General features: G+C 35.4%; 60 protein-coding genes and 1 riboswitch (1 of these 61 running past the window's edge). Of the genes, 42 read left to right on the top strand and 18 right to left on the bottom strand.

Annotation, left to right across the window (positions count from 1 at the left end):
- Window positions 1-523: the end of a YhgE/Pip domain-containing protein gene (locus tag RTP99_RS23015; protein ID WP_000380248.1), read on the top strand. The gene continues 617 nt to the left of window position 1, outside the view; 523 of the gene's 1,140 nt are visible here — the last part of the coding sequence; its start codon lies off the left edge, out of view; its stop codon occupies window positions 521-523.
- A gap of 44 nt (window positions 524-567) precedes the next feature.
- On the opposite strand, the gene RTP99_RS23010 is transcribed toward RTP99_RS23015, so the two are convergent.
- From RTP99_RS23010 to proC, 4 genes are all read right to left on the bottom strand, one after another.
- Window positions 568-2,208 carry a peptide ABC transporter substrate-binding protein gene (locus tag RTP99_RS23010; protein ID WP_001036995.1) on the bottom strand — a complete coding sequence of 547 codons (1,641 nt, stop codon included), beginning with the start codon at window positions 2,206-2,208 and terminating at the stop codon, window positions 568-570.
- A 386-nt stretch (window positions 2,209-2,594) separates the two neighbouring features.
- Window positions 2,595-4,235: a peptide ABC transporter substrate-binding protein gene (locus RTP99_RS23005; protein ID WP_000726477.1), complete on the bottom strand. Its 1,641-nt coding sequence runs from the start codon at window positions 4,233-4,235 to the stop codon at window positions 2,595-2,597.
- Window positions 4,236-4,367: 132 nt separating this feature from the next.
- Window positions 4,368-4,475: riboswitch (SAM riboswitch) on the bottom strand.
- A gap of 151 nt (window positions 4,476-4,626) precedes the next feature.
- The gene (locus RTP99_RS23000; protein WP_000060176.1) at window positions 4,627-5,460 is read right to left on the bottom strand and encodes an aldo/keto reductase; all 834 of its coding nucleotides are present in this window, start codon (window positions 5,458-5,460) and stop codon (window positions 4,627-4,629) included.
- A gap of 1 nt (window position 5,461) precedes the next feature.
- Entirely contained in the window at window positions 5,462-6,265 is an 804-nt protein-coding gene (proC, locus tag RTP99_RS22995; protein WP_000956268.1) for a pyrroline-5-carboxylate reductase, read from the bottom strand.
- 187 nt (window positions 6,266-6,452) lie between these two features.
- Between proC and pnuC the strand changes: the two genes are divergently transcribed.
- On the top strand, window positions 6,453-7,103 hold the full coding sequence (pnuC, locus tag RTP99_RS22990) for a nicotinamide riboside transporter PnuC (RefSeq protein WP_000621369.1): 651 nt from the start codon (window positions 6,453-6,455) through the stop codon (window positions 7,101-7,103).
- A 67-nt stretch (window positions 7,104-7,170) separates the two neighbouring features.
- Here pnuC and RTP99_RS22985 read toward each other — a convergent pair whose 3' ends face one another.
- The 3 genes from RTP99_RS22985 to modA form a co-directional block, all read right to left on the bottom strand.
- Window positions 7,171-8,022, bottom strand: coding sequence for a GRP family sugar transporter (locus tag RTP99_RS22985; RefSeq protein ID WP_000353544.1), 852 nt, complete (start codon window positions 8,020-8,022; stop codon window positions 7,171-7,173).
- 301 nt (window positions 8,023-8,323) lie between these two features.
- Window positions 8,324-8,998 (bottom strand): molybdate ABC transporter permease subunit, encoded by a 675-nt coding sequence (gene modB / locus RTP99_RS22980; RefSeq protein ID WP_000007159.1) that lies wholly within the window; start codon window positions 8,996-8,998, stop codon window positions 8,324-8,326.
- Between the two features lie 5 nt (window positions 8,999-9,003).
- Entirely contained in the window at window positions 9,004-9,810 is an 807-nt protein-coding gene (gene modA / locus RTP99_RS22975) for a molybdate ABC transporter substrate-binding protein (protein ID WP_001032252.1), read from the bottom strand.
- Window positions 9,811-9,944: 134 nt separating this feature from the next.
- Between modA and RTP99_RS22970 the strand changes: the two genes are divergently transcribed.
- The gene (locus RTP99_RS22970; RefSeq protein WP_000657102.1) at window positions 9,945-10,892 is read left to right on the top strand and encodes a helix-turn-helix transcriptional regulator; all 948 of its coding nucleotides are present in this window, start codon (window positions 9,945-9,947) and stop codon (window positions 10,890-10,892) included.
- 214 nt (window positions 10,893-11,106) lie between these two features.
- On the opposite strand, the gene RTP99_RS22965 is transcribed toward RTP99_RS22970, so the two are convergent.
- Together RTP99_RS22965 and RTP99_RS22960 are read right to left on the bottom strand one after the other, a co-directional pair.
- A complete protein-coding gene (locus RTP99_RS22965) occupies window positions 11,107-11,208 on the bottom strand; it encodes a DUF3948 family protein (RefSeq protein ID WP_001060012.1) in 102 nt (33 codons plus the stop codon).
- A gap of 255 nt (window positions 11,209-11,463) precedes the next feature.
- Window positions 11,464-12,330: a LysR family transcriptional regulator gene (locus tag RTP99_RS22960; protein WP_000423054.1), complete on the bottom strand. Its 867-nt coding sequence runs from the start codon at window positions 12,328-12,330 to the stop codon at window positions 11,464-11,466.
- A 127-nt stretch (window positions 12,331-12,457) separates the two neighbouring features.
- Here RTP99_RS22960 and RTP99_RS22955 point away from each other — a divergent pair, with 127 nt between their 5' ends.
- Both RTP99_RS22955 and RTP99_RS22950 read left to right on the top strand, forming a co-directional pair.
- A complete protein-coding gene (locus RTP99_RS22955; protein ID WP_001225433.1) occupies window positions 12,458-13,426 on the top strand; it encodes a DMT family transporter in 969 nt (322 codons plus the stop codon).
- 21 nt (window positions 13,427-13,447) lie between these two features.
- The gene (locus RTP99_RS22950) at window positions 13,448-13,588 is read left to right on the top strand and encodes a YrzO family protein (protein ID WP_000894067.1); all 141 of its coding nucleotides are present in this window, start codon (window positions 13,448-13,450) and stop codon (window positions 13,586-13,588) included.
- 60 nt (window positions 13,589-13,648) lie between these two features.
- On the opposite strand, the gene RTP99_RS22945 is transcribed toward RTP99_RS22950, so the two are convergent.
- Window positions 13,649-13,744 (bottom strand): DUF3948 family protein, encoded by a 96-nt coding sequence (locus RTP99_RS22945; protein WP_001060004.1) that lies wholly within the window; start codon window positions 13,742-13,744, stop codon window positions 13,649-13,651.
- 336 nt (window positions 13,745-14,080) lie between these two features.
- Here RTP99_RS22945 and RTP99_RS22940 point away from each other — a divergent pair, with 336 nt between their 5' ends.
- Window positions 14,081-14,686 (top strand): lysophospholipid acyltransferase family protein, encoded by a 606-nt coding sequence (locus RTP99_RS22940; protein WP_000277773.1) that lies wholly within the window; start codon window positions 14,081-14,083, stop codon window positions 14,684-14,686.
- A 62-nt stretch (window positions 14,687-14,748) separates the two neighbouring features.
- Here RTP99_RS22940 and RTP99_RS22935 read toward each other — a convergent pair whose 3' ends face one another.
- Complete coding sequence (locus RTP99_RS22935; RefSeq protein WP_001060004.1) at window positions 14,749-14,844, bottom strand: DUF3948 family protein; 96 nt, start codon at window positions 14,842-14,844, stop codon at window positions 14,749-14,751.
- 305 nt (window positions 14,845-15,149) lie between these two features.
- Between RTP99_RS22935 and RTP99_RS22930 the strand changes: the two genes are divergently transcribed.
- The 6 genes from RTP99_RS22930 to RTP99_RS22905 all read left to right on the top strand — a co-directional run bounded on the left by RTP99_RS22930 (window position 15,150) and on the right by RTP99_RS22905 (window position 21,306).
- Window positions 15,150-16,127: a LacI family DNA-binding transcriptional regulator gene (locus RTP99_RS22930; RefSeq protein WP_001273929.1), complete on the top strand. Its 978-nt coding sequence runs from the start codon at window positions 15,150-15,152 to the stop codon at window positions 16,125-16,127.
- 148 nt (window positions 16,128-16,275) lie between these two features.
- Window positions 16,276-16,605: a PH domain-containing protein gene (locus tag RTP99_RS22925; RefSeq protein ID WP_001004210.1), complete on the top strand. Its 330-nt coding sequence runs from the start codon at window positions 16,276-16,278 to the stop codon at window positions 16,603-16,605.
- A gap of 118 nt (window positions 16,606-16,723) precedes the next feature.
- Entirely contained in the window at window positions 16,724-17,560 is an 837-nt protein-coding gene (locus RTP99_RS22920) for a YitT family protein (protein ID WP_000248047.1), read from the top strand.
- 139 nt (window positions 17,561-17,699) lie between these two features.
- Entirely contained in the window at window positions 17,700-18,056 is a 357-nt protein-coding gene (locus tag RTP99_RS22915; protein ID WP_000728419.1) for a YxeA family protein, read from the top strand.
- Between the two features lie 745 nt (window positions 18,057-18,801).
- Window positions 18,802-19,599 carry a TatD family hydrolase gene (locus RTP99_RS22910; RefSeq protein ID WP_000871074.1) on the top strand — a complete coding sequence of 266 codons (798 nt, stop codon included), beginning with the start codon at window positions 18,802-18,804 and terminating at the stop codon, window positions 19,597-19,599.
- 201 nt (window positions 19,600-19,800) lie between these two features.
- Window positions 19,801-21,306, top strand: a complete 1,506-nt coding sequence (locus RTP99_RS22905) for a DL-endopeptidase inhibitor IseA family protein (RefSeq protein WP_000532158.1) — start codon at window positions 19,801-19,803, stop codon at window positions 21,304-21,306.
- A 34-nt stretch (window positions 21,307-21,340) separates the two neighbouring features.
- Here the strand turns inward: RTP99_RS22905 and RTP99_RS22900 are convergent, their stop codons facing one another.
- On the bottom strand, window positions 21,341-22,993 hold the full coding sequence (locus RTP99_RS22900) for a DUF2334 domain-containing protein (RefSeq protein ID WP_312367729.1): 1,653 nt from the start codon (window positions 22,991-22,993) through the stop codon (window positions 21,341-21,343).
- Between the two features lie 250 nt (window positions 22,994-23,243).
- Here RTP99_RS22900 and RTP99_RS22895 point away from each other — a divergent pair, with 250 nt between their 5' ends.
- Window positions 23,244-23,777, top strand: a complete 534-nt coding sequence (locus RTP99_RS22895; RefSeq protein ID WP_000713259.1) for a transglycosylase SLT domain-containing protein — start codon at window positions 23,244-23,246, stop codon at window positions 23,775-23,777.
- Between the two features lie 11 nt (window positions 23,778-23,788).
- Here the strand turns inward: RTP99_RS22895 and RTP99_RS22890 are convergent, their stop codons facing one another.
- Together RTP99_RS22890 and RTP99_RS22885 are read right to left on the bottom strand one after the other, a co-directional pair.
- The gene (locus RTP99_RS22890) at window positions 23,789-24,583 is read right to left on the bottom strand and encodes a DUF4931 domain-containing protein (protein WP_000381051.1); all 795 of its coding nucleotides are present in this window, start codon (window positions 24,581-24,583) and stop codon (window positions 23,789-23,791) included.
- A 134-nt stretch (window positions 24,584-24,717) separates the two neighbouring features.
- The gene (locus RTP99_RS22885; protein WP_003266122.1) at window positions 24,718-24,846 is read right to left on the bottom strand and encodes a hypothetical protein; all 129 of its coding nucleotides are present in this window, start codon (window positions 24,844-24,846) and stop codon (window positions 24,718-24,720) included.
- Window positions 24,847-25,265: 419 nt separating this feature from the next.
- On the opposite strand from RTP99_RS22885, the gene RTP99_RS22880 reads away from it, so the two are divergent.
- Window positions 25,266-25,400 (top strand): RAxF-45 family protein, encoded by a 135-nt coding sequence (locus tag RTP99_RS22880; RefSeq protein ID WP_000830641.1) that lies wholly within the window; start codon window positions 25,266-25,268, stop codon window positions 25,398-25,400.
- Between the two features lie 124 nt (window positions 25,401-25,524).
- On the top strand, window positions 25,525-27,405 hold the full coding sequence (abc-f, locus tag RTP99_RS22875; protein ID WP_000150904.1) for a ribosomal protection-like ABC-F family protein: 1,881 nt from the start codon (window positions 25,525-25,527) through the stop codon (window positions 27,403-27,405).
- Between the two features lie 244 nt (window positions 27,406-27,649).
- Here the strand turns inward: abc-f and RTP99_RS22870 are convergent, their stop codons facing one another.
- The gene (locus RTP99_RS22870; protein ID WP_000369256.1) at window positions 27,650-27,847 is read right to left on the bottom strand and encodes a hypothetical protein; all 198 of its coding nucleotides are present in this window, start codon (window positions 27,845-27,847) and stop codon (window positions 27,650-27,652) included.
- Window positions 27,848-28,079: 232 nt separating this feature from the next.
- Between RTP99_RS22870 and RTP99_RS22865 the strand changes: the two genes are divergently transcribed.
- The 6 genes from RTP99_RS22865 (at window position 28,080) to RTP99_RS22840 (ending at window position 35,703) form a co-directional block, all read left to right on the top strand.
- Window positions 28,080-29,783, top strand: a complete 1,704-nt coding sequence (locus tag RTP99_RS22865) for an ABC transporter substrate-binding protein (RefSeq protein ID WP_000799895.1) — start codon at window positions 28,080-28,082, stop codon at window positions 29,781-29,783.
- A gap of 237 nt (window positions 29,784-30,020) precedes the next feature.
- Window positions 30,021-31,748, top strand: coding sequence for an ABC transporter substrate-binding protein (locus tag RTP99_RS22860; RefSeq protein WP_000730690.1), 1,728 nt, complete (start codon window positions 30,021-30,023; stop codon window positions 31,746-31,748).
- A gap of 108 nt (window positions 31,749-31,856) precedes the next feature.
- Entirely contained in the window at window positions 31,857-32,813 is a 957-nt protein-coding gene (locus tag RTP99_RS22855) for an ABC transporter permease (protein ID WP_000860689.1), read from the top strand.
- Window positions 32,814-32,826: 13 nt separating this feature from the next.
- Window positions 32,827-33,750, top strand: coding sequence for an oligopeptide ABC transporter permease (opp4C, locus tag RTP99_RS22850; protein ID WP_000447963.1), 924 nt, complete (start codon window positions 32,827-32,829; stop codon window positions 33,748-33,750).
- A gap of 10 nt (window positions 33,751-33,760) precedes the next feature.
- Window positions 33,761-34,741 (top strand): ABC transporter ATP-binding protein, encoded by a 981-nt coding sequence (locus RTP99_RS22845; protein WP_000030795.1) that lies wholly within the window; start codon window positions 33,761-33,763, stop codon window positions 34,739-34,741.
- Window positions 34,738-35,703, top strand: a complete 966-nt coding sequence (locus RTP99_RS22840) for an ABC transporter ATP-binding protein (protein ID WP_001294511.1) — start codon at window positions 34,738-34,740, stop codon at window positions 35,701-35,703. The genes RTP99_RS22845 and RTP99_RS22840 overlap by 4 nt, the downstream gene beginning before the upstream one ends.
- 39 nt (window positions 35,704-35,742) lie before the next feature.
- Here the strand turns inward: RTP99_RS22840 and RTP99_RS22835 are convergent, their stop codons facing one another.
- Window positions 35,743-36,615, bottom strand: coding sequence for a Cof-type HAD-IIB family hydrolase (locus RTP99_RS22835; protein WP_000766435.1), 873 nt, complete (start codon window positions 36,613-36,615; stop codon window positions 35,743-35,745).
- 448 nt (window positions 36,616-37,063) lie between these two features.
- Between RTP99_RS22835 and RTP99_RS22830 the strand changes: the two genes are divergently transcribed.
- From RTP99_RS22830 to uvsE, 14 genes are all read left to right on the top strand, one after another.
- Window positions 37,064-37,171: a DUF3948 family protein gene (locus RTP99_RS22830; RefSeq protein ID WP_000664237.1), complete on the top strand. Its 108-nt coding sequence runs from the start codon at window positions 37,064-37,066 to the stop codon at window positions 37,169-37,171.
- A gap of 41 nt (window positions 37,172-37,212) precedes the next feature.
- Window positions 37,213-37,320 (top strand): DUF3948 family protein, encoded by a 108-nt coding sequence (locus RTP99_RS22825; protein WP_000664237.1) that lies wholly within the window; start codon window positions 37,213-37,215, stop codon window positions 37,318-37,320.
- Window positions 37,321-37,355: 35 nt separating this feature from the next.
- The gene (locus RTP99_RS22820; RefSeq protein ID WP_000661718.1) at window positions 37,356-37,472 is read left to right on the top strand and encodes a DUF3948 family protein; all 117 of its coding nucleotides are present in this window, start codon (window positions 37,356-37,358) and stop codon (window positions 37,470-37,472) included.
- A gap of 42 nt (window positions 37,473-37,514) precedes the next feature.
- Complete coding sequence (locus tag RTP99_RS22815) at window positions 37,515-37,622, top strand: DUF3948 family protein (RefSeq protein ID WP_000664237.1); 108 nt, start codon at window positions 37,515-37,517, stop codon at window positions 37,620-37,622.
- A 42-nt stretch (window positions 37,623-37,664) separates the two neighbouring features.
- The gene (locus tag RTP99_RS22810; RefSeq protein WP_001083700.1) at window positions 37,665-37,775 is read left to right on the top strand and encodes a DUF3948 family protein; all 111 of its coding nucleotides are present in this window, start codon (window positions 37,665-37,667) and stop codon (window positions 37,773-37,775) included.
- 309 nt (window positions 37,776-38,084) lie between these two features.
- On the top strand, window positions 38,085-39,203 hold the full coding sequence (hppD, locus tag RTP99_RS22805; protein WP_000810913.1) for a 4-hydroxyphenylpyruvate dioxygenase: 1,119 nt from the start codon (window positions 38,085-38,087) through the stop codon (window positions 39,201-39,203).
- Window positions 39,204-39,269: 66 nt separating this feature from the next.
- Complete coding sequence (locus RTP99_RS22800) at window positions 39,270-40,226, top strand: fumarylacetoacetate hydrolase family protein (protein WP_000674032.1); 957 nt, start codon at window positions 39,270-39,272, stop codon at window positions 40,224-40,226.
- A complete protein-coding gene (locus tag RTP99_RS22795) occupies window positions 40,192-41,364 on the top strand; it encodes a homogentisate 1,2-dioxygenase (protein WP_000499917.1) in 1,173 nt (390 codons plus the stop codon). The genes RTP99_RS22800 and RTP99_RS22795 overlap by 35 nt, the downstream gene beginning before the upstream one ends.
- Before the next feature lie 232 nt (window positions 41,365-41,596).
- A complete protein-coding gene (gene bcaP / locus RTP99_RS22790; protein ID WP_000809368.1) occupies window positions 41,597-43,012 on the top strand; it encodes a branched-chain amino acid transporter BcaP in 1,416 nt (471 codons plus the stop codon).
- A 108-nt stretch (window positions 43,013-43,120) separates the two neighbouring features.
- Window positions 43,121-44,392: an MDR family MFS transporter gene (locus tag RTP99_RS22785; protein ID WP_000799734.1), complete on the top strand. Its 1,272-nt coding sequence runs from the start codon at window positions 43,121-43,123 to the stop codon at window positions 44,390-44,392.
- 233 nt (window positions 44,393-44,625) lie between these two features.
- On the top strand, window positions 44,626-45,711 hold the full coding sequence (locus RTP99_RS22780) for a D-alanine--D-alanine ligase (RefSeq protein WP_000161446.1): 1,086 nt from the start codon (window positions 44,626-44,628) through the stop codon (window positions 45,709-45,711).
- A 61-nt stretch (window positions 45,712-45,772) separates the two neighbouring features.
- Window positions 45,773-47,149: a UDP-N-acetylmuramoyl-tripeptide--D-alanyl-D-alanine ligase gene (gene murF, locus RTP99_RS22775; RefSeq protein WP_000610682.1), complete on the top strand. Its 1,377-nt coding sequence runs from the start codon at window positions 45,773-45,775 to the stop codon at window positions 47,147-47,149.
- A gap of 305 nt (window positions 47,150-47,454) precedes the next feature.
- On the top strand, window positions 47,455-49,032 hold the full coding sequence (gene cshA, locus RTP99_RS22770; protein WP_000206582.1) for a degradosome RNA helicase CshA: 1,578 nt from the start codon (window positions 47,455-47,457) through the stop codon (window positions 49,030-49,032).
- Between the two features lie 95 nt (window positions 49,033-49,127).
- Window positions 49,128-50,090, top strand: coding sequence for a UV DNA damage repair endonuclease UvsE (gene uvsE, locus RTP99_RS22765; protein WP_000961156.1), 963 nt, complete (start codon window positions 49,128-49,130; stop codon window positions 50,088-50,090).
- On the opposite strand, the gene RTP99_RS22760 is transcribed toward uvsE, so the two are convergent.
- On the bottom strand, window positions 50,083-50,655 hold the full coding sequence (locus RTP99_RS22760; protein ID WP_000907063.1) for a rhomboid family intramembrane serine protease: 573 nt from the start codon (window positions 50,653-50,655) through the stop codon (window positions 50,083-50,085). The genes uvsE and RTP99_RS22760 overlap by 8 nt on opposite strands.
- Before the next feature lie 92 nt (window positions 50,656-50,747).
- Here RTP99_RS22760 and acpS point away from each other — a divergent pair, with 92 nt between their 5' ends.
- From acpS to RTP99_RS22730, 6 genes are all read left to right on the top strand, one after another.
- Window positions 50,748-51,107 (top strand): holo-ACP synthase, encoded by a 360-nt coding sequence (gene acpS / locus RTP99_RS22755; RefSeq protein WP_000635037.1) that lies wholly within the window; start codon window positions 50,748-50,750, stop codon window positions 51,105-51,107.
- Between the two features lie 156 nt (window positions 51,108-51,263).
- Window positions 51,264-52,214: a LolA family protein gene (locus RTP99_RS22750; protein ID WP_029141035.1), complete on the top strand. Its 951-nt coding sequence runs from the start codon at window positions 51,264-51,266 to the stop codon at window positions 52,212-52,214.
- A gap of 118 nt (window positions 52,215-52,332) precedes the next feature.
- Window positions 52,333-53,502: an alanine racemase gene (gene alr / locus RTP99_RS22745; RefSeq protein WP_000390608.1), complete on the top strand. Its 1,170-nt coding sequence runs from the start codon at window positions 52,333-52,335 to the stop codon at window positions 53,500-53,502.
- 299 nt (window positions 53,503-53,801) lie between these two features.
- Window positions 53,802-54,089: an antitoxin EndoAI gene (locus tag RTP99_RS22740; RefSeq protein ID WP_000004570.1), complete on the top strand. Its 288-nt coding sequence runs from the start codon at window positions 53,802-53,804 to the stop codon at window positions 54,087-54,089.
- Between the two features lie 4 nt (window positions 54,090-54,093).
- On the top strand, window positions 54,094-54,444 hold the full coding sequence (ndoA, locus tag RTP99_RS22735) for a type II toxin-antitoxin system endoribonuclease NdoA (RefSeq protein ID WP_000635963.1): 351 nt from the start codon (window positions 54,094-54,096) through the stop codon (window positions 54,442-54,444).
- A 67-nt stretch (window positions 54,445-54,511) separates the two neighbouring features.
- Window positions 54,512-56,680 carry a Tex family protein gene (locus tag RTP99_RS22730; protein WP_000426205.1) on the top strand — a complete coding sequence of 723 codons (2,169 nt, stop codon included), beginning with the start codon at window positions 54,512-54,514 and terminating at the stop codon, window positions 56,678-56,680.
- Between the two features lie 57 nt (window positions 56,681-56,737).
- On the opposite strand, the gene cmpA is transcribed toward RTP99_RS22730, so the two are convergent.
- The gene (cmpA, locus tag RTP99_RS22725; protein ID WP_001143642.1) at window positions 56,738-56,854 is read right to left on the bottom strand and encodes a cortex morphogenetic protein CmpA; all 117 of its coding nucleotides are present in this window, start codon (window positions 56,852-56,854) and stop codon (window positions 56,738-56,740) included.
- Between the two features lie 195 nt (window positions 56,855-57,049).
- Here cmpA and RTP99_RS22720 point away from each other — a divergent pair, with 195 nt between their 5' ends.
- Complete coding sequence (locus tag RTP99_RS22720; protein WP_000344243.1) at window positions 57,050-57,508, top strand: SprT family protein; 459 nt, start codon at window positions 57,050-57,052, stop codon at window positions 57,506-57,508.
- The last annotated feature ends 163 nt before the right edge of the window (window positions 57,509-57,671 follow it).

The raw sequence follows: 57,671 nt of genomic DNA, 5'->3' as shown, positions 1-57,671 counted from the left end.
AATGAGTATGGAACTATCAAAAGTTGCAAAAGAAGTAAAGGGCGGTTGGATTAATTTCTTATCAAGACAAATTATAAACGGTACAGTATCGATTTTACTTGCATGTATTACAATTGGTTTGATGAAAGGCTTCCAAATTGAGATGCACGAAACAGTGGGGAGTATATGGGGGTTTCAAGCAATAGTCTTCTTCGCATTTCTTTCATTAACACAAATGTTTCTAACTGTGTTTGGAAACGCAGGTATGATTTTTAATATTATCTCACTATCGTTACAACTTGTAAGTTCCGGTGTAATTGTCCCACATGAGATGCTTTCTAAAACATATCAAACAATCGGTGAACTATTTCCCGCAACATATGCAGCGAATGGCTATTATACAATAATATTTGGAGGAGTTAGTTTAGAGAGAAATATTATTTCATTATTAGTTATTGTATTGGTTACACAATCAGTAGCAGTGATGACTTTAGCTATAAAAGGAATGGTAAAGGGAAAAAGCTCTGTAGTTAAAGAAGCATAAAATAAAAAGGTATCCTCAATTGGATACCTTTTTATTAGCACTTATTATTTTGCAACTTCTGTCCACTTGTAGTTAAACTCACCACCGAAGTCAGTTGTTACAAGTCCTTTAATAAATCCGCGTTGTAAGTAAGAACGACCTTGTTGGTATAAAGGAGCGACAGCACCGTCTTGTAATAGAATTTTTTCAGCTTGCTTCATTGCTTCCCAGCGAGCTTTTTCATCACCAGCTAAATCTGTTTTTACTTTATGAATGAGCTCATCGTACTCTTTGTTAGAGTATTTATCGAAGTTATACGCACTATCTGTTGTAAATAAATCTAAGAATGTAATTGGGTCAGCGAAGTCAGGGCCCCAGCCATCAATACCGATTTCATAGTCACCACTTAATAGTAGTTTTAACTGTTGTTTACGTGGTTGTGGTTTTAAATTCACTGTTAATCCATCTAAGTTCTTTTCTAGTTCACCTTTTAAATATTCACCAGTCTTTTTAGCTAAAGCGTTATCACTTGTTAAGAGTTCAATTGTTACTTTGTCAGTACCAAGTTCTTGCTTCGCTTTTTTCCAGTTTTCTTTCGCTGTTTTCACATCATCTTTCACTAGATTTCCATTTTCTTTACGGAAGTCGTTGCCTTCAGGACTCTTTGCGAATTTAGCAGGAACCATTCCTTCAGCTGGAACAGCGCCGTTATTTAAAATTGTTTCTACGTATGCTTTTTTATTCATTGCGCCGTTAATAGCAAGGCGTGCATGTTGATTTTTTAATGTTTCATTTTTTTGATTGAGTCGTAAAAATTGAATGCCAACTTCAGCGCGTTCTTTGAAGTTTGGATCGCCCTTATATTTATCAACAAATTCTGCATCTAAAGCGACACGATCAATTTGTCCTGAATCATATAAGTTAATTTCTGTAGATTTATCTTTAACGACATTGAAGTTGATTTCTTCTAATTTTACCGTTTTAGCATCCCAATAGTTAGGATTCTTCTTCAATTGGAAGCTTTGCTCATGTTTCCAGTTATCTAATGTGAAAGCACCGTTGTAAATTAAATGATTTGTTTCTAAACCGTATTTATCGCCTTGAGACTTTAAGTACTCTTCATTAATTGGTAAGAATGTTGAGAATGTCGTTAAGCTTAAGAAGTAAGGAACAGGACGGTCTAGTTGTACTTCTAACGTTTTGTCATCAACAGCTTTAATACCTAATTGATCAACTGGTAATTGTTTTTGGTTTATTTGTTTCGCATTCTGTATATCGAAGAATAAGAATGCATATTCAGCTGCTGTGTCAGGGTTTACGGCACGTTGCCAAGCGAAGACGAAGTCCTTTGCTGTAACAGGAGTACCGTTTGACCATTTTGAATCACGCAGATGGAATGTATATTTTGTTTTATCGGGACTAACGTCAACCGACTCAGCAACACCAGGAATTGGTTTATTATCTTCTCCCATTGCGTATAAACCTTCAAAAACATTTCGCATTACGCTCATGGATTCCCCATCCGTTGCTTTTGCAACATCCATTGTTGGAATTTCTGAAGCGAATGATAAGTTAATTGCCTGCTTATCAGGTGCTTTATCATTTGCTTTCGCTCCGCTTGCATGATCTTTATTTCCCCCGCAAGCAGTTAGTAATAGACTTGCCCCTAAAACAGATGCAACAACAGGTACAACTTTTTTATTCATTGTTCGTTCCTCCCTAAATGTGTTGTTCGTAACGTCATAATGTCCATGTCTTGAAGTGTATTTATAGAAGAAGAGAAAACCTATTATAAATATGTATATGTAGGTAATCAGGTGTTCTATATGTATATACATGTTGAAATATAATGTATCGTTATATGTTTCAACATAGGAGACGTTATATTTTGATGGTCAAATATTTCGTTTCTTTGATTATTTAGAATATTAACACTGGGAAGAACTATATGTCAATAATAAAAAGTGGAGTATTAATTTTTAAAAATAATATATTAAAAAAGCGGATTTTCTCTTATTGAGAATCCGCTTTTAATACATTTTTCCAATAAAATAATTGTTGTAGATAGAAAAACTTCAATTCAGCTTGCCTTTTATTTTTCAATTTGTGCCCATTTGAAGTTTAATTGGCCTGCAAAGTCTACTTGCACAATTCCTTTCACATAAGAACGTTCTAAATAAGATTCGCCTTTTTGGTAAAGGGGAGCGATAACTGAGTCTTTAAATAATATTTTCTCAGATGCTAGTAATGCTTCCCAGCGAGCTTTTTCATCACCAGCTAAAGTCGTTTTCACTTTTTCAATTGTTTCATCGAACTCCTTATTAGAGTAATGATCCAAGTTGTAAGGGTTATTCGTTGTAAACAATTCAAGGAATGTAATTGGATCAGCAAAGTCAGGGCTCCAGCCGTCAATACCAATTTCATAGTCACCTTTTAATAAAAGTGAAACTTGTTGTTTACGTGGTTGTGGTTTCACATTTACTGTTAATCCATCTAAATTCTTTTCTAGTTGTCCTTTTAAGAACTCACCAGTTTTCTTATCAAGGTCAGCATCACTTGTTAATAATTCTAATGTTATCTTTTCAGAACCAAGCTCTTGTTTCGCCTTTTTCCATAACTCTTGTGCAGATTTTGTATCAACTTTGGTTAAATCCCCGTTTAAAGTACGGAAGTCTTTTCCATCAGGCCCTTTTGCAAAGTTTTTTGGAACGAGACCAAAGGTTGGTGTAGAGCCATCATTTAATAACGTATTTACAAAGGATTTTCGATCAATTGTTTGATCGATTGCTTGGCGTGCAGACACATTTTGTAGTACTTTGTTTTGTTGGTTCATACGTAAAAATTGTACGCCTACGTTCGGGCGTTCTTTAAAGTTCGCATCTTTTTTATATTTATCAACGAAGTCGGATGTTAATTTTATACGGTCTAATTGTTTTGATTCGAATAGGTTTACTTCTGTTGATTTTTCTTTTACGACGTTAAAATTGATTTCCTCTAGTTTGACAGTATCTTTATCCCAATAGGTAGGGTTTTTCTTGAATTTAAAGCTTTGTTCATGCTTCCAATCGCTTAGTGTAAAAGCGCCGTTGTACAAGATTGTATTGTCTTCTAAAGCGTACTTATCACCTTGTTTTTTAAAGAATTCCTCGTTAATTGGTAGAAATGTTGGGAACGCTGTTAAGCTAATAAAATATGGAACAGGGCGTTCTAATTCTACCTCAAACGTATGGTCATCAACTGCTTTTACACCAAGTTGGTCGGCTGGAAGTTCTTTGTTGTTAATTTTTGTTGCATTTTTAATATCAAAGAATAGAAATGCATATTCAGAGGCTGTTGCTGGATCGACAGCTCTTTGCCAAGCGAAGACAAAATCTTTCGCTGTAACAGGAGTGCCGTTTGACCATTTTGAATCTCGCAGGTGGAATGTGTATTTCGTTTTATCGCCACTTACTTCATGAGATTTTGCAACACCAGGGACAGGTTTATTACCTTCACCAAGGTTATACAAACCTTCAAATACGTTTCTCATTACTTGACCAGAATCAGTATCTGTAGCACGAGCTGTATCCATTGTTCGTATTTCAGTAGGTGAAGATAAGTTTAAAACCTGTTTACTAGGCGCCTCGTCTTTTGCATTTGCTCCGCTTGCTTCGTTTTTATAACTACCGCAACCAGTTAATAAAATACTTACTCCTACAACTGATGCAATACCGGGTACAAACTTTTTTTTCATTTGATTTTCCTCCTAAATAATTAAGTTTGGATGATGATGAGGGAAATGAAAAATAAAAAATCCCTCTTTTCATATTGAGAAAGAGGGATTTTTACGTACAAGTTATGCACCCGTATATAAACGAAGTCCCTCATTCTATCTTTCAAGCTATAAAGCTTGCAGGAAGTGGCACAGTATTCAAAAAATGAACCTGCTGCCGAGGTTTCAAAGGGCCAGTCCCTCCACCTCTCTTGATACAATGAGTAAACGAATAAACTTTATTAATTTTTGTGTTTCTTTGATAATTCAAAATCTTACACCTTGGATGATGAAGTGTCAACTGAATGGAATATAGTTTAAATTTTCAGTTTTCTTTAACAAAAAACCACTGCATATGGCAGTGGTTTTTCTACTAGAAGTTAAAGTTATCTGGATCTGGACCAACGCGACGATCTTCATTTAAAGCTTGAATTGCTTTCATATCATCAGCACTTAATTCAAAGTCGAAGATGTTTGCATTTTCAATAATGCGATGTTCTTTAATAGATTTAGGGATAGTTACAACTTCGTTTTGTAGATCCCAGCGTAAAATAATTTGCGCAGTTGATTTATTATATTTTGTCGCAATTTCTTGCAACGTTGGATTATCTAGTAGTTGTCCTTGCATTAATGGTGACCAAGCTTCAAGCTGGATATTATGTTCTTTACAGAAAGCGTGTAACTCTTCTTGTGCTAAACGTGGGTGGTATTCCACTTGATTGACCATTGGCTTAATTTCAGCAATTTCAAACACGTCTTGTAAGTGGTGAATATGGAAGTTACTCACGCCAATTGCACGAACACGGCCGTCTTTATAAAGCTTTTCTAACGCTTTCCATGATTCAGTATATTTCCCTTTTACAGGCCAATGTACTAAATATAAATCTAAATACTCTAGTCCTAATTTTTCTAATGTAGTTTCAAATGCTTGAAGTGTTGTTTCATACCCTTGATCGCTATTCCATACTTTTGATGTAATAAATAATTCTTCACGTGAAACACCTGATTCACGGATTGCTTGGCCAACGCCTTCTTCATTTTGATAAATTGCTGCAGTATCGATACTGCGGTAGCCATTTTTAATTGCTGCTTTCACAGACTCAATTACTTCTGAACCATCTTCTACTTTAAAAACACCTAAGCCGAACCAAGGCATTTTTACACCGTTATGTAATGTTGTATAGTCTTTTAAACTTGTTAAACTCATATTATTTCCCCCTAGCTTTTTTGTTTGTTGCTTCTACTGCTTTTTGAATTGCCTCTGAAAAATTATATTCATATAAAGCTTTGAGACCTTCAGCTGTGGAACCACCAGGTGTTGTTACTTGTTCGCGGAGGTTAGCTGGATCTTGCGTTTGTTCGAGCATAGAGGCAGAGCCAGAAATCATTTGAATGACAAGGTGTTTGGCAGTCGCTTCATCAACTCCATAACTTTTTGTTGCTTCAATTAAGCTTTCAGCAAAGTAATAAAGGAAGGCTGGTGCACTTCCCGTAACTGCAGTAAGCTGATGAACTTCTTCCTCAGTGCAAAGTTGCGAAGTACCAATACCTCTTAAAAGCAGTTGCAAGGTTTCCTGATGTATCTCGGTTACCGATTGTCCCATTGTATATAAGGAGATAGACTTTCCGATTTCAGCAGCTGTATTTGGCATAATCCAAGCAACAGGTGTTCCTTTAGGAAGTCTTTCTTCTAAATAAGATGGGCCAATGCCAGCAGCTACCGTTACGACAAGTTGATGCGATAGTAACGGAGATAATTCCGCTAATAAACCTTCATGTGCAGAAGGCGGCATTGCTAAAACAATCGTATCAACAGATGTAACATGCTGCTTCCAATCTGTTGTAGTAGACACATTATATCGCGCTTGTAATTGTTCCAGTTTTTCTACGTTGCTTCGGTTAGAAACGATAATTTCTTCGATGTATTCTTTGCTTGTTTTCAGTAATCCGGAAAATATAGCTTCTGCCATACGACCAGCACCAATAAATAGAATTCGATGTTTAGTTAGCATATCCTCTATTCCTTTCTAGTGGAGATATGTTATAAAAAACGATACCATTTTTAAGAGAATTTTGTAAAAAGAAAAGGCTTATTGTAGATGGAATAGATAATGAAAAGTAGGAAATTAATGGTGAAAGGGAGAGTGATTTCTTATACTGGTGATAGGGAATTTATTACACATCTGGGGAGAGATGATTATGATTAGAAGTCCGCTTTTTTTAGTCGTTTCTAGTATTATTTGCGTATTGGTTGGATTTTATATTCAATCGAGTTATATTGAAATTTTTGCATCGGTTATGGGGATTATTAATGTTTGGTTATTAGCGAGGGAAAAGGTATCTAATTTTTTGTTTGGCATGATTACGGTTGCGGTATTTATATATATTTTCATTACACAAGGTTTATATGCAATGGCAGTATTGGCAGCCTTTCAATTTATCTTTAATGTATATGGTTGGTATTATTGGATTGCACGTAGTGGGGAGGAAGAGGTAAAAGCAACAGTTCGTTTAGATTTGAAAGGTTGGATTTTCTATATAGTCTTTATTTTAGCTGCATGGATTGGTTGGGGTTATTATCAAGTCCATTACTTAGAATCAACAAGTCCATATTTAGATGCTTTAAATGCTGTATTAGGCTTAGTAGCTCAATTTATGCTAAGTCGAAAAATCTTAGAAAACTGGCATTTATGGATTTTATATAATGTAGTTAGTATTTCAATTTATATTTCCGCCGGGTTATACGTTATGCTAATATTAGCTGTTATTAATCTCTTTATATGTGTAGCTGGTTTACTAGAGTGGAAGAACAACTATAAAAGACAAGGGCATGTCAATAATTATATTTAGAAAGTAATTGAAAGAGAAAAACCCCTGAAGCACATACGCTTCAGGGGTTTACTAATAGGTTATAAGTTTATGCTTTTGTCATACCTAACAATACAGCGCCACCGATAATTAAAACACTACCAAGTGCAATAAAGATCAATTGACGTTTTGTTTTCTTTTCACCTAAGAAGACAATCGCACCGAATGTTGAGATAACGATTCCAGTTTGAGATAATGGGAAGCTTGTTGCTACTCCGACACGTGGTAGTGAAAGAAGTAAGAATAAGTTTCCAGTTCCCCATAGTAAACCAGATAAAGCATTACGGATTGCATATTTGTTAAATGGTTTATGTTTAGATGTCAGTACAACTGCACCAACAAACATACCAACTGCTTGTGGTAAAATAGCAGACCAACCATCGATGTTATACCAACGAATAATAATTACATATACAAGATAGCCAAAAGTAGAAACAATTAAAGTAAGAAGTCCTTTTTTCAATTGTCCTGGTGGCTGAGCATTTTCTTTATCATCTAATGATGTGAATACAACACCAACTACGATTAATAGGATTGCAATCGTTCCCAGAATGATCGTTGTAGTAGTAGTCCACTCGCGGAAAGCGATAACCCCAAAGATAGAAGTTGCAACAAGTTGCATACCAGTAGAAATCGTTACAGTAGTTGAAACACCTAGTTTTTCAACTGTTTTTAATTGGTTTACTTGTCCTAAAGCCCAGAATAAACCTGAAATAAAACCAACAATCAAGATTGTCATTGTTAAAGCTGGTTGAGTAAATACATACATAATTGTTGCGAAGAATAGAGCACCGATTGTCATACCTACCGTTTGGCTATATGCACCACCGCCCATTTTTACGCTTACTAATAAGATGTTTCCCCATGCAATTGCAGGAAGAAGCGCTAATAAAATGTCCATTACAAGACTCCCTTCGTTTTGCTATACCAATATAATTACATATCGTTCTAACGATCGGTAATGCCCCACTACTAGAGTAGAAGATTACCGATCGCTAAAACAGGATGAAGAATTCACGATATAAATGCGTTTTCATTTCTTCATTTTTTCAAACACCTCCATATAATAACAGGAAATTGCCTATTTTAGAAAGTAAATTCAAATAGAATGTATATTTAAATAAAAGGTAAAATTCAGTTATTTCCCAGTGGTATATTTTTATTTCCTAAGAAATAAAAAAGCAGCTTCAAAAAGAGCTGCCTTAAGAGTTAGTAATTCTTTTATTAATAAGCTGAATACATAGCAAAAATAGGAGGGACATACTAATAGTGATAACGACAAGTGTCCAGGCGAGCTGCATATTACTTGCATCAATCGCCATGTAAATTGCAGTTGGGATAGTCTGTGTTTTACCAGGAATATTTCCGGCAAACATGAGTGTAGCACCAAACTCACCGAGCGCACGAACGAAGCTCAAAATCATTCCGCTTAGTAAAGCAGGAAATGCGAGCGGAAGTGTGACGTGTAGAAAAACTTGATATTCACTTGCACCAAGGTCACGAGCACTTTCTTCAATTTGTACATTCGCGATAGAAAATCCTGTTTTTGCTGATTGATACATAAGCGGAAATGCAACAACTGTAGAAGCAATGATCGCAGCAGTAGATGTGAACATAATAGATTGCTGAAATATTGATTCTATCCACATTCCAATGGGGCTGTTATTTCCAAAAATAATAATGAGAAAAAAGCCGATTACAGTTGGCGGAAGTACCATTGGTAATAAGAAAATCGTTTCTAGTATTACTTTATATCTCCATGAGGAACGTGCTAGTGCTCTTCCGATTATCGTTCCTAAAATGGTAACGATAATGGTGGCACATGTGGCTACTCGTAAAGATAGAAAGATTGGTGATAAAATAGTATCAAAGCTCATGGCAATTATGATAGGACGGTAAATCCATATTTCTTAAAGATAGATTGTGCATCTTTTGACTGCAAATACTCATAAAATGAAGTCGCCTCTTTTTTATGCTTAGATTCTTTTATAACACCTAAAGGATAGTGAATTGGCTCATGAGAAGTAGCAGCTGCTGTCTCGCCAATCTTCACTTTTTCTGAAATAAGAGCATCTGTTTTGTATACAATACCAGCATCGACATTCCCTGTTTCTACGTATGTTAACACTTGGCGAACATCTTTTGTAAATACGAATTTATTTTGAACATCATTCCAAAGGTTTTCGTGCGTTAGAGAAGCTTTTGCATATTTGCCAGCAGGTACAGATTCAGGTGTACCAAGTGCAATTTTTTTGATTTTCTCATCTTTTAAATCTTGAAATTTTGTAAGAGAACTATCTTTAGGGATGACTAGAACTAGTTCATTTCCAAGAAGATTTTTCCCTTCCTTTTCATTAATGAATCCTTTTTTAACAAGAGTTTGGAATTTATCTTCTGCTGCTGAGAAGAATAAATCAGCGGGTGCGCCCTGTTCGATTTGTTGTTGAAGTGCACCAGAAGCACCGAAATTAAAAGAAAGTTTAATATTAGGTTCTTTTTCTTTATATTTTGTTTCAATTTCTTTTAATGCATCTTGTAAGCTTGCAGCTGCGGATATAGTAAGTTCAACTGTTTTTCCTTCTTTAGCGGTTGATTTCTCTTTCTTATCTCCGTTTGTACATGCAACGCTAAATATAAGAAGAAAAGAAAATATAAGCGTCCCTATGGATCGTAATGTAAACTTGTTCATAAGAAAATCCCCTTTCGTTTTGACATATTCAATTATAACTAATTATAACTAAATATAACTAGTTATAATTGAATATAATTTGAAAGATGTGGTTGCTCTTAAAATATAGGAGAAATATTCTTTTCTTTGTTACAATGAAGGAAGAAAGTGAGGAATCGTCTATGGATCATCATTCCTACACAACGGAAGAAGTAGCGAAGCGATTAAAAGTATCAAAATTAACTGTATACGATCTAATTAAAAAAGGAGAACTTCCTTCTTATAGAATTGGTAGACAGATGCGCATTGATGCAGCAGATTTAGAACAATATATTAAGCAAATGAAAACAGGTAACGTACAAGTTACTCCTGTAAAGAATAACAGTAATAGTATCTCGAATACATGTATTATTAGCGGACAAGAACTAACGTTAGACATGTTGGCAAAACGTATAGAAAATCGCCTGCCAAGTTCAAATATATTAAGGGCATATCAAGGTAGTTTAACGAGTCTAGTAAAAATGTATCAAGGAGAAGGAAGTATCGTTAGCTTGCATTTGTTTGATGGCGAAACGGGTACATATAATGTTCCTTACGTAAAACGTATTTTAGTGGGGCAACCATGTACGATGATTAATTTATTAGCAAGGAACGTTGGGTTTTATGTGCAAAAGGGAAATCCAAAAAATATAAAAACATGGGCTGATTTATCTCAATCATCTATACGATTTGTAAATCGAGAAAAAGGTTCTGGTATTAGGGTGTTAGTCGATGAACAATTGCGCATTCAAAAGTTAAATAAAGAACGTATTAGTGGATATGAGTGGGAAGAATCGAACCATCTTGGTGTTGCCACGCAAGTGGCGAATGGAAAAGCTGACGTCGGAGTAGGGTCAGAAAAGTTTTCGCAAATTGTAAATGTAGACTTTATTCCAATCATGAAAGAACAGTATGATTTAGTGATTTTGAAGAATAAAGAAAATGAAGAGCTGATCGAAGTTGTGAAAGACATTCTGCAATCGGAAGAATTTCATAATGAATTAAAGGCGATTGGCGGATATGATATGACGAAAACAGGTCAAATTATATATGAAATAAAGTGAAACTTTAATCAGTGGGGGGCTTCATCCCCCACTGATTATTAGTTGAACCAATCGGACTTTAATGGGCAGCCCGACCCCCACCTAACTTCTTTGCTTTCGCTGCATTTTGAGGTGGGGGTCTTACTGCCCATTAAAGCGGGACAAACTAAAAAGCTGCTTGTCTATAAGACGAGCAGCTTTTTCTCTATATAAAGGGGTTTGGGGAAACAAAGTGTTAAACAAGACTTTGAGCAAGTGAGTAAATGAAAGCTGTAAGAAGAGTCGCTCCACTTGCAAGTCCGAAAAAGTCTGATTTGTTGAAAGTAATGTTGTTCATTATAATCTCTCCTTATTTGTTTAATGTAGTTGCAACAGCTTTTGCATCGACAAGTGCGGATAGCACCATGCCCATTGTATTTAAAAATTTGTTTGATTTCATTTTGTTCATCATGCGTATCCGCTCCTTTTCGAATTGTTGTTGCCCTGCTTTATGTCTTAATTATAGGAAATATGATCGTCTGCAACTATCGAATTAGCTTACGGAAGACTTACACTTTTGTAAGAAAAAAAGACATTCGTGTAAGAATGTCTTTTAAAGCATATTAATGTGGTGGTGCTCTTCAATTGTTTTTAAAAAGCTACGCATTGAATTCGTCATATAGCTATCCTTGCGGCGTATGAAAACCGTTGAAATACTGCCGTATTTTTCAGGGATTGCATGACAATGTACTTTCCCTGCTTTAGAAAGATGGTGGACAGCAGACTGTGGTACGAGCGTAATTCCAAGGCCGAGTGCAACACTGTTTAATATGGTCTCTAATATATTGAATTCCATAATTCTTTTTGGAAGCAAACCTTCGTCTTTCAGCCATCGTTCTAGTTTGGAACGGTATCCACAACCTTGGTTAAAAACGAGTAGAGGCGTTGTTGTAAATTCTTCTATATGAAAAGCTTTATTTTGTGTTACAAGCATTAATTTCTCTGTACTAACATCGTATTGTTCAATAAGTGGGTGTTTTATTGGTCCTGATATAAAAGCGCCATCTAATTGATGATCGAGTACTTCTCTAATTAATTCTTCTGTTAAACCTGCTTGTAATGACAAATCGACGTTCGGATAGCTTTTATAGTAAGAAGATAAAATGGTAGGTAATGTACTTACTGTTTCGACTGTACCGATTTTTAATATGCCAGAGGGTGTCTCGCTATCTAAAAATACTTGTTTTAGCTCATCAACATCTTGCAAAATTTTGTTAACATAAACGAGCATTTTTCTTCCTTCAGCTGTTAAAGTCATGCCTCGTTTATGACGATAGAAGAGCGGTGTTTTCAGCTCGTTTTCTAATTGTTTAATACGTGCAGTTACATTTGATTGTACGTAATTTAATTCCTTTGCTGCGCTACTTACACTACCTTGGTCGGCAACGCTCTGGAAGATTTGCAAGTCTCTTAATTCCATGATACTGTCCTCCTTGATGTTAACTATCATTATAAATGATAATTAACATCATTTTGAATCATTTTACGTGATATATTTTTTCTTTTACAATTCTCTTTGTGCAAATAGAAAGAAGCGGGGGATTGTGGTGAGAAAAGGTCAAATGATAATAGGTGCTTTCGCGTGTTTAATTGCAAGTATGTCATGGGGAGCAATGTTTCCAGTTGCTGATCATGCGTTAGAATACATAGATCCGTTTTATTTTTCTCTTATTCGCTATGGAGCGGTGGCGATAATGCTGATTGTATTGTTGTTAATGAAAGAAGGGAAACAGGCATTTCGTTTAGAAGGAAGAGGAAGGCTACTCGTCTTTTTCGGAACGATGGCGTTTACTGTATATAATGTACTTATATTTTTAGGTCAAATGTTAATGGGGAAATCAGGCGTGATGGTAGCCTCCATTATGGAAGCACTTATGCCGATGATTTCTATTTGTATTCTATGGGGATATAAGCGTGTAAAACCGAAAAAGTATATGATAACGAGCATGATTATCGCTTTTATAGGAGCTGTATTTGTTATTACAAAAGGTGATGTGAGTTTCTTTTTAACGTTGAAAGATAACATGTTTTCGCTAGCATGTATATTTGTTGGAGTTGTGGGCTGGGTTATTTATACGATGGGTGGTCAAACGTGTAGCGATTGGTCAACATTACGTTATTCTACGTTGACGTGTGTATTCGGTACGACCGTTACAGGAATTATAACGGTACTTATTACGTCGCTTGGATATGTTTCAGTTCCGAGTATGGGAACGATTTCTGTTGTGAAATATGATTTATTGTTTATGATGACATTACCAGGAATTGTAGCACTACTCGCTTGGAATTACGGTGTGAAAATTTTATCATCTATTAATGGTATTTTATTTATTAACTTTGTACCTATTACGACTTTAGTTATTATGATGATGCAAGGATATCAAATCACGATGTTTGATATTGTAGGGACTTTATTTGTTATTGCAGCGCTTATTCGCAATAATGTTTGTCAGAGAAAAGAAGAAAATATAAATAAGAAGATGTTACAAGAAGAGCAATTACGTCAAGCTGTTTAATAGGCAATTGGAGGATTTCATATGTTAGAAAGTTTATTGTTTTTCTTCGCCGTTGGAGTTGCTTGTGAGCTTGCAGCAATTAATCGAAATGGTCGTAAGAAGATAAAACAACAAGCTGAAATGATACAGCTTTTAAAAGAGTTAAAAGAAAAAAACATTTAAAAAGACGACCGGGCATAGACGGTCGTCTTCTTCTATATAAAGGGGAAAGGGGACACAAAGTTATACAAGCGTAGCAGCGTAAATCAAAGTAGTAAGAAGAATCGAGCCGCTAGCTAATCCTAAAAAATCTAATTTGTTAAAAGTAATGTTGTTCATCGTATATTCTCCTTACTTGTTTAATGTAGAAGCAACAGCTTTTGCATCGATAAGAGCGGAAAATACCATGCCCATTGTATTTAAAAGATTGTTCGTTTTCATTTTGTTCATCATATTGATCCGCTCCTTTTCGAATGGTTGTTGTTTCTTTCTGATTTAATTGTATGAAAAATGGTGGAGAGTAACTATCGAATTAGCTTACAAGATAATTACACTTTTGTAAGAATTGAAATTTAATATTTAAACCTTAAAATTATTACCAACTCCTAAAACTTAGTGTTATAATTATGGTAAGGAAATGATTATACTTCGGATGTTCAGAAAGGAACGAAACAAATGTATAAACCAATTACATTTTTGTTGAAATATATATTTAAAACAGCTGGGAAAGTAGAAGTGCAAGGAAGAGAAAAGCTACCAGAAGGTGGCCCGTATGTTGTTGCGTGTACACATACAAGTTTTATGGATGTATTAATGTTAGCTACAGGGATGTACCCAACAGAGATTCATTACATGGCCAAAAAAGAATTATTTGAAGGGAAATTCAAAAATTGGTTCTTTAAAAATGTAAATGCATTCCCTGTAGATCGTGCAAATCCAGGACCGAGTACACTTAAAATTCCATCACGCTTATTAAAAGAAGGAAAAGTGGTAGGGATTTTCCCGAGTGGAACGAGATCGACAGAAGACGTTTCGTTAAAAGCTGGTGCTGTGACAATTGCGATGCGTTCTAACGTTCCATTAATACCGGCAGCTTATATTGGTCCATCAAGTGTAAAAGAATTAATAAAAGGAAAAAGAGCACAATTAATTTTTGGAGACCCAATTCAAATTGATGCTGAAGAACAAATAGATCGAAAAACAGCTATGAAAATGATGACAGATCAATTAAATGAGAGGTTTGAGGAGCTAAAGGAAGCTTTGCAATCAAATCAAAAGTAAGAAAAGACGACCGGGCATAGACGGTCGTCTTCTTCTATATAAAGGGGAAAGGGGACACAAAGTTATACAAGCGTAGCAGCGTAAATCAAAGTAGTAAGAAGAATCGAGCCGCTAGCTAATCCTAAAAAATCTAATTTGTTAAAAGTAATGTTGTTCATCGTATATTCTCCTTACTTGTTTAATGTAGAAGCAACAGCTTTTGCATCGATAAGAGCGGAAAATACCATGCCCATTGTATTTAAAAGATTGTTCGTTTTCATCTTGTTCATCATATTGATCCGCTCCTTTTCGAATAATGGTTGCCCTGTTTCTGACTTAATTGTATGAAATATCGCAAGAAGTAACTATCGAATTAGCTTACAGGAAAATTACACTTTTGTAAGAAAAACGAATGAAGGTGTAATGATGAGAAGGTTTGACATATGTTCATGGAATTTATTAATTTAAAAGTAGAGGTGAGTGTATGGCTAATATTAAAGATATCGCCAAGATGGCTGGGGTTTCAGTTACAACTGTTTCGAGGGTGCTAAATGATCATCCATACGTAAGTGAAGAAAAAAGGAGAGTTGTTTTAGAAATAGTTGAGAAATTGAATTACTCACAAAACGCAAATGCTGTTCATTTATCAAAAGGAAAGACGAATATTGTTGGTGTAATTCTCCCTTACATTAATCACCCGAGCTTCGATGCAATGGTAGGGGGAATGATGGAGGGAGCGTTAACTCATAACTACAGGGTGCTACTTTGCCAAACAAACTATAATAAAAAAGAAGAAATGAAAAGTTTACATATGTTAAAAACGAAACAATTGGATGGCCTTATTATTTGTTCGCGTGCAAATGATTGGGAAATGATAGAACCGTATGCTTCGTACGGCACAATCATTGCTTGTGAAGACAATGATATTTCAAATATCTCAAGTGTATATACAAATCATTCGGCAGCTTTCCAGCTAGGAATGAATCACCTTATTGAAAAAGGTTATAAAAAAATTGGTTATTGCACGGGGAGAAAGCTAGGACCGAGTAGTCAAAAGCGTTTTGATGTGTATAAGCGTCAATTGCAATCTATAGATGAAGAAGTGAATGAAGAATGGATTTTCACAGAATGTTTTACGTTAGAAGATGGTGTGAGAGTGGCTCATAAATTAAAGAAGATGCAGCATCTTCCTGAAGCATTAATAGTAGCAGGAGATGAAGTTGCGATTGGGGTTATGACGGAAGTTGGGAAATTGGGTATTCAAGTTCCTGAGAATTTAGCGATTATTGGTTTGGATAACCAACCTATTTCGCAAGTGTTACAACTTACAACCATTGATCAAAATTTGAAGGGAATAGGAAAAGCGGCTTTTGAAATGTTTTATCGGCAAATAAGTGACGAGAGTTCTAAACAAGAAAAGGTGGAAATTCCATATGAACTTGTGGAGCGATCTACAGTGTAGTTTTAATCCGTTATGTGTATAAGTGCATAACGGATTATTTTTTTGAAATACCTTTGACAGGAAACGCGTTTCATACTTTATAAAGGGGTTAAACCGGTTTGTAACAATCCATGAATTCTTTTCAAGAATAGTATTTGGAGGGAAATGCATGAATGAACTTTTATTAAATATAAAAAAGTTTTTAGGGAATGACGAAAATGTTTTAGCCTTTGTGGTGGGGGTTTTTGAGAAGGAACATTTCACGTTATGTTATCAACATGGGATTTTTGTTGCGACTACTAGACGTCTCCTGTTTTACGGGAAATTTCCTTACTATCCTTCAACATTTAAAGAGTACTCATATTTGCATATAGATAGCATAGTTTTTCGCCCGTATTTCGAATTTATTTGTAATCATGAAATCATCCGAGCTAAGTATATTCAGAAGGGGAATGTGGAGCAATTTGTCCGTATAGTTAGAGCGAATGTGAATAATTAATCACCCCCCTGTTTAAACATAATATCCTGGTCTTTATGAGGAAAAATGCTGAATAAAAACAACTTCTAAACCTCTAGGAGATAGTGATACAATGTCAAATGGGGGGAGGGTATGAACTATGGTTAATCAACGTATAAAGGAAATAACACTAATTACAATTGGTTCATTATTATTCGCAATTGGTATTAATTACTTTGCAATTCCAAACCGTCTATCAGAGGGTGGAATTATTGGTTTAACGGTTGTTACGTACTATTTATTTGATTGGTCGCCGGGGATTGTGAATTTTGCTATAAATGCAATTTTACTAGCTGTTGGTTATAAATTTTTTGATAAGAAAACGATGGTTTATACAATTTTAGGGATTGTAGAAACATCTTTGTTTTTATATGTTACGGAACATATTGAGTACCATGTAAATAGTGATACTTTATTAGCGGCACTATTTGCTGGTGTATTTGTCGGTATCGGATTAGGCTGTATGTTCAAAGCTGGAGGTACATCAGGGGGATCGGCAATTTTAGCACGGTTAGCAAATCAATATTTAGGTTGGAGTGTAGGAAAAGGTGTACTTATTATTGATATCGTTGTAATTGCTGGTTCTGTATTTATAATAGGGCAAGAAAAAGCGATGTACACACTTGTTGCAGTATTCATCGGAGCGAAAGTAATTGATTTCATTGTAGAAGGAATGGATACAAAAACGGCTGTTACAATTATTTCAAATCAACCAGAGTTAATACGTGAGGCTATTACGAAAAACATGACACGCGGCGTTACTGTATTAGAAGGGCGCGGCGGATATACTGGTAAAAATAAAGAAGTTTTATATGTTGTTATTAATAAACAAGAGCTTGTTAAGTTAAAGCAAGTTATTAGTCGAGTAGATGACGATGCTTTCGTCGTTATCCATGATGTACGTGATGTACTTGGCGGAGGCTTTAAAGCGAGCTAAAAGGTGAACGAGTAAATTCGTTCACCTTTTTTTAATTCTTACAAAAATGTAAGTGTAATGTAATGAGATTCAATAGTAGATTGTATTTCTTCTTTTTAAAATGGATGTATATATATCCTGCAGAGGAGGAATGTTTATTATGAAGAAAAAAATGATCACTACTATAATAGCGATGATAGTCATAGTAATAATGTTACTACCTACGAAACTTGGACCGGTTATCGATAAATATAATCCATTTTATAAGACGAAAGAATACTATACGGTTGTGAATACAATTGGTCAGCATATTGGTGATGAGTGGTATGAATATGAATTTATTGCATTTGACGAACGTGGAAGAGAACAAAAAATAAAGAAGACTGTTAAGCATATGTTAAAGAGAGATGAAACATTAAAAGTGTACGCAAAAGGACGCTACGGCGAGTCAATTGAAGAAATTGAAGCTGTAAATATTCCCATTAATGCAAAGAGTAAACTTTTAGCGATGAGATAGTGAATTATACCCCCACCTATTTTTTGTCGAAAATAAAAATACTAGGTAGGGGTATTTTGATGTGTGCAAAAAAAGCCTTGGTCCATATGGACTAAGGCTTTTTTTAATATATAAAGGGGAAGAGGGTACATTGTAGTAGCATGAGTGAAAGGTATAAGAAGAGTAGCTACTAGCAATGTAATTTGGTTATGTGAGTGTTCTTCTTATTTGGCTTACTTGCTAACTTTATTGTACGAGATGTCAGTAAGAGAAACTATCGAATTACATTACACATAGCTTACAAACATGTAAGTCTTCTGTAATGTAATTCGATGGTTAAAAGATAGTGAATTTTATATAGTGTAATTAGAAAGTCTCACTGTATTACTTTCTGTTTGTAATATGAATGAAGAATGAAAAACCAACTACTTTTTAATAGCCTCATCTGTATGGAGATGAGGCCCTTTTTATAAACCTTACAACATTGTAAGGTTTACGTAAGTTAATTCGATAGTAAATTTGTCATATTTTTTGCATAATAGATACAAATAGATAAAAATAATTAGGGATATAGTAAGAAGGGAGAAGAATGGGATGCGTAAAGAAGAAGTAGTGAAGTTTCCAATTAAAGATTTCTGTAGCTACTTTACTGTTGCCGTAGTATGTATTGGATTATTTGATATCATAACAAACTTAATTGTTAAATAATATAGATGACAAAACAAGAAGGGAGATCCTTTCTTGTTTTTTTTATGGGGGAATAAAGGTGAAGTGGATTGATAGTCATATACATGTTGACCAATATAAGGATGAAGAGAAAAGTAAATTACTTAAAGATGTGGAGCATAGTAAAGAGATAAAGGGGCTTATTGCAGTATCTATGAATTATCAATCAAGTAAAGAAACTGTATCCTTAGCAAAGCGATATCCTTTTGTACATCCAGCAATAGGTTTTCATCCGGAGCAACCGATTCATAAAGAAGAATGTGAGAAAATTTATAAATTAATTGAAGAGCATGTAGAGGATATAGTTGCGATTGGTGAAGTTGGCTTACCGTATTATTTAAGAAAAGAAGATAAGCGCATTGCTGTCAATTCGTATATATCAGTGTTACAACGGTTTGTTGAACTAGCTAGTAAATATGATTTACCAATTATATTGCATGCAGTGTATGAAGATGCTGATATTGTATGTGATTTATTGGAGAAATATAAAGTTTCGCGTGCACACTTTCACTGGTTTAAAGGAAGTGAAACAACAATGAAACGTATGATGAGGAACGGTTATTATATTTCTATTACACCAGATGTTTTGCATAAGGAGAAGATTAGAAAAATTGTTTCGTATTATCCTCTTGAATATATGATGGTAGAAACAGATGGACCGTGGGAGTTTCAAGACGATGTTATGACGCATCCGGGAATGATTAGAGAGGTACTAAAGGAAATTAGTGTTATAAAAAACATGTCTGTTGATAAGGTTATGAAAACGATATATGAAAATACGATTCAATTTTACCCCACATTAACGGGCAATAAGACTCCCACCTCAAAATTCGACTAATGCGGAGGAGTTAGGTGGGAGATCAACTGCCCGTAAAAGCCTGATTGGTTCAACTAATAACCAGTGGGGGATGGACATTAAAGTTTCACTTTATTTGAAAGGATAGGAGCGTTACTCTTATCCCTTTTATTATGGATATTTTTTCTAATATTTTCTATAATTTATGATGTGTTTAATTTGATGAAGGAAGTAGGGAAGAAAATGGGGAGAGCATATAAAAAAATAGCTATTACAATGATGATCGGTACACTTTCATTTGCAGCGTTTGGATGTGAAGCAGAAAAAAAGGCTATCAATTCAAACGTAACACAAGAAAATAAAGAAGAACAAATTGATCCAGTAGTTGAAAAACAGATGAAAGAAAATGAGAAAAATGGCAATACGGTTGGAAACAGTTCTAATAAAGGGAAGATGGCAGAGAGTGATGGATGGGTTTACTATGCAGTAAATGGTAATGAAAATACAGGAGGCATTTATCGTACGAAAGATCAATTTCAGACTTCGGAACGTGTAGTGGAAGGTGTAAATGCTTCTTACATAAATATAAAAAACAAGGTTTTATATTTTATTCATACGGATGAAGATAAGAATGCGGGATTATCTTCTTTAATGAAGTATGATATATCTAACAAAAAGCTAGACACGTTAAAAGCGGATACAAATTATGTTTATATAAAAGACCAAACTTTATTTTATCCGAAAAAATATTCTGAGCATGGTGGTTTTGATATTGTAGGGATTGTAAAAATGGATTTGAAAACGGGACAGGAAGAAGAAGCGGCATTTAAAAATTCTGGTTGGTCTCAAACGATAGATGATAGTATTCTACATTGGAATAAAAATCGTGGAACACAAGTTACAAAAGATAATAAAACTTGGTCAAAAGAAAATTATGCAACAATATCTAGTGCTACATATGATAATGAAAAATTATATGCTGTTGTCGACTTTTCGTTACCTTTTGAAACAAATGAAGCTGAGCATGGCATATATGAAATAGACGTTCAACAAAATAATGAAAAGTTATTGGTAAAGGATGCCTTGCAGATGAATGTGAAAGGGGACACTTTTTATTATATAAAAAAGGATGGAGTATATAAGAAGAGAATGAATGGAGGAAATGAAAAAGTAATTTATAATAAAGCGGTTGAACCAACTAAATCTTATTTATATTTTGTAGCAGGAGATATGTACCTCTATACGGATAATGGCACTATCATGAATCTAGATACAAAGAAATCAAATGAAGTAAAAGATAAGAAATTAGCAGATGATGTTATGTTACAGAAAGTATGGAATGCACAGAAGGAACTTACTAATGTTCAAATGGCTGCACTAACAGGAAATCCAAAACGAGTAGGGGATTTGTCATACGGGGAATTAGTGACCCCTATTTATAATACGAAGGATAATTTAGAGACTACGCTATCTACGTATTTCTCAAAATCATTTATAGCAGAGTATATGAAGAGTAAGTATATGAAAGAGTTAAATGGAAAAATGTACTATGCTATTGGAGATCCAGGATCAAAAGCAGCAACTAAATTTACAAAAATTATTTCTGCCGAGTTAAAGGATGGAAAAATAAAAGCGCAGGTAGAAACGTATAATGACTATGATAATGTAACGGAAAAAGTGGAAGTTGAATTTATTTATGAAAATAATCAATGGGTTATTAATAATATGCCGCGTTTTGGTTTAAGTTAAAAAACCACCAAGCATTTTGCTTGGTGGTTTTATTTTAGGATTCTAATTTTTTTGCACGTCTTAATAACAATAGAAAGACAATGATGAAGAAACCAAGTATAAGGAAGAATCCATATTGTTTTACATAATCCATTATGTCGCTTGCGCTCGTTGGTTTTTCAACGTGAATGCCATCTTTATTAGTAGTAATATGAATATCCTTCATTTTCACTTCATTTGTTTCTTTTTGTAAATCAATCCATTCTATATTTGGAATACTTTCTAGATCCTTTAGTACTTCTTTTAATGGTTTCACACCTAAGTAAGGATGATAGAATGCACCGATAATGCCGTCAGATAGTTTTGCAACAGATACAGCACGTTCTTTCATTTTAGCGATAGCATGTGGCTTATCTTCTTCAATAAATCCAACTGTTTCAGGCATTAATTTCATGCCATGTAAAAAGGATGGGGTACTTGTATAAAATGGTGAGTGCATGGATTTCCAAGTTGTATCACTTAACTGTAGTTGTCCTACATAAGTTGAAAAGTATCTTGATAGTATTTCATATCCTTTTTGAGACATCGTGTAATGAGGTGCTTCAAATGCGACAGGATATAATTTGGCATCTACAAGTTCTTGAATGCCTTTTTCAATATGATCAGTTGTATATTTTTCTTCAAATTCTTCCCCTTTTTTTACGTATGCATTATAGGCATCTATAGTAGGAAAGTCATTTTTTGATTTTGGTTGTTCATGATTTGGTTGACGAATTGGCTGGTCTGTTTTTACGTCCCAAAATTCAAAACCTTCACCGGTTTCGCTATCATAAAATTGGTGAGTATAACCATGCATAATAATTGCTGCACCATCGTCTTGCATAGAGCGTAAAAGATCGACTAGTTCGGGTTTATCTTTTAAATGTACTGTCTTTCCTGTATCAGGATCTTTATATACTGGTATGACTGTCATCATGTAGGGGATCTTTTTCTCTTTTAGTAATTCAGCAATTTCTTTTAATTGATTTATATCTGCGGCTGGATGAACGTCTTCAAGACGTAAATAAGCTTCTACTTTATTTGTCGTTGGTTTTTGTCCAAAGTAAGAAAATAGCATTTCACCGACGTAATGAGAAATCCAGTCAAAGAGATTTGGTGTTGCAACGTAGTAAGATGTTTCATGTTGAACGATTAGTGGGTTCTTGTTATTTGAGCTTAAAGCGTTAGCAAGAATAGTTCCGTTTGTATCAAAAGATTGAATCAAACGTTCTTCTTCTTCTAGAGTGTTTTTTAATTTATTACTTGGATATTCGATTTTATTAGTTCGTATATCATTATCCTTTAGGGTAATGAATGAAAAGCGATTAGATAATTGTTCAACATTTTGCCCTAAAACTAATACTGGACCTGAGAAATTTTCTATAAGTTGTTTTGCTTCAGTAGGAAACTCTTCTTTTTGTTCACCGATATAGACAATATGTGTATAAGAAGATGAATTAGTAATTTCATGAGCCTTGTTTAAACTTTTCGTAGTTATATCGTTTGTAAAATGTCCTAATTGAGTGTTAAGAATTTGAATATTATTTGTAATTTTATCTTCTTTTGTACTATATAAAACAAGTACTTTTGGTTTTGATGACGTTTGTGCAAAGGTGTGGATAGGGATAAGAAGTAAAATACTGAACAAGAGTATTATGCACTTTTTCATTTGGTCTGCTCCTATTCTATATGTAGAGTTCAATTTACAATTATATACAAGAAATACGTTATAGTCTATGGAAGTTACATTTTTGCACGTATTTACCAGCTGTTTTTTTACAAAATCGGTCTAAAGCATGATGATAATATGTATAGTTATTTGCTATGATAAAAGAGTAAGAGAATGATAGAATGTGGGTAATTGTAAAGGGAAGAAGGCTGAAAGGGGACAAATTTCAGCGGAGAAAGAGGTAGAGGTAGTGAAGAAATTCTTTGTAGGATTTTTAGTTGTTCTTGGAGTGTACTTATATTTCCAAGGAAAGTCTGAAGGAATGGGCAAATTAGTAAATGAGACAAGCTATGTTGACTCAGAAGAAGCAAAACAGATGAAACAAATTATTATAGAGGAAGCAAAGAAAGTCAATCTTCCAGAATGGATACCTCTTACAATTGCCGAACATGAAAGTCGATTAAATCCAAGAAGTGTTGGAGATAACGGAACTTCATTCGGATTGTTTCAATTGCATCGCGGTGGTGGACTTGCACCGGATCATTTAACTGATGACGAGCTGAAAGATCCACGTACAAATGCGCAAATTGCAATGCCGCATTTAATGAAAGGATATAAGCGCGGGGTGCAAAAAGGTTTGACGGATTTTGCGTTATTAAAATATATAGCAAATACATCTGGATGGCCAGGGAATTTAGGGCCAGAGTGGACGGATAATAACATGAAGTATAACATCGGATTAGAAGATGTGTACTATCGAAATAAAGGTGTAATTAAAGAGTAGGTTTTTGATACCTACTCTATTTTTTTATGGATAATCGCGTCGTTTTGTTTTGTGAAATACGCTGCTAGTTGTATTTTTACGTCTTCTATTTTTGTGGAAACTTGCGGTATTTTATATCCTACATATAACGGTGAAACGACAAATCTAGGAACAACTTTACAAATGATTTTTTCGTTTAAGTAATAGAAGAATAAGTTATAACTACTACATCCTTTATGGAAATCTGTCAGTATGTAACGTACAGTTTGCTGAATATAATTTGCTAGTTCATCTATGCATCCAATATCTTCAATAATGATATTAAATTCAGTAAAACCGATAATGGGACGATCTGAAATGTTGAGTTCAATGTGTTCGTTCTTTTGTACAATTACTCCTTGGAAATTGTCCTGTTCTACGTTATCGAGGTAGTTTACATATTTCATTCCAATAATCTGCATGTGTGCATGATGCAAACTTCCACCTGAGAATGGACCATGATTTTTGTATAAAATTACAGATGTGAATTCTTCATTCTTCTGTAAGTTTAACCAATGTTTAATGGAGAAACGGATTAACGATCGCATATGTTCTTCTGTATATGTCGCAATATGATCTTCACAATTATCTGTTTCGATTAGCACCGTTTGAAATGTATCTTTTAATGTAGGAAATTTGTTTTTTAGCCAAATAATTGAGCCTTCAGTTGCTAAAATATCCGTTAAATTTTCTCTGTCACAAAAAGGACATGCAGCGCTTCTATTCCGGATGCTTTCTGGTTTTTGTTTGCCGATATCGTTTAAAAAGTATAGTTGTTGTGTATCCATTTGTATATATGCCCCTTTAAAATATGTGTAAAAATCCCGCTTAATACATTCGGGAAAAGAAGAGGAAAATCCTTTAAAGGGAATAGGAAAAATAAAAGACAAGATATCCTCATTAAGATAGGGTACCTTGTCTTTTATTTTTTCTTTAATAATGTGTATGGATAATATAGATCGTTTTTATTGTGCTTCTTTTTTCTATTTTTTATTGTGTAAAAGGCAATTGCTGTACTTGCGATTACAATAATGGCTTTCTTCATATTCATTTACCCCTTTTTATTGTTGGTTTAATTCTTGGCTAACTGCTTTTGCATCAACTAAAGCGTGTAAAATCATTTTTACCATGTTCATCATATTCTTTCACTCCTTTTTATAGTTCGTTTAGTTCTTTTACAACTGCTTGTCCGTTCACTAATACCTCAAAGATTGCTTTTACGATTTCCTTCATCATGATTGTTTCCTCCTTTTGGTGTCTCTTTTGTTTACATCTTTATTGTATAGGGAGGCATCTTTTCGTACTATCGCTTTCCATTACGTGAACATAACAGTTTTGTAAGATTTGATGTCACTTATCGAAATGTTTAGTCTATCTTCATTATTTTCAGAAAAATGACTATTCAAACATGGAATGGGAAAGTATAATAAAGAAGTAAGTATTAAATTCCGTACGAAAGAGGTGAATGAGATGAAACGTTCTTTAGCTGCACGTGCCAAATTTTTAGATTTTATCTATTTTTGTCGTGCGATTTTTCATGATGTAGTTGTTAACGGGATACGTCTGCCCTTTTTTAACAATTGCATAGTAGCTATAGAACGATAGAAATCTCTTCACCCATTTTTAATAAACGTGTGAAAAGGGAGCTATTTAGCTTCCTTTTTCTATGCCGAAAACCATGGGGAGTGTTTCTTCCCCATGGTTTTTTATATTGAAAGGAGTACGGAAAATGACAATTTGTAGTGTAAATAATGTAACGAAATCTTTTGGTGGAAACATCATATTTGAAAATATATCGCTTGAAATAAAGAATGGTGAACGTGTTGGATTAGTTGGTCGTAACGGTAGTGGGAAGACAACAATCTTTCAGCTTCTAACTGGAATGGAAAGTTTGGATGCAGGGGCCATTCATATGAAGAAAGGTACACGTATTGGTCATGTGGCACAAATTCCGAAATTTGATGAAAGTATGACTGTATATGAAGTATTGAGTTCCGCTTTTAAAATAGAAAAAGAATTAGAAAGAGAAATGCGTACTTTAGAAAAACATATGGCGGAAGAACAGGAATCTTCTGTTTTACAAAAATTAATGGAGAGATACGGAATCATCCAAGAAAAGTTTGCGTTTCTTGGTGGTTATGAAATCGAAGCGAACATTATGAAGGTAGCAAATGGTTTACAGGTGACAGAACTATTCCATCGATCATTTCTGGAGCTAAGTGGTGGGGAGCAAACAAAAGTAAGCCTTGCATACATGCTGTTGCAGAAACCAGATTTACTTTTATTAGATGAACCAACCAATCATTTAGATTTATTTGCAGTCGAATGGTTAGAGCAATTTTTAAAAGAATACAACGGAACAGTTATGGTTATTTCACATGATCGCTATTTCCTTGATGAAGTTGTAACGAAGATTTTTGATTTAGAAGATGGAGAGATTCACGTGTATCATACAAACTATTCTCAGTTTGTTGAGGAAAAGGAAGAAAGGTTGCTTCAGGAGTTTCAGGCTTATCAAGAACAGCAAAAGAAAATAAAGAAAATGAAAGAAGCAATTAAGCGACTACGTGAATGGGCAAATCAGGCGAATCCTCCAAATGAAGGATTGCATAAGAGAGCAAGAAGTATGGAACGTGCACTGGAACGTATGGAGAAACTAAAGAAACCTATTTTAGAACGAAAACAAATAGGACTTCAGTTTGAAGGGCAAGAGAGAAGTGGAAAAGATGTTGTTGTAATGAAAGAAGTGAGTAAAAGATTTGCGGAACATCTTTTATTTAACGAAGCAAATTTACATGTTCGTTTTCAAGAGCGTGCAGCTATCGTTGGTCGTAATGGTACAGGAAAGACAACGCTATTAAAGTTATTATTAGAAGAAATAGAACCAGACGCTGGAGAAATTCGAATTGGAAGTAGTGTGAAAATCGGTTATTTATCCCAGCATGCGTACGGAAATATGAAGAGTAATGTATTGGAGGCTTTCAGGGAATGTGTAGCTGTAACAGAGGGAGAAGCGAGACATATATTAGCTAAGTTTTTATTTTATGGTCCAGCGGTGTTTAAGAAAGTAACGCAACTGAGCGGTGGAGAAAAAATGAGGTTAAGACTTGCGCAACTTATGTATCAAGATATCAATTTTTTAATTTTAGATGAGCCAACAAATCATCTCGACATTGAATCAAGAGAAGTTTTAGAGGAAGCTCTTGAACAATATAATGGAACGATTTTAGCTGTTTCACATGATCGTTATTTTTTAAATAAGTTATTTGAAAAGACGTATTGGATTGATGAGTGTAAATTATTTGAGTTTGCAGGGAACTATGCATGGGCGCGTCAAAAGTGGGAAGAAAAAATCGAGACACAAGTAATAAAGCAGCGACGCCAAGGAAGAAAAAGTATGGAAACAGTCCCTGTAAAAAAGAAAGAAGTTAGGAATATTGAGGAGATTGAAACTGAGTTAATGCATGTTGAAGAAGATATATATACGCTTGAGTGTAAGATGGAACAAGTAGTTGATGTTGAAATGCTTGAACAATTGTATGAAGAAAAAACGAAGAAAGAGTTGTTACGAGCGGAGTTATATAATGAGTTAGAGAATATTGTGGAGTGAAAAATAAAAAGCGAATCCTTTCAGTTTTACTGAAGGGATTCGCTTTTTTATACTGCTGTTTTGCTTTAAGAGATAAATAAAAGTTGTGTTTCACGTGAAACAGTAAATTTGATAAATCTTTGTTTCGTAACTTCCATAGGTTGTGAAACATAAATAGTATTAGGAGCTTTTTAGATCGGTTAATTATTTCCCGAGACATAAGTATGTGTAACAGCAAAGCATGATTGAAAACAAAAAAACAGAGTTACAGCTTTACACGCTGAACTCTGTTTTCTTTTTGTGTTTTATCTTCTCTTGTCGAAATGATAATAGCGATCCCGAGCATAATAAAAAAAGCTAAAAAGAGGACGAACTTTGGGAAGAATGGGAATAGTAATAGCGCCCCGACTATCATAATTGTTAATAATACGTAGTGCAGGACGTATTGGAATAGGTTGTCCATGTTTTCGCCCCCTTTTTGGTTATTGGTTATTAGTATTCTATGTTTCATACGGAACGAATAGAAGTGAATTTTTAATTTTTTAATAAGAAATAAAAGAGAACGGTTGACATATTTAAAGGAATAATCTTGAAATTAATTCATACTATTTTTATAGGAATAATTAATATAGTTGTAGAAAGGAGTCCTATGTTCCTACATCGTTAAAAATTAAGAAGGTAAAGGTGATAGTGCAATGAAAAATGTTTTTAAAGGAGCAATTGCTACATTTTTGAGTGTATCAGTATTACTAGCCGGATGTGGTCAAGAGGAAGCGAGTACAAACGAAGCTGGGAACGTACCGAAAGTAAAAGATGAATTTATTCAGGCAAGCGACAAAGCAAAAAGTCCCGTAAAAGCAAAAGAAAGAAAAGATACTTTTGTAGTTGGAATGCCGAGTCCTGGAGGGATATTCCTTCCGCACTTTATGGAGAATGGATGGGATGGTAATATAACGCAAGCTATCTTTGCACCTCTTGTTGGACTCGATAAGGAAGGAAAACCAATTCCAATTTTAGCGAAGAAGTGGGATATTTCGGAGGATCAGCTTACATACACGTTCTATTTGAAAGATGGTTTAAAGTTTAGTGATGGATCACCACTAACTGCAGATGATGTAGCATTTACATTAACGCTATTACACGATCCAACTTATAGTGGAGCGACTGATATAAGTCAAACAGCAATAAAGGGGGGGCAAGCGTATAAAGAAGGAAAGGCAACCTTTATTGAGGGAATTCAAGTCATTGATCCGAAAACAATTACGGTTACGACTGAAAAGGTAAATGCCCAAACACTATCATTAATCGGTGGAGAAGTTATATCTAAAGCTTATTACGGGAAAGAGTATAAACAAGGGCACCTGGAGTATTTAAAAGAGTTATATGGAAAACCGATGGGAGCAGGAGCTTATAAATTAGATAAATATATTCCTGGTCAAGAGGTTCGATTTGTAGCTAATGAAAATTATTTTGAAGGAAAACCGAAGATTGAGCACTTTATTTATAAAATTTCAAAAGGTGATACAAAGCTACAACAATTTCAAGCCGGGGAAGTAGATTATGATGGTTTTACGACAAATACGGAGACGATTGAACAGTTAAAGGATTTAGGTTTTGCCAATATTAATGTATATACAGGAAGCTCTTACGGCTACATTAAAATGAATTATAAGAAACCATACTTTAAAGATAAGCGTGTCCGCCAAGCATTTATTTACGGATTAGAGCGTCAAAAAGTTGTTGATACGTATTTCCAAGGTTATGCTTCACTCGTTAATGTACCGATTACGCCAGTTTCTTGGGCGTATACAGAAGAAGGTATTAATAAATATGAGTATAACTTAGAGAAAGCAAAGGAATTATTGGATGAGGCTGGATGGAAAGCTGGTTCAGATGGAATCCGCGAAAAAGATGGTCAAAAATTGAAGGTAAGTTATTTTGCTTCTTCTGCAAGTAAAATAAATGATGTAATGATCCCGGTGATGAAAGAGGATTATAAAAAGCTTGGTGTAGAGTTTAACCCAGAATATATGGACTTTAATACGATGATTTCAAAAGTGATAAAAGGTGATTATGATTTAGCAATGGTATCTACGCCAATGATTGATGATCCGAGTGGAACAATTGAGGAGTTTGTTTCAACAAGTAAACGAAACTATGATGGATACCATAATCCGAAAGTAGATGAATTAGCGAAGCAGGCACTAGAAACATTAGATATTGAAAAACGCAAAGAAATTTATAAAAAGTTGTACCAGGAGTTGAGTGAAGATCCGCCTGTAATCTTCTTAAATAATAGTAAAGTTGTGTCTGCACATCATGCACGCATTCAAGGATTACAAGAAGATAACTATAACGGTATCTTGTTAAGTTTACCTAAATTAAAGATAGAACAATAATTTTGAAAAAATTCTAAAAATATTTTTTAGAAAGAATTGACAAAATATAACGGAAGATATAAGCTAATAACCATAAAGTCTACCGGAAAGGTCGGAATAGGATTGTTACCCCTCAAAAACATCTATTTTTTTACGATTAAAACCGACTTTTCCGATTGGCTATAAATGTGCTGTGGGAGGCATACATAAGCTAATAAGTTCAAAGGGTATCACTATTAAAAAGTTAGGGTGGGGACAATGAAGAAAAAGACAAAAAAATGGGCTGGTGTATTTTCGGTATTACTGAGTAGTTCGCTTGTGTTATCTGCTTGTGGGGGACAGGAAGAGACGGCTTCTACAGAACCGGTAAAAAAACAAGACTTAAAAGACGCTAAGATTGAATCAATTCCAGCTACAGATAAAAAGAAAAGTCCAGAGAAAGCAAATCAGCGAAAGGATACTTTTATTACGGCTATTTCTAAGCCAGGGGGAGTTTTCCTTCCATATTTCCAAGAGAATGGTTGGGATGGAAATGTAACGTCTGTAATTTTTGCATCACTAGTAACAACAGACAAACAAAGTAAACCTATTCCGGACCTTGCAGAAAAATGGGATATTTCTGCTGACCAGTTAACATATACATTCCATTTACGTAAAAATCTAAAATTTAGTGATGGTTCGCCTTTAACGGCTGAGGACGTAGCATTTACATTAACACTACTTCATGATAAAGCGTATGAAGGTGGAATGGACATTGCTCAGTATGCTGTTAAAGGTGGAAAAGAATATAAAGAAGGAAAAGCAACTTCTATTGAAGGAATTCAAGTTGTTGATCCACAAACAATTAAAATTACAACTGAAAAAGTTAATTCACAGGCGCTAATTAATTTAGGTGGTCCAGTGCTATCAAAAGCTTATTATGGAAAAGATTATAAACAAAATACAAGTTTAGACTATTTAAAAGCATTATATGGGCAACCAATTGCGGCGGGTCCATATAAATTTGAAAAATATGTTCCAGGTCAAGAAGTACGCTTTGTTGCTAACGAACATTATTATGCAGGTAAACCAAAAATCAAAAACTTTATTTACAAAATCACATCAGGTGATACTGGATTCCAATTATTCCAAACCGGTGAACTGGACTATAGTGGATTTAGAGCAAATCCTGAGAATATAGACCAATTAAAAGGATTAGAGTTTGCAAACATTAATCTTGAATCATCAAGTGATATTGCTTATATCTATGTAAATAATAAGAAATCGTATTTGAAAGATAAAAAGGTACGTCAAGCACTTACTTATGGATTAGACCGTAAGAAGTATGTGGATACAGCTTTACAAGGATATGGATCTGTTGCTAACGTACCAATTGCGCCAGTTTCATGGGCATATACAGAAGAAGGTATTAATAAATATCCACACGACGTAGAAAAGGCTAAAAAATTATTAGATGAGGCTGGTTGGAAGGTAGGTTCTGACGGGGTTCGTGAAAAAGATGGTCAAAAATTAAAATTAACATACTACGCATCAAATACAGGTAAAACAAATGATATCTTTATTCCAATTGCAAAAGAAAGTTACAAAGAAATCGGTGTTGAATTAAATCCAGAGTTGATGGACTTTAATACGATGCTTTCAAAAGTAGGGAAAGGTGACTACGATTTAGCGGCAGTTTCAACACCAGGAATTAGTGATCCAAGTGAAGTTGTAAGTGATTACTTATCGACTAATCCAAAAAGTGATACGGGTTATAGTAATCCGAAAGTAGATGACTTGATTGTAAAAGGTATAGGGACGACAGATATTGAAAAACGTAAAGCAATTTATAAAGAACTGTATAAAGAGTTAAGTGATGATCCACCAGTTATTTTATTAAACTATCGTAAACTACTGTATGCTCATAATGCACGTATAAAAGGAATTGATCCAGAAAAGTACGATAGCATCAGTTCTAACTTACCAGTATTATCTATTGAACAATAAGGATTGACCTAAATAATAGAAGACGTTTTTTCACACAGCAATGGAATGGTAGCTGTTTTGAAAAAATGTTCTTCTATTTTTAAGTAAATAGGATTGGGGAGACAAAAGGTGAAAACATATATCATTCGTAGGTTCCTTCAAATGATCCCTACATTGTTTGGTACATCTATTATTATTTTTTTCTTATTTGCACTTTTGCCGGGAGATTATATTGATTCAAATCCAAAGTTAACACCAGAGAGAGCCCAAGAATTAAGGGAATTATACGGCTTAAACAAACCAATTATTGAAAGGTATTTTCATTGGTTAGTGAATGCTTTGCATGGTGATTTTGGATTTTCTTTACAGTATCAAGAACCGGTAACTTCATTACTTAATAAATTCATTTGGAATACATTTATTGTTGCTGTTGCAGCTTTATTTTTCACTTGGATTATTGCTCTTATTATTGGGGTTATTTCTGCAACAAAGCAGCACTCTTGGTTTGATAGATTGGTAACAATCGGTATCTTTGCAGCAATGTCATTTCCATCATTCTTTATCGGACTATTTTTAATTAAATTATTAGCAGTTGATTTAAAGTTATTACCTATTGGTGGCATGATTGATATTGGGAGTAACTCAACAGGGATAGCATACATATTAGAAGTATTACGTCATATGATTCTACCTGTATTTATTTTAACGCTTCTTGGTGTAGGATCGTTAACACGATATTTTAGAACCGGCATGTTGGATGTTATTAGACAAGATTATATTCGTACCGCTCGTGCAAAAGGTTTAAAAGAAAGAACCGTTATTTATAAACATGCATTGAAAAATGCAATTTTGCCAGCAATTACATTACTCGCTTTTGAATTACCGGGTTTATTTTCAGGAGCTATTATTATTGAACAGATTTTTAATTGGCCAGGGATTGGGAGTATTCAATTAGAGGCATTAAACTTCCGTGATTATACCGTATTAATGGCGTTTACAATGTTTCTTTCTTGTTTAACAATTATGGCTAATTTCTTAGCTGATATTGTATATGCGTTTGTTGATCCAAGAATTCGATTGAAGTAAAGGGGGGAAAGATATGGAGACTATTACACCAATAATAGGGAAAAAGAAAGAACGGAAAAAGAAAAATGAATCATCACCATGGCGCCAAGCGTATAAAAAAATCAAGAAAAATAAGATGGCACTGTGTGGCTTATACGTTTTAATATTTATGTTTTTATTTAGTTTTATCGGTCCAATCTTTTCACCATATGCAGATGGGAAAGTACAAGTAACACAAATTAATAAACCGCCCAGCCTGTCACATTGGCTTGGAACAGACCAGTTGGGGCGGGATATTTTAACTAGACTTATGCAAGCAGGGCGTATTTCATTAACAATTGGTTTAGCGTCGATGCTACTATCCGTTATACTAGGAGCTTTATTAGGAGCAATTGCTGGTTTTTATCGAGGGGTTGTGGATCATTTAATTATGCGTGTTGCGGATGTGCTAATGTCCATTCCGGGATTACCGCTACTTATTATAATGGGAGCGATTTTATCAGAATGGAAATTACCATCAGAATACCGTTTATATGTTGTAATGATTATTTTAAGTTTAGTAGGATGGCCAGGGCTTGCTCGTCTTGTGAGAGGACAAATTTTAACATTGCGGGAGCAAGCCTTTATGCAAGCAGCAGATGTATTAGGATTAAAGGATTCTCGAAAAATTATTCATCATTTAATTCCTAATGTCTTTCCGTTACTTATTGTTGTAGCAACTTTGGGCGTGGCTGGATCTATTTTAAGTGAGTCCGCACTAAGCTACTTAGGTCTCGGAGTCGTCCCACCTACACCGTCATGGGGGAATATGATTAGCGCAGCTAACTCATTAATTGATTTCCAAAAGCGTCCGTGGTTATGGATTCCGCCTGGTTTTGCAATTTTTATAACAGTTGTATCCATTAATTTACTTGGTGATGCACTTCGTGATGCGTTAGATCCAAAGATGAGACGGTAGGTGAGGGAATATGAGTAAAGCGGTAGTAGAGTTGAAAGACTTACAAACACACTTTCAGACAGAAGAAGGAACAGTAAAAGCTGTGAATCATGTTAGTTTTACAGTTCGAGAAGGTGAAACTGTTTGTGTTGTAGGTGAATCTGGTTGCGGGAAAAGTGTAACGGCTTTATCTATTATGGGACTTATTGCTGAATCAGGCAGTGTAGTAGGAGGAGATATTTTATATGAAGGAAAAAGTCTTTTAGGAATGAAAGAGAAAGAGCTTCGTAGTTTACGAGGGAATGATATTGCGATGATTTTCCAAGAACCGATGACATCGCTAAATCCAGTATTTACTGTAGGGGAACAAATTGTAGAGACGTTAAGGGAGCATGAACTGCTTAGTAAAAATGAAGCATATAAGAAGGCGATTGAGTTAATTCGTAAAGTCGGCATAGCTCGTGCGGATGAAATCGTCCATTCTTATCCACACGAACTAAGTGGTGGTATGTTACAACGTATTATGATTGCTGTTGCACTTAGTTGTAATCCTAAGTTATTAATTGCGGATGAACCGACAACGGCTCTTGATGTTACGATTCAGGCTCAAATATTGGATCTACTAAGACAAGTGAAAGAAGAATTTAAAACGTCGATTTTATTAATTACACATGACTTAGGTGTCGTAGCGGAAATGGCTGATTATGTTGTCGTTATGTATGGCGGGAAAGTTATTGAAGAAGCCCCAGTACTAGAGATATTCAAAAATCCGAAACACCCGTATACGAAAGGTTTGTTGAAATCAAAACCAGTAATGGGTAAACGAATAGATAAACTATATTCTATTCCAGGGCAAGTTCCTAATTTAGTTGGTTTGGATGAGTTTTGCTACTTTAGCGGCCGTTGTGAGCATTGTATGGAAATATGTAAAGAAGAGGCACCAAGTTTGAATGTACATGATGAGAATCATAAAGTTGCTTGCTGGTTATATGAGGAGCGTGCGGAACAATGAGTGAACCATTATTAGAAGTAAAGAACTTAAAAACATATTTTCCAATTAAAGGCGGCATATTTAGTAGAACGGTTGGACATGTAAAAGCAGTTGATGGGGTAAGTTTTACTATTAATAAAGGTGAAGTATTCGGCCTCGTTGGTGAATCGGGAAGCGGAAAAACGACGATAGGAAAAACAATTTTACGTCTCGTTCAAAAAACGGAAGGGGAAGTGAAGTTTAAAGGGCAAGATGTTCACTCTTTATCTAAGGAAGAATTGAGAAAACATCGTCCTAATATGCAACTTGTTTTCCAAGATCCATTTAGCTCATTAAATCCGAGAATGAGAATTGGGGAAGCGCTTGGTGAGCCGATGTTAGCTCACGGATTAGCGACGAAAGAAAATGTTCGTGAGAAGGTGACAGAAGTATTAGAGTTATGTGGCTTAGCTCCATATCATATTGACCGGTACCCTCATGAGTTTTCTGGTGGACAACGTCAACGTATCGTTATCGCAAGAGCTATGGTATTAAATCCAGAATTTATTGTAGCTGACGAACCTGTGGCAGCACTAGATGTATCTATTCAAGCACAAATCATTAATTTATTTAGTGAGTTACAGGAGAAAAAAGGACTATCTTATTTATTCATTTCACATGATTTAAGCGTAGTAGAGCATTTATGTACGAAGATTGGAATTATGTATTTAGGAACGATTGTGGAAACAGCGCCACGTGATGAGTTATTTATAAATCCACTCCATCCGTATACAAAAGCATTGTTATCCGCTGTGCCAATACCAGACCCAACAGTGAAGCGAGAGCGAATTATACTAGAGGGTGATATTCCAAGTCCAGCGAATCCACCTTCAGGTTGTCGCTTTCATACACGTTGCCCATTTGCAACAGATATTTGTAAACAAACGGTACCAGAATTCCGTAATGTTGGTGAAGAGCACTTTGTTGCTTGTCATCATGTATAAAAGAGAAGGACCCTTTCAGAAACTGAAAGAGTCCTTTTTTTATTTACTAGATGAAGTTTGTTTCAATACAAATTGCTCGATTGCATGAGCAACACCATGTTCATTGTTTGTTAATGTTACAACATCACATAGTTTTTTTACATCTTCTTCAGCATTTCCCATTGCCACTGATAAGCCAGCTACTTGTAACATTGGCACATCATTAAAGTTGTCCCCGATTGCAATAGTATCTTCAATTGGTATATTGAAATAAGCGGCCATTTCTTGTAGACCGTTCCCTTTATGACCATGCTTATCCATAATTTCTACATTAGTAGGAGCGGATGCTGTAACTGAAATATCGGTGTCTTCTTGTAACACGCTTAATAGCTGTGTACGATGCTCTGCGTTAAACGTCAAAATGAAGAATTTAGATATTTCTAATTCTGGATTATTTACAACATCTTCGATTTTTTGGAAATCAGTAATTAAGTTTGATTTCTTTTGTTTTTCTGTAATTCTTTCAAGTTCCTCAAGTGTAACATCTAGTGTATGCTTGTTCTCTTCGAACGCTTGCATGACTTGATCTTGCCATGTATATGGAGAATAAACTCCTTTATTCGTATATAGCTTATAAGGAAAACCTTCAGATTCTAGTAATTTTGCAAGCTTGTATACTTTATCGTTTTGTAAACAACGCGAGTTAATTACTTTTCCATCCACATAAACAATTGCCCCATTGCTCGCTCCAACCGGAAGAGATAGTTTATATTCTTCCAATAATTTTAAAGCATCTTCTTTTGCACGACCAGAACAAATCATAACTATATGACCAGCCTCTTTTGCAGTTTGGATAGCTTGTAAGTTCTCGCTGGAGATTTCAAGATTAGATGATAGTAGTGTACCATCCATATCTAATGCGATTAATTTCAAAATGACCACCTCTTTGTTTTTATTATACATAGTTATATGGAGGAAACATATAAACTTATCTTGGAAAGATTGTATTTTATCTCGCATGAACTATCAGTAAGAATTTGATAGATTCCACTTTATTAATGAAAGATTTATGTTAATTTGTAACAAAAGTAGAGGTGGATATGGGGATGTTTCGTTATATGACTGTAATATTACATGAATGTTACAAACATGAAGTTAGTAGAAAATGCATTAAATCAAGGTTTTTTAGGATGTTTATAAAAAAACGTAAAAAAGTGTAATAAAATTTACGTAATTATATTGCAACGTAACAATAGTTATGTTACATTAATGTTACAAACGTTACGTTATTAATTTTAATGTAACGCCAACATAAAAACTGTGAAATAAACATTTCTTAGAAATTACATATAGATAACTTATTAAAAGGAGGATACATAAGATGAAAGAGCAAGTATTACAAGTAACAAAAGGTGACTTCGTAGGATCAGCAAGTGGAGCAGTAGTATTAACAGCATTAATCGTATTTCTATCAAGCGTATTAGTATAATAGAAGTTTTGTAACAAAAGAAAACGAGAGGAGAATGCAAAATGAAAGAGCAAGTATTACAAGTAACAAAAGGTGATTTCGTAGGATCAGCAAGTGGAGCAGTAGTATTAACAGCGTTAATCGTATTTCTATCAAGCGTGTTAGTATAATAAAAGTTTTGTAACAAAAAACAAATGAAGGGAGAATGAAAGAAATGAAAGAGCAGGTATTACAAGTAACAAAAGGTGACTTCGTAGGATCAGCAAGTGGAGCAGTAGTGTTAACAGCATTAATCGTATTTCTATCAAGCGTGTTAGTATAATAAAAACTTTGTAACAAAAGAAAAATGAGAGGAGAATGCAAAATGAAAGAGCAAGTATTACAAGTAACAAAAGGTGACTTTGTAGGATCAGCAAGTGGAGCGGTAGTATTAACAGCATTAATCGTATTTCTATCAAGTGTATTAGTGTAATAGAAGTTTTACATTATACAAAATGAAAGGAGAATGAGGAATATGAACAGTGAACAAGTGTTACAAGTAACAAAAACAGATTTATTAGGATCATTAGGTGGAGCGGTAGTATTAACATCATTTATTCTATTCCTTGCAAATGTATTAGTATGAGACATATAAATACAATTATTCAAAAAAAATAAAGACTCTAGCATATTAGTAAGTAATTAATATGTTGGGGTCTTTTTTATTTTTCTTCTATATATCCCTTCAAGTATGAATAGTCCCCTTTATTTTAAAGAGAAAAAAGTCGAATTTTATATGTAAGAAAAAAAGAGGAATTTGACAGAAAAGATAGAAAATTTTAAAGGTCAGAATTTGTTAGCTTGCTAACTAATTTCTATTAATTGATGTTGGAAGCGTTTTCGGTTGGTTTTAAGTATGGACCATTTAATCTATTTACAGGGGGATGAGGATTTTATGAAACAAAAATCTATGGATACGCTAGCTGCACAAATGGAGGACTTTTTTCCAGTACGTGATGTAGATCATTTGGAATTTTACGTAGGAAATGCAAAGCAATCAAGCTATTACCTTGCGAGAGCATTCGGATTCAAAATTGTGGCTTACTCTGGATTAGAAACTGGTAATCGTGAAAAAGTATCTTATGTTCTTGTGCAAAAAAATATGCGTTTCGTTGTGTCTGGGGCTTTAAGTAGCGACAATCGTATTGCAGAATTTGTAAAGACTCATGGTGATGGCGTGAAAGATGTGGCGTTACTTGTTGACGATGTTGATAAAGCATACTCGGAAGCGGTGAAACGTGGTGCCGTCGCAATTGCTCCACCTGTAGAGTTAACAGACGAGAACGGTACATTGAAAAAAGCAGTTATTGGTACGTATGGTGATACAATTCATACGCTTGTAGAGCGTAAAAATTATAAAGGAACATTTATGCCAGGATTCCAAAAGGCTGAGTTTGATATTCCATTTGAAGAGTCAGGTTTAATTGCTGTAGACCATGTAGTTGGTAATGTTGAAAAGATGGAAGAGTGGGTTAGTTATTACGAGAACGTTATGGGCTTTAAACAAATGATCCATTTTGATGATGATGATATTAGTACAGAGTATTCAGCATTAATGTCGAAGGTTATGACAAATGGAAGTCGTATTAAGTTCCCTATTAACGAACCAGCAGATGGAAAGCGAAAATCACAAATTCAAGAATATCTAGAATTCTACAATGGAGCAGGTGTACAGCATCTTGCTTTACTAACAAATGACATTGTTAAAACAGTAGAAGCGCTTCGTGCAAATGGTGTGGAGTTTTTAGATACACCAGATACTTATTATGATGAATTAACTGCACGAGTTGGAAAAATTGATGAAGAAATTGATAAGTTAAAAGAATTAAAGATCTTAGTAGATCGCGATGATGAAGGCTATTTACTACAAATTTTTACGAAACCAATTGTAGATCGTCCAACTTTATTTATTGAAATCATTCAGCGTAAAGGGTCTCGTGGATTTGGAGAAGGAAACTTTAAAGCGTTATTTGAATCAATTGAAAGAGAACAAGAGCGTCGCGGAAATTTATAAAATTTATATCCACCAGCAGGGATTCTTTTGCTGGTGGAAATTTCATTTTCATAAGGAGGAATCATGATGAAATTTGTTACATTTCGTCTTCCTTCAAAAGAAATGCGAGCTGGATGGCTTGAAGGTGACAAAGTAATCGATATGAATCTTGCTAGTGGTGGAAAATTACCTTCTTCTATGTTCGCCTTTTTAGAGAAAGTGGATGAGTATGTAGAAGTGTTGCGTAATATTAACAAGCCGGAAAAGGGCATATATTCTTTAGAGGAAGTGCAATTAGTAGCAGCGATTCCTAATCCGAGTAGTATTAGGGATTTTTATGCATTTGAACAGCACGTAAAAACGGCACGTGGCCGAAGAGGGTTAGATGTTGTACCTGAATGGTACGATATCCCGGTTTTTTATTTTACGAACCATCGTGCTGTAGTTGGTCCCGATGATGTTGTAATTAGTCCGAAGAAATCTAAAAAACTTGATTATGAGTTAGAGATTGCTTGCGTAATTGGGAAAGAAGGAAGAAATATTTCTCGTGAGCAAGCAGAGGAATATATTTTTGGTTATTGTATTATGAATGATTGGAGTGCAAGGGACTTACAAGCAACAGAAATGAAGGTAGGACTTGGTCCAGCGAAAGGAAAAGATTTTGCAACTTCATTAGGAGCGTACCTTGTTACGAAAGAGGAACTAGATATTTATCGTAATGGTGACCGTTATGAGTTAGAGATGACTGCTCATGTAAATGGAAAGCTATTATCAAAAGGGAACTTCCGAGATATTTACTATACATTTGCTGAAATGATTGAACGTGCTTCGGAAGACGTTACATTATATCCAGGCGATGTGATTGGTTCTGGAACAGTAGGAACAGGTTGCATTTTAGAACTAGGCACAGAAGAGTGGCTACAAGATGGTGATGTGGTAGAACTTACGATTACTGGTTTAGGTACATTACGTAATACGGTCAAAATAGAAAGGGAAGCAGGTGATGGGCATGTTTTATCGTCACATGGGGGAGCTACCTCATAAACGACATGTACAATTCCGTAAAAAAGACGGGTCGCTTTATCGTGAGCAGGTAATGGGAACAAAAGGTTTTTCTGGTACGCAATCTATTTTGTACCATCATTATATGCCAACGGAAGTAGGGCATGCGGCATTATCTCATTCTTGTCAGTTGCAGTATGAAGAAGATGTTGCTCTTTCTCATCGTCACTTTCGCACGAAAGAAAATAAAAAAAGTGGTGATGCAGTAAGCGGAAGAAACTTTATACTTGGGAATGAGGATTTATTAATCGGAGTAGTGAGCCCAACAGAAAAAATGGACTATTTCTACCGTAATGGTGATGGCGATGAAATGTTGTTTGTCCATTACGGAACAGGAAAAATTGAAACGATGTTTGGAACGGTTCATTATAGAAAAGGCGATTATGTAACAATTCCAATTGGAACGATTTATCGTGTTATTCCAGATGAAGGAGAGACTAAGTTTCTTGTTGTAGAGGCAAATAGTCAAATTACAACACCGCGTCGCTATCGTAATGAATATGGACAATTGTTAGAGCATAGCCCGTTTTGTGAGAGAGATATTCGTGGTCCTGAAAAATTAGAGACGTATGATGAAAAAGGTGAGTTTGTCGTAATGACAAAGTCGAGGGGATATATGCATAAACATGTTTTAGGACATCATCCGTTAGATGTTGTTGGTTGGGATGGCTATTTATATCCGTGGGTCTTTAATGTAGAGGATTTTGAACCAATTACAGGTCGTATTCATCAGCCACCTCCAGTACATCAAACGTTCGAAGGTCACAATTTCGTTATTTGTTCTTTCGTACCACGTTTATATGACTATCATCCAGAATCTATTCCGGCACCGTATTATCATAGTAACGTGAATAGTGATGAAGTACTGTACTATGTAGAAGGTAACTTTATGAGCCGAAAAGGTGTGGAGGAAGGGTCTATTACACTTCATCCGAGCGGCATTCCTCACGGGCCACATCCTGGGAAAACAGAGGCGAGTATAGGGAAAAAAGAAACGCTTGAATTAGCTGTTATGATAGATACATTCCGTCCGCTTCGTATTGTAAAACAAGCACATGAAACAGAAGATGAAAAATATATGTATAGCTGGATTGAAGAGGGATCATATACTGTGAAATAAGTAAGAAAAAGGCATGCTCAATAACAGAGCATGCCTTTTTCATGGAATCGACATGTATAATAATACCAAAAAAAATTATAGAAAGATATATAGAAAGAATGATAAAAATCGTGCATATTCATAAGAGTTTCTACTTATTTCGACAAAAGTATTGACTGGGAAAAGTGCTATGAGTAAAATAAAAAAGCGAATTAAAAATTTTCAGAAAATTTAAAACTTGGAGGAGCATGCTATGAAGCAAATTTTTCAAAAGAAGCCTATTGCAAAGTTAATGCAAGAGAGTAAACAAAAGACGTTAGCAAGAACATTGGGCGCACTAGATTTAACGATGCTTGGAATCGGGGCAATTGTTGGAACGGGTATTTTTGTTCTAACGGGCGTGGTAGCAGCGAAACATTCTGGACCAGCTATTATATTATCATTTGCGATAGCCGCGTTAGCATGTGCCTTTGCTGCATTTTGTTATGCTGAATTTGCTTCTTCAGTTCCTGTCTCAGGCAGTGTGTATACGTACACATATGCGACGATGGGAGAAGTATTCGCATTTTTAATTGGATGGGACTTAATGCTTGAGTATTTACTTGCAACCTCTGCTGTGGCAAATGGTTGGTCCGCGTACTTCCAATCTTTATTAAAGGGATTTGGAATTCATATTCCTACCATTCTCTCCTCAGCCCCTGGTACAGGAAAGGGTGGAATAATTGATTTGCCGGCAGTTCTCATTATTTTAGTGATGACAGTTCTTTTATCTAGAGGTGTTCGTGAAAGTGCACGTGTAAATAATATTATGGTATTTATTAAACTAGCGGTTGTTCTTATTTTTATCTTTGCTGGTTTTAATTATGTGAAACCTGAAAACTGGACGCCTTTTATGCCATTTGGCTTAGATGGTGTAATGGCTGGAGCTGCTACAGTGTTCTTTGCATTCATAGGGTTTGATGCAGTTTCAACGGCAGCAGAAGAAGTGAAACGTCCACAACGTGATTTACCAATTGGTATTATTGCATCTTTATTAATTTGTACGGCTCTTTATATTATTGTTTCGCTTATTTTGACAGGAATTGTTCCATACGGACAGTTGAATATATCAGATCCAGTCGCTTTTGCACTTCAATTTATTGGACAAGATAGTTTAGCGGGAGTAATTTCAGTAGGCGCAATTACAGGAATCACAACAGTAATGTTAGTTATGATGTATGGGCAAGTACGAGTTTCATATGCAATGAGTAGAGACGGATTGTTGCCGAAACGTCTTGCTAAAGTTCACCCGAAATTTAAAACACCGTTTTTAAATACGTGGACAACGGGAATTATTGCAGCACTTATTTCAGGATTAATAGATTTAAATGTGTTAGCGCATCTTGTAAATATGGGGACTTTATCAGCCTTTGCACTTGTAGCTGTTGCTGTTATTGTAATGAGAAGAACGCATCCTGATTTACCAAGAGCATTTAAGGCCCCGCTTGTACCGTTTTTACCAGCGTTAACGGTAATTTTTTGTTTATACTTAATGCTTCAATTATCCGGGACGGCTTGGATTAGTTTTGGTGTATGGATGATTATCGGTATTGCGGTTTACTTCTTATATAGCCGAAAACATAGTGCTTTAAATAATAGTAAAGAAGAAGACGACGCAGCCAATTTATAAGTAGAAAAATCCATTCTAATTCTGTTAGAATGGATTTTTATTTTTGAAAATTTACATTCTTCTGAACTTGTTATAAGATAATTATTGGTGAACAAAAGGGGTGAAATAATGAAAAATACGTGGCGTGAGTTAAGGGAGATGGACCGTAACGTATGGATTCGGTTTATTGGTGAGACGTTAAATGGAATTGCAATGATGATGTTGATGCCTTTTTTTGCATTATATTTAAAAGATAAGGTAGATTCATTATTACAGGTCGGAGTGATTATGGCACTGTCTCCAATTGCTGCAAGCTTTGGATCAATTATAGGGGGAAGAATTGCTGATATATATGGAAGAAAACCGATTATGATATTTTCGATGGCGAGCAATGCGGTATTCATGCTCGGTTTTTTATTTATAGAAGGATTTATTCCATATGCGATTTTATCTATTTTTTTAGGATTAAGTAATTCGTTATTTCATCCAGCTGCATCAGCGATGGTTGCGGATGTAACGGCGCCAGAAAAAAGAACAGAAGCATATGGTTTATTGCGAATGGGACACAATATAGGTGCTGCAATTGGTCCGATAATGGGGGCTTCAGTAGTTATGTTATCGAAGAACCTTGTGTTTATTATTGCCGCATCTACGATGTTATTTTATGCGTTACTTGTATTCGTCCTTATTCAAGAGACAATGCCAAAGAGTACGAATAAAGAAGGTGATACAGAAAAAGAATCAGGAGCAGTGTGGAAAATTGTATTGCGAGATAAGGCACTCATGATTTATTTATTAGCAGGTATCATTATTTCGATGGGATTTTCTCAAACAGAAGGCATGTTGCCGCTGCACTTTGACAATGAAATGAAAGATATTTTTGGAACTAACAATCCATATCCATATTTAATGGCTTTAAATGGACTATTAGTTGTGTTGTTCCAATTTCAAATTTCAAAATGGGTCACAGATAAACCTGTTGGAAAGACGATGTTATATGGTGCATGTTTGTTTGGGATTGGGTTATTTTTCATAGGGTGGTTACCGAAGTGGTTTGGAGGACTTGATACAAATGCTACGATTATTTTAATAACTTTACTGTTTGTATATGCCATATATACGTTAGGTGAGATGATTATGTCGCCTGTACAGATGACGTTTGTAGCGAATTTGGCCCCTGAGCATTTGAGGGGGACTTATATGGGAGCTGCAAGTTTGCAGTGGATTACAGGAAGTGCATTCGGCCCACTTCTTGGAGGTTTTTTATTAGACCGATTACTTGGCCACTTTCTATTTACAATTTTAGCTGTAGGTTGTGTAGTTGCAGGTATTGTATATATTTCTTTAGACCGCCTTGTTGAACAAAGGCAAAAAAGCACACTAACCAAACAATCTTCTTAATAATTAGATGACATACACAAAAAGGGGATTTCTACATATTTTAGGTACATAACTAGATTGAGTTGCAATTTTATATATCTATGAAGAAATTTAAGTGGAAAAAGTATAGAAAACCAATAAGTGGTGTCATTTAATTATTTGTGGAAGTTGCATTTTATTTCAAATAGGAACTACCTATTTTTATAAAAAGTGCTAAAATAGAAAAATGAAAACAATTGGTTAGGGTGATTTCAGTGACAAAAATTAAATTAGGTTTATTATATGGTGGAAAATCAGCTGAGCATCAAGTTTCGCTACAAACGGCTCTTGCTGCTATTAAAGCATTAAATCAAGATAAATTCGAGATTCATCCAATTTATATTACAGAACAAGGTCAATGGGTACGCGGTGAGCGTATTGAAGGTGAAGTAACAGATGTTGAAGTTCTAAAAATGAGCGGTGCAGAAAATGCGATTTCTCCGTTATCATTAAGCACAGAAATCATTCCATCTACAAATGCTGAGGAAAATGCTATCGATGTTATTTTCCCATTACTACATGGACCAAATGGTGAAGATGGAACGGTGCAAGGATTATTAGAATTAATGAATATTCCGTATGTAGGAAATGGTGTTCTAGCATCTGCTGCTGGTATGGATAAAGTTGTTATGAAAAACATCTTTGCAGAAGCTGGATTGAAACAAGCAAAATATGCATCATTTATTCGTAGTGCATGGGAAAAAGATCGTGAAACAGCATATGAAAAAGTAGAAGAAGTATTAGGATACCCTTGCTTCGTAAAACCAGCAAACCTTGGTTCAAGTGTTGGGATTAATAAGTGTAAAAATCGTGAAGAACTTGAGAATGCATTTGAAGAAGCATTCCAATTTGACCGTAAAATTATTGTGGAAGAAAATATCGTTGGACGTGAAGTAGAAGTTGGTGTACTAGGTAATGATGAACCGAAATGTTCAGTTGTAGGTGAAATCGTACCTAAAAAAGACTTCTATGATTATAAGTCGAAATACATCGATGGTGATACAGCGTTAATTATTCCAGCTGAAATGACAGAAGAAGAGTCTAATGTTATTAAACGAGATGCGATTGTTGCATTCCAATCGTTAGATGGTGCTGGCTTAACGCGAGCTGATTTCTTCTTAACGAAAGATGGAGAAGTATATATTAACGAAGTGAATACGATGCCAGGATTTACGCCGTTTAGTATGTTCCCTCTACTATGGCAACATACTGGATTACCGTATCCGGAATTAATTGAAGAGCTAATTCGTTTAGCAATGGAGCGTCACGAAGAAAAACAAAAAATTAAATATACAATCTAACAAAAAAAGGAGGAGGCACTATTCGAAGGAATAGTGCTTCCTCTATGTAAGGAGTGTTTTTATGATAAATCGAACGTTAAAACAAGTAGAACAAATGACAAATGGTACGGGATTAGCAGAGCAGTATGAGGGAATTACTATACAAGGAGTGTCTATTGATACGAGAAAAATCGAAAAAGGAAACTTATATGTTCCGATTCAAGGTGAACGTTTCGATGGACATGCTTTTGTAGATAAAGCTGTTGAAAATGGAGCTGTGGCGACATTATGGATGAAAGATGTAGCAAATCCACCTGAGAATCTTCCGGTTATTTTTGTGGAAGACACGCTATCAGCATTACAAATGTTAGCAAAAAACTATCGCGACCAATTGGACGTTAAAGTGATTGGTGTGACAGGTAGTAACGGTAAAACATCTACAAAAGATATTGTAACAAGTCTTCTTGCGACTAAATTCAAAGTTCAAAAAACAGAAGGAAACTTCAATAATCATATCGGGCTACCTCTTACTATTTTAAACTTAGAAGAAAATACAGAAGTAGCTGTATTAGAAATGGGAATGTCAAGCCGCGGGGAAATTGAATTCTTATCTAAGTTAGCTCGTCCAAATGCAGCTATCATTACGAACATTGGTGAAGCGCATTTAATGGACTTAGGCTCTCGTGAGGCAATTGCTGAAGCGAAATTAGAAATTGTGACAGGATTACAAGAAGGTGGAGTGTTCGTATATAACGGAGATGAGCCGTTATTAACGAATCGTGTTCCTGAAATGAATTTAATAGCTGAAACAGTTACGTTTGGTGATGCTAGAGCAAATGATTACTATCCAACGACTGTAACGTTACAAGCAACTGGGACACACTTTAAAATGAATAGAGAAGAAAACATTTCATTCTATCTACCGGTATTAGGGAAACACAATGTGTATAATACGCTTGCTTCTATGGCAATTGCGAAACATTTTGGTGTAACGTGGGAAGAGATGAAAGAAGGTTTAGTAACACTTCAAATGACAGGCATGCGTATGGAAATTGTAAAAACAAATAGTGGATTAACAATTATCAACGATGCTTATAATGCAAGTCCAACAGCTATGGAAGCAGCATTCCACCTAATGAATGGTTTAGATGGATTCTCTAAAAAAATTGTTGTTCTCGGCGATATGTTAGAGCTTGGAGATCAAGAAGTACAGTTTCATTATGAGGTAGGTAAATTAATCGATCCAGCAAAAATCTCCTATGTGTTCACATATGGTAAATTAGGGGCTCAAATTGCTGAAGGAGCGAAAATTAATTTCCCTAACGAACGTGTAAAGGCTTATGATAATAAAGAAGAGTTAGTAAAAGAGTTGCAAGCAGTAGTCGATGCAAAAGATGTTGTATTAATAAAAGCATCTCGCGGTATGAAATTGGAAGAAGTAATTACGATGTTGAAATAATTGGTGTATATAAATAGGGATGATAGCAACGAAAAAAGAAGAAACTTATAATAAGCGCTTACAGTAAATATAAAAAAATAAAAGTGAAGAAAAAACCTCTGAATATGAAAATAAGGTAACAGTTGGGTTTGCTTTTTACACATACAAAACTTATAATTGATAAAGTGTAATAACGTTTAGAAGTATTTTCGTGAAGAATATACGCCCGTTTATATACGTGAGCATTCAGGAAAAGGGCTTTTCCGCAAATTCGGAAAACGCCTTTTTTTAAATGATAAGTATAGGATAGAAAAGGAGAAGTAACATTGACAACATTTCGAGAATTAGGATTAAGTGATTCTTTACTGCAATCTGTTGAAAGTATGGGCTTTGAAGAGGCTACGCCAATTCAAGCTGAAACAATTCCACATGCATTGCAAGGTAAGGATATTATTGGGCAAGCACAAACAGGTACAGGGAAAACAGCAGCATTCGGATTACCACTATTAGATAAAGTGGATACACATAAAGAATCGGTTCAAGGTATTGTTATCGCGCCAACGCGTGAATTAGCAATTCAAGTTGGAGAAGAGCTATACAAAATTGGTAAACATAAACGCGTTCGTATCTTACCAATTTACGGTGGTCAAGATATTAACCGCCAAATTCGTGCTCTAAAAAAACACCCACACATTATTGTTGGTACGCCGGGTCGTATTTTAGATCATATTAACCGTAAAACACTTCGCTTACAAAACGTAGAGACAGTTGTTCTTGACGAAGCGGATGAAATGTTAAACATGGGCTTCATTGAAGATATTGAAGCAATTTTAACAGATGTGCCAGAAACACACCAAACATTACTATTCTCAGCGACAATGCCGGATCCAATCCGTCGTATTGCTGAGCGTTTCATGACTGAGCCTCAACACATTAAAGTAAAAGCAAAAGAAGTAACAATGCCAAACATTCAGCAGTTCTATTTAGAAGTGCAAGAAAAGAAAAAGTTTGATGTATTGACACGCTTATTAGACATTCAATCTCCAGAGCTTGCGATTGTATTCGGTCGTACAAAGCGTCGTGTTGATGAATTATCAGAAGCATTAAATTTACGTGGTTATGCTGCGGAAGGTATCCACGGTGATTTAACTCAGGCGAAACGTATGTCTGTATTACGTAAGTTCAAAGAAGGTTCTATTGAAGTTCTTGTTGCAACAGACGTTGCTGCGCGTGGTCTTGATATTTCAGGTGTAACACACGTATACAACTTCGATATTCCACAAGATCCAGAATCATACGTTCACCGTATTGGACGTACTGGTCGTGCAGGTAAAAAAGGTATTGCAATGCTATTTGTAACACCACGTGAATCCGGACAATTAAAAAATATCGAGCGTACAACAAAACGTAAAATGGACCGCATGGATGCACCAACACTTGACGAGGCACTAGAAGGTCAACAACGTTTAATCGCTGAAAAACTTCAAAACACAATTGAAAATGAAAACTTAGCATACTACAAGCGTATTGCGGAAGAAATGTTAGAAGAGAACGACTCTGTAACAGTAGTAGCTGCTGCTTTAAAAATGATGACAAAAGAGCCAGATACAACTCCAATCGCTTTAACATCAGAACCACCAGTTGTTGCAAGAGGTGGGGGTTCTAAAAAACGCGGCGGTAACGGAGGCGGATACCGTGATGGTAACCGTAATCGTAGTCGTGATGGACGCGGTGGCGATGGTCGTAACCGTGACCGCAATCGTGATGGTCGTAATCGTGACGGTAACCGTGATCGCAATCGTGATGGCGGCAACCGTGGTCGTCGTGGAGAAGGTCAAGGTCGCCCAGGATCTTCAAACGGACGCGGTGAAAGAAAACATCATAGCCGTAAGCCACAAGCTTAATAGTAAAAAAGAGAATGCCCTTTTCCGGCATTCTCTTTTTTTATTTCTGTAATTGTACATACTACATAATAACTTGTGTAGAAATGAGGTGCTACATGCTTGTAAGACTTGGGTATGTTGCGATGAGTGTACATTTGAAAAACGCATCTCCATCTCAAACGATGACGTACGCGCAGTTTCAAAAAATAGATGATCGGGAAGCGGCGATTCGTAAACTTGAAAGAATTGCTAATTCGAATTTGGAAAATTGCTTACGGTTATTAAAACATAACAAAGGCCATGATATATCCTTTTTTCGACTTAGTTCCAAGTTGATTCCTTTAGCGAATCATGAGGAGTTGTTAGAGTGGAACTACATTCGTCCCTTAAAAGAAAATTTAAAAGTGCTAGGTGATTACGCTATTCGAATGAATATGCGTATTGATTTTCATCCAGATCATTTTGTTGTACTTAATTCACCCGAGGAGAATATTTTTAAACAATCTGTCAAGACATTACAAATGCATAGAAAATTATTAAAAGGTATGGGAATTGAACATAAGCAACGATGTGTAATGCATGTTGGGGGCGGATATAAAGATAAAGAGCTCGCATTAGAGCGTTTTATAGAGAATTGGTCCAACGTCCCAAGAGGTATTCAGGAAATGATTATGTTAGAAAATGATGATACAACTTTTACGCTCGAGGACACATTATATTTAGGAGAAAAGTTGGACATTCCCGTTGTATTTGATTTACATCATCATATGATGAATCATGATCGAGAAGATTGGCATGAAGATTGGGCGCGTGTTGTACATACGTGGGAATCGTCTTTGTTACCGGTGAAAATGCACATTTCTAGTCCTAGAGAGGGAAAAGACCCAAGGGCACATGCGGACTTTATTAATGTAGATACTTTTTTATCTTTTTTAAAAAAGATAAAAGGAAGTGTTCCGCAAATTGATTGTATGATTGAAGCGAAGAAGAAGGATGAGTCTTTATTTCAACTCATGAGAGATTTAAGTGAACAAACAGATGTGGAAATTGTCGATGGTGCGAGCTTTTATATTAAATGAGCTCTGCACCATCGAGTTTTTTTATTAATAGAGGAGTGCAAATACCACCAATGATCAATCCTGTTAAATGGCTGATAGGGTTGGCAGAGGGATTGAAGAAAGTGAATAGTAGCAATATACATATCATAATTGAAAAAATAGCGATGTCTCTTGGATTGGAAGAACGATATCGGCTATACAATAGAAATAACTGTGCGCCTAGCAATCCGAAAATGCCACCAGATGCCCCGGCATGAATATATTCATGAGGCATAATAAGATAAGAGGACATATTTCCGAGAATGCCAGAAAGGAAAAAAATAATGATGAAAGACAAGTGCCCTAGTTGTTTTTCAATAGAAGAGCCAAGCACGAATAAACAAATACTATTAAAAAGAAAATGTTGTAAGTCTACATGTACGAGCAGGGAAGTTAGGAGACGCCACCATTCTCCTTTAGCGATATATTCATTAGAAGCTGCCATAGGAAAGAGGGGAAAATCACCTAATATAATCATGATTAATTGTATGAGAAGTAAAGCGATGGTGATTGGTTGTAAGGAAATGCGGACGGATGGTATTAGCATGTTGTGAGTATCACTCCTTTTGCATCAGAAAGATTCTCTGTTATTCTTACAATATGAAAAAAGAAAGCTAAATAGAAGAAGGGGATTTTGAAATGATTGTAGGGATTGGAATCGATATTATTGAATTGAATCGAATTGAAAAAATGATAGATGGAAAGCTTAAATTTATGGAACGTATTTTAACTGAAAGTGAACGTAATGTTGCAAAGGGGCTGAAGGGAAGTCGCCTTACAGAGTTTGTAGCTGGAAGATTTGCAGCGAAAGAGGCGTATTCCAAAGCGGTAGGGACTGGTATCGGGAAAGAAGTGAGTTTTTTAGATATTGAAGTAAGAAATGATGATAGAGGTAAGCCGATTCTTATTACAAGTACAGAGCATATTGTTCATTTATCAATTAGTCATAGTAAGGAATTTGCTGTTGCTCAAGTTGTTTTAGAAAGCTCGTCACGCTAGTCTGCATATTTTATATCTTTGTCTCATATATTTGTGGTAGCGATAAGGAAGGTACATCTTCCATTCATTTATAGGGGCAAAGGGGCTGAAGTGATGAAAAGGCGTCTGTTTTTAGTTCTTGTCGGTTTATTAACCGTTTTTGTGTTGGCCGGTTGTATGGAAAAGAAACAAGATGATGTTGTGAGAGATTTAGAGGCGAAAGTAAAAGGGTTGAAAAGCTATCAAGCTGAAGCGAAATTATCTATTAAAACAGGGAATGAGCCTCAGGAGTATAAGGTAGAAATATGGCATAAGGAACCTTCTTTTTATCGTGTGAATTTGCAGAATGCGAAAAAAGATCAAAGTCAAATTATTTTAAGGAATGAAGAAGGTGTATTTGTATTAACGCCAGCGCTTAATAAGAGTTTCCGTTTCCAAAGTGATTGGCCGCAAAATAGTAGCCAGGCTTATTTATACGAATCCCTTGTGAGGGATATTTTGCAGGATAAGAAAAACCTTACTTTTGAAAAAACAGATAAGTATTATATCTTTAAAACAAAAACAAATTATCAACACCAAAACATGTTGCCGAAACAAGAGATTACATTGAAGAAAAGTGATTTAACACCAGTTTCGGTGAAGTTAATGGATAATGATCAAAATGTTCTTGTGAAAGTAGATTTCTCTAAAGTGAAATTTGATGCGAAATTTGATAAAGGTGCATTTGATACGAAACAAAATATGTCTAGAGCGCAAGTAGATGTTCAAACGACAGCGAAAGAAGACAAACCATTTGCTATTTTGTATCCGCGTGATACGCCGCAAGGTATGACTTTGAAAGATGAAAAAGAGTTGAAGACAGACAGTGGCAAGCGTGCGATACTCACATACACTGGAAGTAAGAAATCCTTTACTTTAATACAAGAAAAGGCAAAAGTTGCAGAGGCTTCGTCAGCGATAAGTGTGAGCGGAGAATTGGTTGATCTTGGCTTTACAATTGGAGCATTGACGAAAGACTCTTTAACGTGGTCGCATAACGGAGTAGAATATATGCTCGTGTCTAAAGGTTTAGAGCCGAAGGAGCTGTTAATGGTTGCTCGTTCAGTTACAGAGAAGCAAGTGAAGTAAACTTCTTAGACGTGGTGATATATGTGCACCACGTCTTTTCTTAGTTTGAAGGGTGGATTTCATAAAAGAAGCATATAAAAGAATAAGCTTCGCATATCGTGTATAAGGAAGTGTGTTTATGGAAGAAGCGCCATTTTACCGTGACACTTGGGTGGAAGTGGATTTAGATGCGATTTATAACAATGTTACACATATTAAAGAATTTATCCCAAGTGGTGTAGAAATTTTTGCCGTAGTTAAAGGGAATGCATATGGGCACGATTATGTACCGGTGGCTAAAACAGCATTAGAAGCGGGGGCGACAAGGTTAGCAGTTGCGTTCTTAGATGAAGCTTTAGTGCTTCGAAGAGCTGGTATTACTGCGCCGATTTTAGTGTTAGGTCCTTCTCCTCCTCGTGATATAAATGTAGCTGCTGAAAATGATGTAGCATTAACTGTTTTTCAAAAGGAATGGGTAGATGAAGCAATCAAACTTTGGGATGGTTCGTCTACGATGAAATACCATATTAATTTCGATAGTGGTATGGGGAGAATTGGAATACGTGAACGTAAAGAATTAAAAGGATTTTTAAAAAGCTTAGAAGGTGCACCATTCTTAGAATTGGAAGGAGTTTATACGCATTTTGCAACGGCAGATGAGGTGGAGACTTCTTACTTTGATAAGCAATATAACACATTTTTGGAGCAGTTAAGTTGGTTGAAAGAATTCGGAGTGGATCCTAAGTTTGTTCATACAGCTAATAGTGCTGCAACGCTACGTTTTCAAGGGATTACATTTAATGCAGTACGAATTGGCATTGCGATGTATGGGTTATCTCCATCTGTAGAAATACGCCCTTTTTTACCGTTTAAATTAGAACCAGCGCTATCATTGCATACGAAAGTTGCTCATATTAAACAGGTGATTAAAGGGGATGGAATTAGTTATAACGTCACTTATCGAACGAAAACTGAAGAATGGATTGCGACTGTTGCAATTGGTTATGCAGATGGCTGGCTTAGAAGATTACAAGGATTTGAAGTGCTTGTAAATGGTAAAAGGGTACCGATTGTAGGGCGAGTAACAATGGATCAATTCATGATTCACCTTCCTTGTGAAGTGCCTCTTGGCACGAAAGTTACACTCATTGGAAGGCAAGGAGATGAATATATTAGCGCTACAGAGGTTGCGGAATATTCAGGGACTATTAATTATGAAATTATTACAACGATTAGTTTCCGTGTGCCGAGAATATTTATACGGAACGGTAAAGTTGTGGAAGTAATCAATTATTTGAATGATATATAGAATGTAGTATGATTTGCTTCTTGTCATGTGAGAGGACTTTTCGGTGGCTAAGAATAAGTTCGTTTTTTGACGAGAAGCTTTTTACTTATCATTACTTTTAACATAATTTAACGTGGAAACTCTTCCGTTTCTTGTTGTAATGAGATAAAAAATAAAAGAATATGAATGTTTTGTTTGTGAATTGGAAAACATAAGCAAGGAATAAGGAAGTCTTTGCAACAGGCTCCATACAATGGTATTATTACAATAGGTGTCATATATATATTTGGGTGTGTAGTTGACGGTGGAGGTGTATTTTTGTGTCCGAATCAAGTGTAACTACTGAAATCGTGGTTCGGTTGCCAAAGCAAATGGTAACGGAATTGGACGGAATTGGAAAACAAGAGAATAAGAATCGCCATGAACTAATTTGCCAGGCAACACAACTGTTATTGCGTCAACATAAGACGAAGAAACGCTACCAACATGAATCAATGCGACGTGGGTACATTGAAATGGGAAAAATTAATCTTGGTATTGCATCTGAAGCTTTCTTAGCAGAGTATGAAGCAGCTCATACAGTAGAACGCTTAGTTAGCGGGGGGTAATATTTTGATTGTAAAACGCGGCGACGTGTATTTTGCAGACCTTTCCCCAGTTGTTGGTTCTGAGCAAGGAGGCGTTCGTCCGGTTCTTGTCATTCAAAATGACATCGGAAATCGTTTTAGTCCAACGGTGATTGTAGCGGCTATTACTGCACAGATTCAAAAAGCGAAATTACCCACTCATGTGGAAATTGATGCGAAAAAGTACGGTTTTGAGAGAGATTCTGTTATTTTACTTGAGCAGATTCGAACAATCGATAAGCAGCGCTTAACGGACAAAATCACTCACTTAGATGAAGTGATGATGATTCGTGTAGATGAAGCGCTACAAATTAGTTTAGGACTAATAGATTTTTAAATCGGCAGTTTAAGTTGCTCTCTTTGAAGGGCAACTTTTTTTATTATAGAGGAGGTTGCGGTTGTATATGGAAATGGTAGATAATCGGCAAGCGTTAATGAAAATGTTAGTGGAGGAATTAGGCTTTACCGAAAAGCAAGTTCGTCATGTTATTCAATTAACAGAAGAAGGTAACACAGTTCCATTTATTGCTCGTTACCGAAAAGAATGGACAGGCTCTTTAGATGAAGTGCAAATTCGTATGATTTTAGAGAGATGGCAATATATGATGCAGCTTGAAGATAGGAAAGAAGAGGTTCTTCGTCTTATTGATGAGAAGGGGAAACTGACAGGAGAATTACGTCAGCAAATTGTGAAAGCTACAAAGTTGCAAGAAGTAGAAGATTTATATCGTCCGTATAAAGAGAAGAGAAGAACGAAAGCAACGATTGCAAAAGAAAAAGGATTAGAGCCATTAGCTGAATGGTTATTGTTATATACGAAAGAAGATCCGAATCAGAAGGCAATAGAGTTTATAAATGCCGAGAAAGAAGTGCAATCTGCAGAAGAAGCATTGCAAGGTGCTCAAGACATTATTGCAGAAATCGTTTCAGATGAAGCGGTATATCGTAGTTGGATTCGGAACGTGACTTTTAGAAAAGGTGTTATGTCTTCGGCTGTAAAAGATGAAGAGAAAGATGAAAAAAATATATATGAAATGTATTACAGCTATGAAGAACCGTTGCAGAAAGTCGTGCCGCATCGCGTATTAGCGATGAATCGAGGTGAGAAAGAAGATATATTGAGAGTTTCTGTTGTTCCACCAGTAGATGAGATAGTAACTTTCTTATATAAGAAAGTAATTCGTGATAACGATTCAAAAAGTGCACAGTATGTAAAATTAGCAATAGAGGATGGTTATAAACGATTAATTCAACCCTCTATTGAAAGGGAGATTCGAAAAGAATTAACAGAAACAGCTGAGGAACAAGCGATACATATTTTCTCTGAGAACTTACGTAATTTGTTATTACAGCCTCCAATGAAAGGAAAGGTTGTGTTAGCTGTAGACCCTGCATATAGAACGGGTTGTAAATTAGCTATCGTAGACGATACGGGGAAAGTTCTATATATTGATGTTATTTATCCGCATCCACCAGTGCGTAAATATGAAGATGCAAAAGCGAAAGTTCTTTCTATTATAGATAAATATCAAGTTGAAATGATTGCGATTGGGAATGGTACAGCTTCTAGAGAATCGGAAGAATTTATAGTTGATGTATTACAAAATGTGAAACGAGAAGTCTTCTATATTATTGTAAACGAAGCTGGTGCGAGTGTGTATTCGGCTTCTGATTTAGCACGTGAGGAATTCCCAGATTTACAGGTTGAAGAAAGAAGTGCGGTTTCTATCGGTAGACGTCTGCAAGATCCACTTGCTGAACTTGTAAAGATTGATCCGAAATCAGTTGGGGTTGGACAATACCAACATGATGTATCTCAAAAAAGATTAAATGAATCATTAACGTTTGTAGTAGAGACGGCAGTTAACCAAGTCGGTGTGAATGTAAATACAGCTTCAGTTGCGTTGTTGCAATATGTTTCGGGTTTATCAAAAACTGTTGCGAAAAATATTGTAGCAAAGCGTGAAGAAGAAGGGAAATTTACAAAACGAACAGACTTAAAGAAAATACCACGTCTAGGCGCGAAGACATATGAACAATGTATAGGTTTCTTACGTATATTAGAAGGGGCAAATCCGTTAGATCGTACAGGTATTCATCCAGAACAATATAAAAATGTTGAATTGTTATTGAAGAGTCTAGGATTATCAAAAGATGACGTAGGGCAACCGCAATTACAAAAGAGTTTAGAAGAAGTAGAGATTTCTAAGTTGTCGCAAGAAACGGGAGTTGGAGAACCAACATTAGTTGATATTATAGATGCACTCATTAGTCCAGAGCGAGACATGAGGGATGAGTTGCCTAAACCGCTTCTGAAAAAAGGGATTTTGAAATTAGAAGATTTAAAACGTGGTATGGAACTGGAAGGAACAGTTCGTAACGTTGTTGATTTCGGTGCTTTTGTTGATGTAGGTGTGAAACAAGATGGTTTAGTACATATTTCTAAACTAAGCAAACAATACGTGAAGCATCCGTTAGATGTTGTATCTGTCGGACAAATCGTCAAAGTATGGGTAGATGATATTGATACGAAAAAAGGTCGCGTTGCATTATCTATGTTGCCGATTGAATAGTAAGAGAAGAGAGCAGATGAAACTGCTCTTTTTTTATAGGATAAAACGTGTAATGGATTAGGAACTTTGATGGATTTTGCTATAATAAAACCAGCATTCATTTAGTAATTTAATTTGATACCGGTTTTTTTCGAAATATGCGCGTTGCATTTGTTTTTTGAGCCATGTAGGCATAGGAATCCCTCCTTGTTTAATCCTACTCTCATAAATGTAAAGTACTATTGATGAGAGGTTGGTGAGTGGATTTCTATTTTTGCTATGTTTTTAGAAACCACGCTTCTTGAATGAGGATGGGTATATGTACTATTTAATATATGTATAAGAGAGGAGAAAAGTGTAAAAATATTTTTTTGTTTAGGAGGAATGAAAATGGATGAGCAAGAAATACAGCGGCTAGTGGAAGAAGTATCGCTACAATATTTCGGAATGCCGTTTTTACATAAGGCACTGTTTAATAGTAGGTTGCGTACAACTGGTGGACGTTATCTATTGAATACACACAATATTGAACTGAATTATCGATATTACGAAATGTATGGGAAAGAAGAATTAGTTGGAATTGTTAAACATGAACTTTGTCATTATCACTTACATATTACAGGAAGAGGGTATAAGCACCGGGATAAGGATTTTCGCGAACTGTTAAAGGCAGTTGATGCGCCGCGGTTTTGTAAACGAATGATGAATGAAGAGAAGGAAAAAAAGGTTTATATGTATGAATGTATGGGATGCTCACTTCAATATGTAAGAAGACGTCAAATTAATACAAAAAGATATGTCTGCGGAAAGTGTAAAGGGAAACTAATCTTGATAAAGAAAACATCTTGACAGTGAAAACGCAATCCAGTATATTATAAACATGTCACGTTTGTACAAGATGTTGTGAAAAAACTTCTTGACTTACGATGAGAATTTTTATAAGATACAAATTGTCTTTATTATTCCGCAGTAGCTCAGTGGTAGAGCTATCGGCTGTTAACCGATCGGTCGT

The sequence above is a fragment of the Bacillus sp. (in: firmicutes) genome (assembly GCF_031983925.1).
Taxonomy (GTDB): domain Bacteria; phylum Bacillota; class Bacilli; order Bacillales; family Bacillaceae_G; genus Bacillus_A; species Bacillus_A pacificus.
Note: the sequence above shows the minus strand (reverse complement) of the source record. Positions and strands in the feature narration are given on the sequence as shown.

Bases quoted from the DNA above. Each gene is read 5' to 3' on its own strand.
- RTP99_RS23010 (WP_001036995.1), bottom strand. From the start codon at position 2,208: ATGAATAAAAAAGTTGTACCTGTTGTTGCATCTGTTTTAGGGGCAAGT.
- RTP99_RS23005 (WP_000726477.1), bottom strand. From the start codon at position 4,235: ATGAAAAAAAAGTTTGTACCCGGTATTGCATCAGTTGTAGGAGTAAGT.
- RTP99_RS23000 (WP_000060176.1), bottom strand. From the start codon at position 5,460: ATGAGTTTAACAAGTTTAAAAGACTATACAACATTACATAACGGTGTA.
- proC (WP_000956268.1), bottom strand. From the start codon at position 6,265: ATGCTAACTAAACATCGAATTCTATTTATTGGTGCTGGTCGTATGGCA.
- pnuC (WP_000621369.1), top strand. From the start codon at position 6,453: ATGATTAGAAGTCCGCTTTTTTTAGTCGTTTCTAGTATTATTTGCGTA.
- RTP99_RS22985 (WP_000353544.1), bottom strand. From the start codon at position 8,022: ATGGACATTTTATTAGCGCTTCTTCCTGCAATTGCATGGGGAAACATC.
- modB (WP_000007159.1), bottom strand. From the start codon at position 8,998: ATGAGCTTTGATACTATTTTATCACCAATCTTTCTATCTTTACGAGTA.
- modA (WP_001032252.1), bottom strand. From the start codon at position 9,810: ATGAACAAGTTTACATTACGATCCATAGGGACGCTTATATTTTCTTTT.
- RTP99_RS22970 (WP_000657102.1), top strand. From the start codon at position 9,945: ATGAAGGAAGAAAGTGAGGAATCGTCTATGGATCATCATTCCTACACA.
- RTP99_RS22965 (WP_001060012.1), bottom strand. From the start codon at position 11,208: ATGAACAACATTACTTTCAACAAATCAGACTTTTTCGGACTTGCAAGT.
- RTP99_RS22960 (WP_000423054.1), bottom strand. From the start codon at position 12,330: ATGGAATTAAGAGACTTGCAAATCTTCCAGAGCGTTGCCGACCAAGGT.
- RTP99_RS22950 (WP_000894067.1), top strand. From the start codon at position 13,448: ATGTTAGAAAGTTTATTGTTTTTCTTCGCCGTTGGAGTTGCTTGTGAG.
- RTP99_RS22945 (WP_001060004.1), bottom strand. From the start codon at position 13,744: ATGAACAACATTACTTTTAACAAATTAGATTTTTTAGGATTAGCTAGC.
- RTP99_RS22940 (WP_000277773.1), top strand. From the start codon at position 14,081: ATGTATAAACCAATTACATTTTTGTTGAAATATATATTTAAAACAGCT.
- RTP99_RS22935 (WP_001060004.1), bottom strand. From the start codon at position 14,844: ATGAACAACATTACTTTTAACAAATTAGATTTTTTAGGATTAGCTAGC.
- RTP99_RS22930 (WP_001273929.1), top strand. From the start codon at position 15,150: ATGGCTAATATTAAAGATATCGCCAAGATGGCTGGGGTTTCAGTTACA.
- RTP99_RS22925 (WP_001004210.1), top strand. From the start codon at position 16,276: ATGAATGAACTTTTATTAAATATAAAAAAGTTTTTAGGGAATGACGAA.
- RTP99_RS22920 (WP_000248047.1), top strand. From the start codon at position 16,724: ATGGTTAATCAACGTATAAAGGAAATAACACTAATTACAATTGGTTCA.
- RTP99_RS22915 (WP_000728419.1), top strand. From the start codon at position 17,700: ATGAAGAAAAAAATGATCACTACTATAATAGCGATGATAGTCATAGTA.
- RTP99_RS22905 (WP_000532158.1), top strand. From the start codon at position 19,801: ATGGGGAGAGCATATAAAAAAATAGCTATTACAATGATGATCGGTACA.
- RTP99_RS22900 (WP_312367729.1), bottom strand. From the start codon at position 22,993: ATGAAAAAGTGCATAATACTCTTGTTCAGTATTTTACTTCTTATCCCT.
- RTP99_RS22890 (WP_000381051.1), bottom strand. From the start codon at position 24,583: ATGGATACACAACAACTATACTTTTTAAACGATATCGGCAAACAAAAA.
- RTP99_RS22885 (WP_003266122.1), bottom strand. From the start codon at position 24,846: ATGAATATGAAGAAAGCCATTATTGTAATCGCAAGTACAGCAATTGCC.
- RTP99_RS22880 (WP_000830641.1), top strand. From the start codon at position 25,266: ATGAAACGTTCTTTAGCTGCACGTGCCAAATTTTTAGATTTTATCTAT.
- abc-f (WP_000150904.1), top strand. From the start codon at position 25,525: ATGACAATTTGTAGTGTAAATAATGTAACGAAATCTTTTGGTGGAAAC.
- RTP99_RS22870 (WP_000369256.1), bottom strand. From the start codon at position 27,847: ATGGACAACCTATTCCAATACGTCCTGCACTACGTATTATTAACAATT.
- RTP99_RS22865 (WP_000799895.1), top strand. From the start codon at position 28,080: ATGAAAAATGTTTTTAAAGGAGCAATTGCTACATTTTTGAGTGTATCA.
- RTP99_RS22860 (WP_000730690.1), top strand. From the start codon at position 30,021: ATGAAGAAAAAGACAAAAAAATGGGCTGGTGTATTTTCGGTATTACTG.
- opp4C (WP_000447963.1), top strand. From the start codon at position 32,827: ATGGAGACTATTACACCAATAATAGGGAAAAAGAAAGAACGGAAAAAG.
- RTP99_RS22845 (WP_000030795.1), top strand. From the start codon at position 33,761: ATGAGTAAAGCGGTAGTAGAGTTGAAAGACTTACAAACACACTTTCAG.
- RTP99_RS22840 (WP_001294511.1), top strand. From the start codon at position 34,738: ATGAGTGAACCATTATTAGAAGTAAAGAACTTAAAAACATATTTTCCA.
- RTP99_RS22830 (WP_000664237.1), top strand. From the start codon at position 37,064: ATGAAAGAGCAAGTATTACAAGTAACAAAAGGTGACTTCGTAGGATCA.
- RTP99_RS22825 (WP_000664237.1), top strand. From the start codon at position 37,213: ATGAAAGAGCAAGTATTACAAGTAACAAAAGGTGATTTCGTAGGATCA.
- RTP99_RS22820 (WP_000661718.1), top strand. From the start codon at position 37,356: ATGAAAGAAATGAAAGAGCAGGTATTACAAGTAACAAAAGGTGACTTC.
- RTP99_RS22815 (WP_000664237.1), top strand. From the start codon at position 37,515: ATGAAAGAGCAAGTATTACAAGTAACAAAAGGTGACTTTGTAGGATCA.
- RTP99_RS22810 (WP_001083700.1), top strand. From the start codon at position 37,665: ATGAACAGTGAACAAGTGTTACAAGTAACAAAAACAGATTTATTAGGA.
- hppD (WP_000810913.1), top strand. From the start codon at position 38,085: ATGAAACAAAAATCTATGGATACGCTAGCTGCACAAATGGAGGACTTT.
- RTP99_RS22800 (WP_000674032.1), top strand. From the start codon at position 39,270: ATGAAATTTGTTACATTTCGTCTTCCTTCAAAAGAAATGCGAGCTGGA.
- RTP99_RS22795 (WP_000499917.1), top strand. From the start codon at position 40,192: ATGTTTTATCGTCACATGGGGGAGCTACCTCATAAACGACATGTACAA.
- bcaP (WP_000809368.1), top strand. From the start codon at position 41,597: ATGAAGCAAATTTTTCAAAAGAAGCCTATTGCAAAGTTAATGCAAGAG.
- RTP99_RS22785 (WP_000799734.1), top strand. From the start codon at position 43,121: ATGAAAAATACGTGGCGTGAGTTAAGGGAGATGGACCGTAACGTATGG.
- murF (WP_000610682.1), top strand. From the start codon at position 45,773: ATGATAAATCGAACGTTAAAACAAGTAGAACAAATGACAAATGGTACG.
- uvsE (WP_000961156.1), top strand. From the start codon at position 49,128: ATGCTTGTAAGACTTGGGTATGTTGCGATGAGTGTACATTTGAAAAAC.
- RTP99_RS22760 (WP_000907063.1), bottom strand. From the start codon at position 50,655: ATGCTAATACCATCCGTCCGCATTTCCTTACAACCAATCACCATCGCT.
- acpS (WP_000635037.1), top strand. From the start codon at position 50,748: ATGATTGTAGGGATTGGAATCGATATTATTGAATTGAATCGAATTGAA.
- RTP99_RS22750 (WP_029141035.1), top strand. From the start codon at position 51,264: ATGGAAAAGAAACAAGATGATGTTGTGAGAGATTTAGAGGCGAAAGTA.
- alr (WP_000390608.1), top strand. From the start codon at position 52,333: ATGGAAGAAGCGCCATTTTACCGTGACACTTGGGTGGAAGTGGATTTA.
- RTP99_RS22730 (WP_000426205.1), top strand. From the start codon at position 54,512: ATGGAAATGGTAGATAATCGGCAAGCGTTAATGAAAATGTTAGTGGAG.
- cmpA (WP_001143642.1), bottom strand. From the start codon at position 56,854: ATGCCTACATGGCTCAAAAAACAAATGCAACGCGCATATTTCGAAAAA.
- RTP99_RS22720 (WP_000344243.1), top strand. From the start codon at position 57,050: ATGGATGAGCAAGAAATACAGCGGCTAGTGGAAGAAGTATCGCTACAA.